This window comes from Shewanella baltica (assembly GCF_900456975.1).
GTDB lineage: Bacteria > Pseudomonadota > Gammaproteobacteria > Enterobacterales > Shewanellaceae > Shewanella > Shewanella baltica.
This window is the reverse complement of record NZ_UGYM01000002.1, coordinates 3,343,980-3,401,650: the sequence shown is the minus strand read 5'-3', so window position 1 is coordinate 3,401,650 and position 57,671 is coordinate 3,343,980. Positions and strand designations below refer to the sequence as shown.

The following is a 57,671-nucleotide window of genomic DNA, read 5'->3' as shown; positions in this document are numbered from 1 at the left end:
ACTCTCGCTTCGCAAATCATCTCCCTGCACAAGAATTCCGGCTACATGGTTAACGATGATGAAATTATTGTTGCCTATCCCATTAAGATCCCGCTAGCGAATGCCGAGTGGTCCTTGGTTATCCAAGTGCCGACTGCACAGGCGTATAAAAGCTCGATTGAGCTTAATAATGATATGGATGAAATGGCGACTTCCTTAGGCAGTTTGCTGCTGATCGTGGGTATTGTGGTATCGATTGCCGCTGTAATTACCATTAGCTTAGTGATCCGTAGCATTATCTCACCATTGAGAATGATCCAAGGCCGGGTAGAGCACCTTGCGAGTGCCGATGGCGATTTAACGCAATCGATTGAGGTTGATTCCCATGCTGAATTGATTGCGCTAGCGAAAGGTTTCAATTCCTTTATTTATAAACTTAAAAATTTGATTGCCGAGCTGAAAATTCTTGCGAGCCGCTCTCAGGAGGAAAGCCAAGCCTCTGCCAAAATTGCGCAGCTCACCCGTGACAGCGTGAATCGTCAGTACGGTGAAATTGAGAGTGTAGTAACGGCTGTGAACCAAATGAGTGCTACCGCACTTGAGGTTGCTAAGGCATCAGAGCAAACGGCGGCAGAAACTGAAGCTATGTCGCGCAATATTCGTCATAGCGAAGAGAGCCTGACTAAAGCAATGGGTTTTGTCGCGACTATGTCTCAGGAGTCTATGGAGGCTAAATTGGCGGTGAGTAAAGTGGCTGAGAGCAGTATGAACATCAGTCGTATCCTTGAGGTAATAAGCTCCATTGCCGCACAGACTAACCTGTTAGCACTCAATGCAGCGATTGAAGCGGCAAGGGCGGGTGAGCAGGGACGAGGCTTTGCTGTGGTTGCTGACGAAGTCCGCGCGCTAGCATCTAAGACTCAGAGCTCGACGAACGACATTAGTACCCTTATCGACGCACTGCAAAAAGAGGTCCAAAGCGCTTCTGGCATCATAGATAAAGGCGCTGAGCGGGCACAAATGGCCGTATCTCAAACTGAGCAAGCGTTAAACTCATTGAATTCAATGGTGAGTCAGATTGGGGAAATTTCGGGCCAAGTGACCCATATTGCCGCCGCCGCAGAAGAGCAGAGTGCGGTGACTGAAGAGGTTAATCGCAATATCACAGGGATTTCTGACTCTGCTTCTGAACTTGCACGTCTTGCGGGTGAAGCACAGCAAAGCAGTGTAGTTTTAGCAAACTTAGTGAAGCAGCAGCATGAGCAGTTAGGTAAGTTAAAAACCTAGCACGCAGAGGTTTACTGAATTAGCGCATTGATTTTAAATAGGCTCTTTAATTGTGTTGTTGGTTAAGCACTGATCAAAGGGCCTATTTTTATGGCAATTGTAAATATCAAAGAACAGGCTGAAGCTATGAAATAGTCAGCGAGCGAGCTGTATATGCATGGTGATTATGCGATGATTGACAGGACAAATATTTTAGATACAAAAAAGCCCATCTTTCAATGGGCTTTTTTGTTGAATCGGGTGGTGGCCCCTCACGGACTTGAACCGTGGACCTAACGATTATGAGTCGTGTGCTCTAACCAACTGAGCTAAGGGGCCGACTTAAGGTAATCGTCATTACCTGAAGCGGGAGGAAGTATACTAAGCTTACTAACGCTTGTCACCCATGTTTTGGCTGGAAATTCACGCAACTGATTCAATTGGTTATCTGTTAATCAACTTAAATGCCATCGTCGGCTAAATTTAATGCTTTCATAGCGTGCTTATGCGGATATTACCGCCGGAGAGGCAATAAAAAGCCCTGCATAGGCAGGGCTTCAAATCTTACTTAGCTGACTTTAGGCTTATAACGGCCTATTCATCTAGGAATGATTTTAAGATTTCTGAGCGTGAAGGGTGACGCAGTTTGCGCAGTGCCTTAGCTTCAATCTGACGAATACGTTCACGGGTCACGTCGAACTGCTTACCCACTTCTTCAAGTGTGTGGTCAGTGTTCATATCGATACCAAAACGCATACGCAGTACTTTCGCTTCACGGGCGGTTAGACCTGCTAACACTTCGTGAGTGGCGTTTTTCAAGCTTTCGCTGGTCGCTGAATCCAGTGGTAGTTCGAGGGTCGTATCCTCAATAAAATCACCTAAATGCGAATCTTCATCGTCACCGATTGGGGTTTCCATGGAGATAGGTTCTTTAGCGATTTTCAGTACCTTACGGATCTTATCTTCCGGCATCATCATACGCTCAGCCAGTTCTTCAGGTGAAGGCTCGCGGCCCATTTCCTGTAGCATTTGGCGAGAGATACGGTTCAGCTTGTTGATCGTTTCGATCATGTGTACTGGAATACGAATGGTACGCGCTTGGTCGGCAATAGAACGAGTAATCGCCTGACGGATCCACCAAGTTGCATAGGTCGAGAACTTATAGCCACGACGGTATTCGAATTTATCCACGGCTTTCATCAAGCCAATGTTACCTTCTTGGATTAAGTCCAAGAATTGCAAACCACGGTTGGTGTATTTCTTCGCGATAGAAATTACCAGACGTAAGTTTGCTTCAACCATTTCTTTCTTCGCACGGCGGGCTTTAGCTTCACCGATTGACATACGACGGTTGATGTCTTTAATGGCAGAAATCGCTAAGCCGGTTTCTTCTTCAACTGCAGCAAGCTTGGTGCGACAACGGATCACGTCGTCTTCAACCATTCTTAGGCCTTCGGCATAAGGTTTAGTTGAGGCTTTCTCAGTGTTGAACCAATCGAGGTTGGTTTCGTTGCCAGTGAAGAGTTTGACGAAGTTTTTCTTCGGCATTTTGGCTTGTTCAACGCACAGTTTTAACACTAAACGTTCTTGAACTCGTACGCGATCCATCATAGTGCGCATGCTTTTCACTAAACGGTCAAACTGTTTAGGTACTAAGCGGAATTCTTTGAAGATTTCACCAATTTCGAATAGTGCTTTTACCGATTCAGGGTGTTCACGGCCCTTAGCTTCGATAATTTTCAGTGCACTTTCGTAGGCAGTTCTTAGTTGACCGAATCTTTCGCGTGCTTCTTCAGGATCAGGCCCTTTGTTGCCTTCTTCTTCATCTTCAGTGTCGTCGTCATCTTCTTCGTCATCTTCATCTTCCAGCTCTTCTTCAGATAATTCTGAGCCGATGTGAGTGGCGGTCGGTGCAACGTCTTCGTCAGGGTTAACAAATCCAGAGATAATATCAGATAAGCGCAGTTCGTCGGCTTCAAATTGGTCGAATTGCTCAAGGATCATAGCGATCGCTTGTGGGTATTCGGCGACTGAACTTTGAACTGTGTTGATGCCTTCTTCGATGCGTTTGGCGATAACAATTTCGCCTTCGCGGGTCAGAAGCTCAACGGTACCCATTTCACGCATGTACATGCGCACGGGATCGGTTGTGCGGCCAAGTTCGCTTTCTACTGTTGCCAGTGCGGCAGCGGCTTCTTCAGCGGCATCTTCGTCTGTGTTGTCTTCCGACATCATCATGTCATCAGCATCTGGGGCTTCTTCGAACACCCGGATACCCATGTCATTTATCATCTGGATAATATCTTCGATCTGGTCAGAATCGACCATGTCTGCAGGTAAGTGATCGTTCACTTCTGCATAGGTTAAGTAACCTTGCTCTTTACCTTTGGCAAGCAACAGCTTAAGTTGCGACTGCGGAGTATGATCCATAGATATCATCCAAGTTGGGAAACTGTTACAACGACGGACACTTAGCATGAGCTAAGTGCCGCGCAAATCGTCAATTATAGCCGTGTGCACATGTCTGTGCTAGTCACTGGGACAGTGAATGAGGACATTTTTGCCTCAGTTTAACCCTTTCATGACTGAGATCAGCTTCGAGAGCTGCATCTTCTCTTCTTTAGTATGAGTCTGTTTTAGACTCAATTCCTGATATCGTTGTTCAATATATTGATTGTTCAACCAAACCAGGGTTTGTTTAAACTTTTCGAGCAAGTTTTCATCCGCCACTTGATGGTCCCATTGGGCCAATTTATGGAGAGTGCCGCTGTAAGGGTGCTCTCTGAATTGTTCAAGTAGTTGTGCGCTGTTTAACGTTTGCTCTCGAGTCATCTCCAATAACAGTGGCAGCAATTCTATGCCTGGCATCTGCAAGTGGGCGAGTGCGGGTTGTGGGGGTAAGCCCATACCCAGTTTAGGATGTTGTACTAGCAGTGCGATGGCGAGTCGCAATGGTGTACCGCGTCCTTTTAATCCTTTATTTGCCATTGGTTTAGCTTGTTTCACGCTAAAGCCTAGCTTCTTTTTCATATCTTCTGAGCTGTTCATTCCTAACTTGTGAGCTAAGTTCTCAAGCAATAAATTTTGCAGCACAGTGTCTTGAATTTTTTCAATTAAGATAAAAGCTTGTTTCGCTAAGTTGCCTTTATCTGTACCGTATTTTGTCGCTAACGTATCAAACAGAAACTCGGGTAGTGCAATGGCTGAAACCATTAAGGTTTCAAATGCATCTTTACCAATCTTACGTACCATAGAATCAGGATCTTCGGCCTGGGGCAGGAACATAAATCGCACTTGATCGCCTGGCTTTAATAATGGCAATGCCGTTTCTAAGGCACGCCAAGCCGCTTCAGTACCCGCCCTGTCGCCGTCGTAACAGCAAACCACTTCTTTAGCGCTGCGCAGCAAAAGCTGAAATTGCTCCGCCGTCGTCGAGGTGCCTAATGACGCGACAGCATAATCGACGCCAAATTGCGCCAACGCCACCACATCCATATAGCCTTCAACGATCAGTACTTTGTCAGGATCGCGATAGCGTTGCTTTAGTTCATAGAGACCATAAAGCTCATTGCCCTTATGAAATATGGGCGTTTCTGGAGAATTCAAGTATTTGGGTGTGCCATCACCTAAAACTCTGCCACCAAAACCAATGACTCGTCCGCGTCTGTCGCGGATAGGAAACATGAGGCGGTCACGAAATCTGTCGTAACGTTTACCACTGTCATTGGCAATTAACATACCCGCAGTCAGTAATTTATCCTGCGCATCTTGATTCTTACGATAGCGGCCCAATAAGCCATCCCAACCGTCTGGCGCAAAGCCAATACCAAAATGTTCGACTACATCATCGGATAAACCGCGATAGGCAAGATAATCGATAACTTTTTGTTTATCTTGGTGTTGTCTAAGTTGGTTTTGAAAGTAAAGGCTCGCTTCTTCCATGAGCTGGTATAAGTCACGACTTAAACCGTCATCATGTCGCTTGCCTGTGCCTTGTTCTCTGGGAACCTCTAATCCAAGCTGGCCCGCCAAATCTTCAATGGCATCAATAAAATCGAGTCTGTCATACTCCATCACAAAATCGATGGCGTTGCCGTGAGCACCGCAGCCAAAGCAATGATAGAACTGTTTATCACGGCTGACGGTAAACGAAGGTGATTTTTCGCTATGAAAAGGACAACAGGCCGAGTAGTTCTTACCCGCCTTTTTCAAGGGCACCTTACGATCGATAAGTTCGACTATGTCAGTGCGAGCGATTAGCTCATTGATAAAATCACGAGGTATTGCCATTGAGTGCTTAAAATCCCGCCTTGCGCGAATTTAAACAAACAAGCCGCGCATAGGCACGGCTTGTTCATACAGTGAAACGCTAATTATTGCAATTTAGCACGGATCATAGCGCCGATAGCGCCCATGTCTGCACGTCCTTGCACTTTAGATTTCAATGCTCCCATTACTTTGCCCATATCCGCCATGGCGGATGCACCTACTTCTACAATAGTTGCATCGATGAGCGCCGCGACTTCCGCCTCTGTAAGAGGGGTAGGCAGGAAAGCTTCAATAACTTGAATCTCTGCTGCTTCCACGTCGGCCAACTCGTTACGACCCGCTGCTTCAAATTGAGCAATCGAGTCACGACGTTGTTTCACCATTTTGGTTAAGACCGCTATAACCTGTTCATCAGTCAGAGATTCGCGGGTATCCACTTCAATCTGTTTGATGGCGGCTAATGCCATACGAATAGTGCTCAAGCGCGCCTTCTCTTTGGCGATCATGGCCTGCTTCATGTGGTCTTTTAGCTGATCAATTAGGCTCATATGAGATTAATATAAACGTACGCGACGTGCGTTTTCGCGAGAAAGCTTCTTAGCTAAACGTTTAACTGCAGCTGCTTTTGCGCGCTTACGTGCAGTAGTTGGCTTCTCGTAGAATTCACGAGCACGCACGTCGGCTAAAATACCAGCTTTTTCACAAGAGCGCTTGAAACGACGCAGAGCTACGTCGAATGGTTCGTTTTCACGTACTTTAATAATTGGCATACGCCATCACCCCTTAGGTGTAGGTTGTTCTGGTTCAATTACTCGAACCAAGTCTATTTAAAATGGTGCGGAATTTTATACCGAGACACCTAGGCTTGTAAAGCCCTAAAACTGAGCTCAGTCCTATAGTGGACTCAATATGGTCTGCGCGACTGGAGTAATCGAGCGCTTGCAGGTAGAATTAGCGCCCTTTTGTTAGCAATTGATGAGACACCATGCGGGTTCTAGGTATTGAAACATCTTGTGACGAGACAGGTATCGCCGTCTATGACGATGAACTGGGCTTATTATCGCACACTTTATACAGTCAAGTTAAGCTGCATGCTGACTATGGTGGTGTGGTGCCTGAGTTGGCGTCGCGTGACCATGTACGCAAAATTGTGCCGCTTATTCGTCAAGCGCTGAAAGATGCGAATACTGAAATGGCTGATCTCGACGGGATTGCCTATACCAAGGGCCCTGGTTTGATTGGTGCTTTGCTTGTTGGTGCCTGTGTGGGGCGTTCACTGGCTTTTGCTTGGGACAAGCCTGCAATCGGTGTGCACCATATGGAAGGGCACCTGCTGGCGCCTATGCTCGAAGATGACGCGCCTGAGTTCCCCTTTGTGGCCTTATTAGTTTCCGGTGGCCATTCAATGTTGGTTAAAGTCGAGGGTATTGGCCGTTATGAAGTATTAGGCGAGTCCGTTGACGATGCCGCGGGTGAAGCATTCGATAAAACGGCCAAGTTGATGGGGCTGGATTATCCCGGCGGTCCGCGCTTAGCGAAACTGGCAGCTAAAGGCTTACCCGCAGGCTATAAGTTCCCGCGTCCTATGACCGATAGACCAGGACTCGACTTTAGTTTTTCGGGTTTAAAAACCTTTACCGCCAATACCATTGCCGCTGAACCTGATGATGAGCAAACGCGCGCCAATATTGCCCGTGCCTTTGAAGAAGCCGTGGTTGATACGCTGGCGATTAAATGTCGTCGTGCGCTGAAGCAAACTGGCTATAACCGCTTAGTGATTGCCGGTGGCGTGAGTGCGAATACGCGCTTAAGGGAAACCTTGGCCGAAATGATGAACTCGCTAGGTGGACAAGTGTTTTATCCCCGCGGTGAGTTTTGTACCGATAACGGCGCCATGATTGCCTTTGCGGGATTGCAGCGTTTAAAGGCGGGACAACACGAAGATTTAGCGGTAAAAGGTCAACCTCGATGGCCATTAGATACCTTGCCACCTGTGGCATAACACGCCTTTGATGCCGATGTATTGATGCTGAAATAAAAAACTGCGCTTTTAGCGCAGTTTTTTATTGGGGTAATTTTATTGGGCGTAATGTCATCTCAAGATTTTTTAGGACGCTTCTTGCGTGACACTTTAGATTCTTCACCCTTGAGTAAGCGCTGAATATTGTCTTTATGGCGAATGATGATAAGTGTCGACAACATGGCAACGGGAATGGTGAATCTGTCGTCTAGCCACCAAGTATAAAGGGGCGCCAGTAAAGCGGTAAGGATTGCTGCAAGGGACGAGTAGCGGCTAATTAACAATAGGACGACCCAAGATGCCATTAAGCAAATCGCTAGATCATCACCAATGGGGGCCATAGCACCAAAGGCAGTAGCAACGCCTTTGCCACCTTTGAATCCAAAAAATACCGGATAAATATGTCCAAGACAGGCGGCGATGGCGATGAGCCCGAGTGACACTGCATCTATGCCCATGAGATAAGCTAAATAAGAAGGCACTGCACCTTTCAGCATGTCGAAAAAGAGCACCATGGCAGCCGAACTCGCGCCGCCAATTCTTAGTACATTGGTGGCTCCTGGATTGCCTGAACCTTGCAATCTTGGATCGGGTAGACCTCTCATCCTACAAACCAGCACGGCACTTGAGATTGAACCTGCCAAATAGGCGGCCAAAATCATCAAAAGTGTCTGTGTTAATGGACTCACATTGGTTTCCTTACGCGTCTTAAGGTATTATCGCGCAACAATTTAAAAAGCTGACTCAGTTGCCAATCCCGCTTTAGGTTTGTGCGATAACTCGCCTAGTTAGGGCTGAGATATTTTCTGAATGAGCAAATCCTTTTAGGGCGTTATCCTACTGTGGATTGGCTCGAGTAGAAAGTAAATTAGTTATCTGTCAGAAGATTGCGGATTATACAGCTAGGATCGCTTTTAGCTTATCAGACCTCATAGTAGTCAGTTAGTTGGAGAAAGCATGGATAAGGTACTTATACGGCAATTGCGCATTGATACTGTGATTGGTGTCTATGAGTGGGAAAAGACAATCCATCAGAGCCTGTTATTAGACTTAGACATGGCGTGGGATAACAAACCTGCCGCAGCGACGGATGATTATCAATATGCGCTGTGCTATGAGACAGTTTCCAATCGATTAACCCAACTTATTACTGAGCATCCAATCGAGTTAATCGAAACGGTTGCCGAGCGAGTGGCCGATTGCCTACTTCAAGAATTTAACGTGACTTGGGTGAAAGTTGTCGTGATGAAGCCAGGTGCGGTAGCAACTGCAGCTTCGGTTGGCGTCGAGATTGAACGTTCACGTTAGATGAGTACTTGATCAACTGCGCTGTTGATTGAGAAATAGTGTTTATCTTCAGATAAATCGGACATTAGCATGGCACGTATTTATATCAGTCTGGGTAGCAATATCGAGCCTGAACAGCATCTGCAAGCAGGATTGACATCGCTGCGAGCGTTTTTCGGGCCGCTGCGCCTCTCTTCTATGTATGAAAGTGAAGCGGTAGGTTTCAGTGGCACTAACTTCTTGAATATGGTTGCTAGCGCTGAAACGGATCTTAATATAGCGGCGGTAGTTGCACAGTTTAAGCAAATCGAGCAGAATCACGGCCGGCTTGCCGGGGCGAAGAAATTTAGCCCAAGAACCTTAGATTTAGATCTGTTGCTTTATGACCATGTAGTATGCCAAACACCTGTTGTGCTGCCCCGTGCTGAGATAGTCAATAATGCCTTTGTGTTATGGCCATTAGCCGAGTTAGCGCCGGAATTGATTCATCCCGTGGTAGACAAAAGCTATGCAACTTTGTGGCAAGAGTATGACAAAGATTCACAGCGACTTTGGCCTGTGACGTTTGAATGGCCCCCAGGGCTGACGTTTTAATTTATTGATAGGATTGTCATGGATACGTTTCAGGTCATTATTTTAGCGCTTATTCAAGGGCTAACCGAGTTTTTACCTATTTCTAGTTCTGCCCACTTAATTTTACCCGCACAGCTTTTAGGCTGGGAAGATCAAGGTTTATCCTTCGATGTGGCGGTGAATACAGGTTCGTTATTTGCTGTGGTAATTTATTTCAGACACGAGTTATGGACTATGTTTAATGCTTGGATTGCGAGCATTTTCAGAGGTCAACAATCCGAAGACAGCAAGCTGGCGTGGTGGATTATTCTGGCGACCTTGCCAGCGGTATTTTTTGGTTTTCTGGCAAAGGATTTTATCGCGACTCACCTACGTAACGCTGAGGTCATCGCGGTCACTACCGTCGTATTTGGTTTATTGTTGTGGTGGGCCGATAAGATGTCGCGCCGCGATTTAACGGTTTATCAGACGGGCTGGCGTAAAGCCTTGTTAATTGGTTTCGCGCAGGCATTGGCCTTGATCCCGGGGACTTCGCGCTCTGGTGCCACTATGACAGCGGCGCTAATGTTAGGCTTAAGTCGTGATGCAGCGGCCCGCTTTTCATTCTTAATGTCAGTTCCTGTGAGTTTAGGTGCGGCGATTTTAGTGGGTAAAGATCTGGCGAAAAGTGAGCTTCCGATTGATTATCAAGCGTTAATCCTAGGAACTCTGATTTCGTTTGTTGCAGCTTATGCCTGTATTCATTACTTCTTAAAAATCATCAGCCGCATGGGAATGACCCCGTTTGTGATCTATCGTTTAGCACTCGGTGCAGTCTTGTGTGGATTTATCTTCTTCTAGCCACGCGAGTTTGGTCATCATAGTGAGATAATAAATAATAGAATCGGGTCATGTACCCGATTTTTGTTTTTGGAGCTTCCTCATTTTCTGAAGCTTAACTTATTTTTGGAGCTTTATATGGGTCTCGAATATCAGTGTCCAACCTGCGGACTTGCGTTAAAACAACACAAAGCCTCCCAAGGTTTTTATTGTGTCAATAAGCATCACTTCGATCGGAATGAGCAAGGCTATTGGGTTTTTACTAAACCACAACGCCAAAAGCCGACTGGTGATTCGCGCGAGCAAGTTAGAGCTAAGCGTTTTCTACTCGAATCAGGCATATTTTCGCCTTTGATCGATAAACTGGCTGAGATAATTACTGGATCTATTACGCCTGATGCTTGTTTATTGGATTATGAATGCGCTGAGGGCTTCTTCTTGCGTGCTTTAGCTTCCAAGCTGGCTGAGGTCGAAAATCCGCTAAACGTCCAGTACGTGGGCGTAGCGGACGCAGAAAATGCTATTTTTGCTGCAGCGAAGGCGCAGACTCCTGGGATCTTGTGTTTAAGCTCTTCTAAAAAATTACCCTTTATCGATAATTGTGTGGATTTTATTACTGTTATTGATCGGCCGTTAAAGGGAAAAGAGTCTGTTAGGATATTGAAAGACGATGGGACCATGTTACTGGTTATGCCTGGGCCACGACACCTATGGCAACTCAGGGAATATATTTATCCTGACTTGGCTGAAAAACCTTTCAAAGTGAATTTGCCCTCTGCATTATCGGTAAAAGACACTCAGGCACTGAGCTTCACTTTATCTGTTACCGGTGAGCAAGCATTAACGCTATTGGATATGGCGCCTTATGCGTGGCGTGCAACTGACAAGATGAAGCACGATATTCAAGCTAATCATTTTGAGTCGTTGGAAATTGACTATGTATTAGTCTCAGCACATAAACGTGTGGTTGAATCGCTATAGGTTAAAATCTGCAGTTGATGCGGTTAATTTTAAGCCAATTCATAGGCTTAGTTCGATGGTTTTTAGATGCTTTAAAAGGCTATATTACTCAAGTCTATGATTCTGTTTGACGTTTTCATGTTGTTTTTATGTTATATAGGCCGAAGCTGTTATTATTTTTAACTTTAGGCCTATTTGTTCTGTGCCAAATACAGCCTACTTATTGCCTTTGTTTCCCATGTAGCCTCGATTTTTGTCAATAGCTTTTCTTTTAAAGAAAAATATTACTCTTTTATAAAAAACCATTTTTTAAGATAAACGAGAATGACTTTTAAGAATACTTAAAAGTTTAAATGAGAAGCTTAGATTAATAACGAAGGTTTTAATTAAAAGACGAATGGGATCCGTTTATACAGGCGCATACAAAAGTTAACTTTTTAAGGAGATTGGGGGATAACCTTTAAAGATGCGTTTGGAGATTTAAAGTCAATTTAGCGTTTTGGTATTAGTAGATTGGTAATCTTGAGTATCAATACCTTGAATAACAGGCATAAAAAAAGGCTTAGATTGATGTGCTTATCGCTTTCATCTTTCTTAAGCCTTTTGTCTTAACTTACTAAACAGTAAGCTAAATTACCTTTCATTACTTCTTGTAACGAGAAGCAACGTTGTCTAAACGGTCGTTTGCGCGTTTAGCTTCTGCTTGTGCGTCCATAGATGCTGCTTTTGCATCTTTAACGTCTGCAGACAGTTTGCTTTGCTCTGATTTCAGAGAACCAACATCAGCTGACAATTGATCAACTTTGTTGCCCAGAGTTGCAACGCTTTCTTCCAGAGCAGTAGTGTTCGCGCAACCACCTAGTAGGGCAGTCATTGCTAAACCAGCAATCATCAGTACTTTTTTGTTCATTGTAAAAAATCCCTTAAAATAGGTTGGATTTGAATGTTTCGTTACTTTGTAAGCGAAACTGCCTAATTATGACATAGCTATTTTAATTTGCTACGAATATTAATGTGTTTAACCACTATAGGCATATAAATTTTTTTTAAAAGCTTTTTTTATAAGTTATATCGACATTTCTAATCGTAAAGGAGGGCATTTTTCACTATAAAGTGATGCGCCACTTACAAATCCTTTACAAATTACCGTTCATCCGTCGGCAGTTTAGTTTGCATTTTTTGTTTAAACTGACTGACCGCTTCAATACGACGTAAATTTAACGCCTGCTTTATCTCTGCGCCTTGGAAACCTGCGGCAATAATGGCGGCAATATCGACATTATTGGCGGCAAGGAAGCATTGAGTTAAATATTCACCCTGAGGGTAGAGGTTGTTTTCAAATCCTGTTCGACCACGCATATCGGCGGTGCAGGCTAATATAAGTTGCGTCAAGCGCTCTGGCTTACGCCAAAAGTCAGCTTTATCGAATATTTTTACGATCGTTTCGGCTCTAAGCTCGAAGGCCTGATGAACGTTCTGATGTTGGTCACTGACCAGTAACGCAAGATCGCGGGTTTCGTTCGGCACTCGTAAACGGGTGCAGAGCGCTTTTATCAGCGGTAAGCCCTTTTGGCCGTGACCGTGATGTTTAGGTAAATGCTCTTTTGGACTGAGGGCTTTGCCTAAATCATGTACGAGAGCGGCAAAACGAACGCTTTTATCCTCAGTGAGAAGAGCGGCTTGGGCGAGCACCATTAAAGTATGCACACCAGTATCAATTTCAGGATGCCATTTTTCTGGTTGAGGAACGCCAAATAAGGCAAAAATCTCGGGAAAGAGTACTTCAAGGGCACCGCATTGGTGCAGTACCTCGAAAAAGACCTCAGGGTGAGGTCCGCCTAAGCTTTTATCGACTTCTTGCCAAACTCGCTCCGCGGTTAACGCGTTAAGCTCATCGCTTGCGCTAATTTGGCGCATCAGTGCCAGAGTTTCTGCGGCAATGTGAAATCCTAAGGCATGAAACCTTGCGGCAAAGCGGGCGACACGCAATACGCGAAGCGGATCTTCAACGAAAGCATCCGACACATGGCGCAATAGGCGCGCGTTAATATCCTCAATGCCATTAAAAGGATCGTATAAGTTGCCCTTTTCATCTTGGGCGATAGCATTAATGGTCAGATCTCGACGTAACAAGTCTTGCTCTAAAGTCACATCGGGACTGGCATGGCAGCTAAAACCACCATAACCCAGTCCAATTTTTCGCTCTGTTCGGGCTAACGCATATTCTTGTTGGTTTTTAGGATGCAGAAATACCGGGAAATCTTTACCGACCTGGCGGTATCCCAGTTGCAACATTTGTTCTGGAGTCGCACCAACGACGAGGTAATCTTTGTCCTTGATAGGGAGATTGAGCAGGCTGTCACGCACAGCACCGCCGACGAGATATATTTTCACAGGTAAGATTCGGCTAATGTGTCATAAACATAGCTTATCATGCCCATTAAGGTGATGGATAAAGTCGTCGCGAGATATTTGCGCACTTATGTGTCACATTGATGTTGCGGATATTTTGACAATAACATTGGGACGCTTTAACGTGGGGCGTTATTTTTAAATTAGGATGATTGGTGGTATGTACAAGGCCTTTTACGGACTCAGCGATAACCCTTTTTCGATTGCACCCAATCCCCATTATTTGTTTTTGAGTGATAGGCACAGAGAGGCGTTGGCCCATTTAACCTACGGGTTAGGGGAAACGGGCGGCTTTGTGTTGCTAACAGGGGAAGTTGGCACGGGTAAAACGACGGTATCTCGCTGTTTACTTGGGCAATTGCCCGATAATACCGACACCGCATTTATCCTTAATCCATCGCTAACAGAGCTCGAGTTGCTCGCCACGCTTTGCGATGAACTTAAGATTTCCTACGGCGACAATCCCACACTCAAGCAGTTGACCGACCACTTGAGTCGTTTTTTATTGGACAATCACAGCAAAGGTCGTAATACCGTGCTCATCATTGATGAAGCGCAGCATTTACGCCCTGAGGTATTGGAGCAACTGCGCCTTCTGACCAATCTTGAGACGGACACCAAGAAGTTACTGCAGGTCATTTTAATCGGTCAGCCAGAATTACAGCTGTTATTGAAGCGCCAAGAGCTGCGCCAGTTAGCCCAGCGGATCACAGCTCGTTATCATTTATTGCCGCTAAATGAAGATGAAATCGCCCTTTATGTATTGCATCGCTTGCAAGTCGCGGGACGATTTGAACCTTTGTTTACCCGCAAAGCCGTTAAGGTGTTGCAAAAGTACAGTGGCGGCATCCCTCGATTAATTAACCTCTTATGTGAACGTTCGCTGATGGCGGGCTATGCGCAATCGCGGGTGCCCATCGATCATCATATGGTGAGACAAGCTGCGGCTGAAGTATTAGGTGAAGAGGAGCCGACTCAGAATAGGTATCTTTGGCCGACAGCAACCGCTGCGACGTTATTTGTCGCTTTTGGTGTTTCCTATTGGCTATTTACCGACAAGCCTGTCAATGCCGCGTCAGCGTCTAGTAGGGTTATTGAGTCTGCGTCAGCAAATGTTGCTGCATTAAACACTCAAGCTTTGAGCGCGACCGAAGGAATGAGCAAGTTAGTACAACCCGTAGATCAGCAAAGCAATCAGGTGTCTATTCCAGATCCCAATCAGCGCTTACTTAATGATGCGATTAATCAGAGTCGCGATATCGATACCGCCTTTGCGGGTTTGTTTAGCGTGTGGGGCAAAGTACCCTATAAAGGCTTAACCGCCTGCCAATCTGCGGTTGAGCAAGGATTGTCTTGTTATCAGCAGCAGGGTAACTGGATGTCACTGACTCGGCTTAATTATCCAGCTGTGGTGTATTTGGTTGATGATAACCAACAGGATTTTTATGGCGCTGTGATTGCAGTGGATGGTGAGCAGTTGCTGATGCAGTTAGGTGAACAACAACTTTGGGTTGATAGAGCTTGGTTCAATCAACATTTCAGTGGCACCTTCGAAATCCTATGGCAAGCACCTAACTTACCTATGATGGATATCAGCCAAAAATCGAGTCCAGGTCAACTGCAATGGTTAGAGAATGCCTTAGCCCATGTGAATAATCGTAATGCTCGCAGGGTCAATCAATTCGATGTGCAACTGGAAAATGATCTTAAAAGCTTCCAAAGTCAGCATGGCTTAAAAGCTGATGGTATTGCCGGAAATCAGACATTAGTGAGATTAAATTTGTATTTAAGTCAGCAAGGTCCACGTTTAACCGATAATGGGGCGCGCAGCTGATGTCCATTTTACTCGATGCCGTGACCCGCAATAAACAACAGCAACAATCGCCTTTACCCGATGCCGTGATGACGCCAAGGGCGAATTACCCACAGCCACGTAAATCTGGCGTGCCGATAGGCAAGCTGTCCTTACTTGTCGTCGCAGTCGCCGCCGGAATTGGCGTCGCTTGGGGATTAAGTGTTTGGGACCAAACTCGACATATTTCAACCGAGCATGCTTCAACTAATAATGTGGCAGTGGCAAAGGTATTGCCACCAACTGCATCTTCATTACCAGCTTCGACAGTGGCTAAAAGTGAGCTTCAGACTGTCTCGACAGAATCGGTTGCTCAGCCGCAATCTGAGGGCAGTGCTAATACAGGTGTTCGACTCGCAGGAAAAGTGGCGCTGCCTCGGGCACAGACTTTGCCCGAGTTAACTGCATCATCGCAATATCAGGGCGGGGCTTTAGCAAACTCGGCTCAGGCTTCTAGCGCGAATATGAACAGCAATGCTGTTCAAAGTTACAATGTTCCTAAAAATAGTGTTCCTAACAACAGCGATCCGAATAATAGCGATTCCAGTTATGGAGACTATATGTCGACGTCAGCCCAAGTGGACGCAGCAAGTCGCGAAGTTGCTTCTATGTCTACAGACACGCAAACACAGCAACCTATGATGTTGGGCGCTAATGCCAATGAGTCGGGTCTTGCGAGTCTTGAGGCGCTGCGTCAGCAAGTCAGTGCTGCGGCGGAAGATGTCGGTTTAGAAACCAACAAAAGTCGCGATGAAGATAAGTTAGTGGCTTCCTTTCAAAGTGCGCTAAAGGATGTGGAATACACCAATGCGGCGGAGACAAATGTCACTGAAGCTAAATTAGATCCTATTCCTAAAACGGCTGCGGATGATATCCCTAAATACGGTCAACTACCTGCTGGGCTGCAATTACAAGTGCCTGAATTTAATATTGTCGCCCATGTTTATTCCAGCGATCCGACTCAAAGGTGGCTGAATGTGGACGGTGCAGAGTTGCAGGAAGGGGATATGATTGCGGGTAAGCTGAAGATTATCTCCATTCGTCCACGGGACATAGTGTTAGATATTCAAGGTACCCAGTTTAAAGTACCTGCAATCTAATCAGGCATTTCAACAAGCCATGCTAGCGGTTATCTGTGCTAGTCATAGCTAAAGAGTAGAAATGAAAAAGGCGCCTAGGCGCCTTTTTTGATCTTAATAAATCTCAACTTAATCAAACAGTCTGTAGGCTAAGAATAGGGTTAGTGCGTAACCTACGCTGTAGCAAAGGAAAAGTGCTGGAACGTATTTTAAATAACTCACAAACGTCAGTTCTTTCACTTTACTCATGGCTACAATACCCGATGCAGAACCGATAATCAGCAGTGAGCCACCTACGCCAACGCTATAGGTTAAGCCAAGCCATTCTGGAGTATTCAGGACAGGGCTTGCTTTTAACAATGCCGCTGTTAATGGCACGTTATCAATCAAGGCTGAGCCGATACCTGTGACGAAGTTAGAGATGTTTGGATTAAACATAGTATAAGCTTCGGTCAGCATGTCTAAGGTGCCGATTTCTTTAAGCATACCCACGAGCAGCAAAATACCTAAGAAGAACAACAGGGTGTCGTATTCAACTTGGCGAATATACTCAAGGATTTTGATTTCTTCTTTATCGCTACGTGTGGTATGGCCAATCAGGAACATGATTGACAGACCCGTTAGGAAGGTCAGCACTGGCGGGATACCAAACAATATGTTCAGTAACATGGTCATTAAAATCGTGCAGAAGAACACGAGGGCAATCATGACATCAACGGTTTGATAGGTGTGTTTGATGGGTGTCGTGCTCACCACGCCTTCGGCTTTGAGTGAGAACAGGGTTGCCAACAAAATCACGCTCACGGCCGATGGGATAAACAACATCAGCAGTTCGGACATATGCACATGGCCGCCTAAGAAGATCATCAATGTTGTCACATCGCCGGTGATCAAAGCGACACCGCCTGAGTTCACTGCGAAGATAATCAACACTGCCATTCTGCGGCGCATTTGCTTGTCGAGTTTAAAGGTGGTTAATAAGCCTAATGACACTAACGTCGCGGTGACGTTATCACAAAATGCCGAGAGCACGAGTGCGAACAGGGCAACTTGGATCATCAACATGCGCACCGATACTTTCTGCGGGAACAGCTTTTGCACCATGATTTGGATCATGCCTTTAGCGTTCAAGTACGCGACGAAGGTCATGGTCGACATCAGAAAGAGCCAGAGTGTGGCAATTTCGAGCAAATTTTCATTGAGTTGATGGGCAACGAGTTTCTCATTGGCCGGTTCTCCAGCAGCCATAAACAGCGCTACCCAAGAGATACAGCCAAAGAATAAGGTGGTTTTTGCTTTATTAAGGTGGGTCACTTCTTCGAAAATAATACTGAGCAATGCGAGCACGGCCAGTATGATGAGAAAGGTATTTAACATAACTGCAATTCCAACTGCTGTTTTAATGTCGTAGGGCGACTTGAGTCAACCTAAAGATTGAGCATATCAAGGCTGAATTAAGCTAGCCGTGTTAGCGCGTGCGGATCAGAACATAATGGGCTAAAGAACGCAACTGTTAGCTGTGACTCAATTTACTGCTGCTTTGTGATGTTGATCCCATGCATTTTAGCGATAAACTGGTTTTATATATCGGCACTTTGATTTTTGTTAGTGTGATTGACTATATTGTTTGATTTGATTACCGCGTTAAAAGTGAGATCTACGATTAAAGTCTAAGCAGTCAGTTTGTCGATCCTTCAATTAATTTTTGTTCAGCAAGAGATCCATGAATGCTGAGGCCAAAGTGGAGTCGTTTTTCCACACTTTCCCCTGTTATTGACCTTAATGGCTTAATTGATTCGCGTGTCACAAAAATGTCTTTGCCAAAATCTTGACTGGATACAAAGTGAGCGCTATCTTGTGGCTGTTTTCTTATCTGGGCACAGGATATTGTGTTAACACGGGATGTTGTGTTTTTGGAGTAGATGTAAATGACATTTGTTATTCGGAGCCTTTTGCTTTTAGGCTCACTGGTTTGGTTAACGTATTCGGGCAAGCAGCTTTTTGCGCTGGGTGTGATGAGTCAGCCTGAGCTCGCCATTGAGCATATCAATTTGACCATACAGCTGGTCGTGGCAGCGATAATATTTAAATCGGCTTTAGGTTCTAAAAAGTCTGATAGCTACTAACGTTAAACAAAGCTAACTGAATCGAAGTAAGGCTAGCTAAATCTCAGTAAAGCAAAGGGACGCTATTGCGTCCCTTTGTTATTTTTAAGCTGCAGTAACCCTAAAATCTAGGTTTAGCTTGCCGCTTTCATGCTCGCTAATACGCGGTCAGCCGCTTCTAAGGTCAAGCGCATTTCTTCTTCGCCATGGGCCATAGACAGGAAACCGGCTTCATAAGCGCTAGGTGCCAAGTACACGCCTTCATCTAACATACCGTGGTAGAAAATACGGAACTGCTCAATATTACATTGGGTCACTTGGTCAAAACGGGTGATTTCCGGTTGTTCTGTGAAGAAGAAACCGAACATGCCGCCAACATAGTTGATCGCCATTGGAATACCGTGCTTGTCAGCTGCCGCTTTAAAACCTTCTGCAATACGTTTGGTTTTTGCGCTTAGCTCTTCGTACAGACCTTCTTCACACAGGGCTTCCATTTGCGCCAAACCTGCTGACATCGCAATTGGGTTACCAGATAACGTTCCCGCTTGGTAAACCGGACCCGTAGGCGCGATAAACTGCATCACATCTTTACGGCCACCGAAGGCACCCACTGGCATACCGCCACCAATCACTTTACCCAGCGTGGTCAAGTCAGGTGTGACGCCGTAGTAACCTTGAGCGCCGCTTTGTGATACGCGGAACCCTGTCATCACTTCGTCGATGATCATTAAGGCACCGAACTCGTCACAAATATCACGCAGACCTTGAAGGAAACCTGGGATAGGTGGAATACAGTTCATGTTGCCAGCAACGGGCTCGATGATGATGCAAGAAATGTCAGTTGGATACTGCTCGAACAGGGTTCTGACAGAATCTAAGTCGTTATACACAGCCGTTAAGGTGTGCTTGGCGAAATCTTCTGGAATACCGGGTGAGCTAGGTTGGCCTAAAGTTAGTGCGCCAGAACCTGCCTTAACTAACAGGCAATCCGCATGGCCGTGGTAACAACCTTCGAATTTTAAGATCTTGTCACGATTAGTAAAACCGCGTGCTAAACGAATAGCGCTCATAGTAGCTTCAGTGCCTGAACTCACCATACGAACTTGCTCGATAGAAGGCACCATAGAGATGACTTTCTCGGCCATTTGAACTTCAAGTTCTGTTGGTGCGCCAAAAGACAAGCCATTTTCCACCGCCGCTAATACTGCAGCACGGATTTTAGGGTGATTGTGGCCGAGGATCATTGGGCCCCAAGAACCGACATAGTCGATATAAGCTTTGCCATCGGCATCGTAAATATAAGCGCCGTTTGCTTTTTCAATAAACAGGGGTGAACCGCCTACACCATTAAATGCACGAACCGGAGAGTTAACGCCGCCGGGGATGGTTTTTTTAGCCTGTTCAAATAGCGCTTCGGAACGGGTCATGTTTAGTCCTTAAAGTCTGTAGCCAACTAGCGATCGGCTTTACGTGAATACCAATTAACCGGACACTCATATTTTTCGAGTTGATGATCAACGCCGAGTGTCAATGCAAACAAAGCCATGCGAATTAACAGCCCATTATCCGCCTGTCTGAAGATGGCGAGATTAGGGTGGCTGTTCAAATCATTATCTAACTCATTGGCTTGCGCGCGTGAATCCCTTGGAAGCGGATGCATAATGACAGTGTTAGATTTGCAATGTTGAGTGTAAATACTGCGATTTAAGCGGAACTTGCCGCGATACTTATTCGCTTCTTCCTGTGAAGGGAAGCGTTCTTCCTGAATGCGAGTGAGATACAGAATATCTGCTTTATCTAAATGGCCTTCAAGCTGGTCGGTTATTTTGATGCTATGGCCAGCATTTTCAATGTCGGAGATCACATAATCAGGCATCGCTAATTCAGCAGGTGAAATCAGTGTGAAACTGATGTTCTTATACATGCAGAGTAAGCGTGATAGTGAATGCACAGTGCGGCCAAATTTTAAGTCGCCGACCATTGCTATGTGCATGCCATCGATACCGCGGCCGGCACATTTGAGTTCTTTTTGGATAGTGTATAAATCGAGTAGAGCTTGGGTCGGATGTTCGTTCGAACCATCGCCACCGTTGATCACTGGGACGCGGCTGCCTTCGGCAAACTCTTTCACTGAATAAGAGTCTGGATGGCGCATGGCAATCACATCGGAATAAGTGGATAACACGCGCGCCGTATCGTACAGGGATTCACCCTTAGATAAAGACGATGAAGCCATACCTGTGGTTTCACGCACATGGCCGCCAAGTAAGTTAAAGGCACAGCCAAAACTTACGCGGGTACGGGTACTGGGTTCGAAAAACAGGTTACCTAAAATGGCGCCATCGAGCACATTATTGCGCTTCTCTCGAAGTGCATAGGGCATCATGCGGCTAGCGACATTAAAAATAGTTTGGATTGAGTCAAGATCTAACTGGTTTACGGAGAGGATATGGGATCCTTCGAACTGATTCATCAGCCTGTTTTCCAATTTGCTAGGGGGCATTTTAAGCTGCGGTATCGCGCTTATCTGCCCTGATGTTATGTAGGGTGGCTGAGGCGCGATTGTAGCAGAAGCACAGGGGCAACGAAATAGCCACATTGCCACTGTGTTAGATTTTTGCGATGAAGCCCAAAGCTTTTAATCTGCCGCCTTAGGTTTGGTATCAAGGTTTGGCATCAATACTAGGTTTTGCATCACTATCAGATTTTAAATTGATATCAGGTTTTAAATTGACGTTAGGCTTGGCCTAAGCGAATTTCCTGTTGCAGGTTCGACCAACTGATCACTCCGACCACGTTATCTGGCGTATCTTGATAGATAAACACCTCACCGCTGCGCTTGGGTGACAAGAGTAAATAGGCTTCATTGAGCGTAGTGCTGTCGCTTAAGCCTTGCATGGGATGGCGCGATAGCGTGGTACTGTCATCGTAGGATTGCATTTCAAGGCTGAGCATTTCGATAACGCCATCGGCATTGCGAACCATCACAGGTCGACCTTCTGCCCGTTTAAGCACTTCGAGTAACAATTCATCGTTGTTATTGACGATAACAAAGCGTTTATCCATCAAGGCTCGCACGCCTTTTTTCTGCAGCGCTAAATTTACTGGCGCAACTTTATAGCCTAGCCCCATGATTTCTAATTGTTTAAAGAAAATAGAGTTAGTTTTAAAGCCTTGATAGGCAATTAAAAATGCGGGAATAGTCACAAACATCGCCGGCAGAATAATACTGGCATCATTGGTCATTTCTAGCAGGGCGACTAACGCCGCCAGCGGCGCGCTTAAGCACACGCCCATCATGGCTGTCATGCCGATCACAGTGTAAAGCCCTACATATGGAGCGATCGACGGGAATAAGATGGCACTGATCAGCGCCAAAATCGCGCCGAGCAGCGCGCCGATACCATAGAGTGGACCAATCAAACCACCTGGAATACCTAAGCCAATCGCTGCAATAGTGGCAATGATTTTGGCAAATAATAGGGCGATTAACAGCAACAGGTTTGGATGTTGGCTAATGGCTTCGCTAATGGCGAGATCGCCCGTGCCAAGGGCTTGCGGTAATACTAGACCGATTAGTGTGGTGACGCTGCCCGCCAATAATAGTCGGTAGATGAGTGGCCAGTTTTGCCCCGTCGCGGTGACTTTTAAGAGTGAGTAATTAAACAGCGCCGCAGCGCAGCCCAATACCACGCCGCCGATGGCGAGAATAGGGTAGTGATCTAAGGGAATGTGGATCACTTGAATACGGTCAAATTCGTGCACATTACCAAACACTAATTGGCTTGAAACCGCGCCACAAATTGCGGAGAGCATAATCGGGAAGAAGTAATGGACTTTATATTCGCGGACAATCACTTCGAGGACAAAAATCACTGCCGCCAAGGGCGCGTTAAAGGTCGCGGCAATCCCTGCGGCAATGCCACTGGCGCACATAATACGCACACTGTTATCGGGAAGATTGAATTTTTCGGCGAGAAAGCTGGCACTGACAGCACCCAGATGAATGGCTGGACCTTCACGGCCGACGGAGAAATTGGTGCCGAGGGCGAATAATGCTTGAAAAAATTGCCCTACGGCAGATTGCAGCGGAATTTTACCGTAGTGCAGTTTAACTCTATGTAACACATAGGCTATTCCCATACGCTTATAACGTTTGGAGCCTAGCTTAGCCACAATCCAAATTAATATTGCGCCTAAAAGTGGTAACAGGGCTCGCCAGTCGGCGACGTTCCCCGTAAAATCCAGCGCCTGTATTTGGGTGTAATGATTGGCCCAAACGAGCAAGAGTCGAAACAGTAAGATCACGCAGGATGCGAAAATGGCAAACAGCAGTGCAAGTATGCACAGTTGTGCACTGATCCTCGCTTGGGATAAATGGTCACGTAGCTCATTGGTTAAATACTTTTTGGCTGTGACTATGGCATGTTGAATAGCGACTTTATTTATCGTTAATTGCACTGCATTGGCCTGAGTTGTATTGTATCGAACTCGTTCTTGAGTTGATTGTATTTTATATAAGGGGCTGTTACCTAATGCCAAATTATCATCGTTGGCTAGATCGGCTGCAAGTGATGGATCTCAAGTATCGTCCATCTTCAGTGTATTTATCGCTTTTAGTGTTAGTTTCTATTCTTTTTGGGGCGTGGATAAGTTTTCTGCTACTAAGCAGCGATGAGCCCGTGGTTAAACACATCAGCAGCAAAGCCCAACGTTTGAGTGCTGAATTAGAAACACAGACCCAATTACTAGCGACCCGAAATCTAGAGCTGTCCGTCGAGCGTGAGGCTAACGCCCAAATGCAAGATATGTTTGGCCAGCAGATGAAAAAGCAAAAAGAATTGGAACATGAGCTGGCGTTTTACCGTAGCATTATGACACCGGATGATAATGCCGAAGGTGTCGCCATCCACGGACTTGAAATGACGCCGGGTGTTTTAGCCGATGAGTACAATCTCAAACTGGTATTAACTCAGCTGCAAAAGCGCAAGCAAGCGATTCAAGGTCGAGTCGAATTGACATTAATTGGCGTGCAGGAGGGTAAATCCGTTAGCTTGAGTGTGAACAAACTCACGGGCTCTAAGTTGGAATTTGATTTTCGCTATTTTCAGGTCATAGATACCAAGGTCACTGTTCCTGCTGGCTTTAGTTTACAGCAAGTGAAAGTCAAAGTGCTGGTGCCTTCGAGCCGCTGGACCAAGAATTCGCAGACAGAACATGTCTATAGTGCCCCTGAGTTATTACAGGGTGAAAAAGAACCACGGGTAATACTTGAACAAAACAGTCAGGTAAAGGATAATTTGCCCCAGAAAACTGATGTAAGAGGTAGTAATGACTGATCAAGCTGATACAGCAATGCCAATCCAATTTACCGATGCGGCAGCCGCTAAGGTGAAAGGTTTGCTGGAAGAAGAGCAAAATCCTGCACTTAAGCTACGAGTCTATGTGACTGGTGGTGGTTGTTCTGGATTTCAGTACGGCTTTACCTTTGATGAAAAGGTCAATGACGGCGATTTTACGATAGAAAAACAAGGCGTTCTCTTGGTTGTCGATCCTATGAGCCTACAATATTTAGTCGGTGGTGAAGTGGATTACACTTCAGGACTCGAAGGTTCTCGCTTCTTTGTGAAAAACCCTAACGCAACCACGACCTGTGGCTGTGGTGCCAGTTTCTCTGTATAAAGATTGTCTCTGTGTAAAGAGTTTCTCTATAAAGACTGCTCACTTAGCGCTTTTAAGGTGTGAAGTGAGATCAAAAAAGCCGTCGCAATGACGGCTTTTTGTTGGGCAAAATTCAGTATGCTACGAACTTAACTCATGATGTTCAGGTTAAGCTTAGGTTTAAACCACGCCTTTACCTTTTTATCAAAAGCGACCCAGACTTGCAGTAATGACAAGATGATTAACGCGATAAAAATCACATAGTCAGGCAGTTTGCCCTGCCATTCACCTAAATGCACCGTCGTCGGGCCTACCACTAAATTGCCAGGATCGTACATGATCACTGGCAGCATGCTAATCAAGCCAAGCTGCACGACTGTGTAGCCACGCAGCATAATAAGCGCCGCCTTTTGTCGACCAATAATGGCAATCACCATTAAAAGTGTCAGTAGACAAAATAACACGCCTTGTTTAGCGACTAAGCCACTCACGGACGCAACAACATACACTAGCAGCAGGGCAATCAGTCGTTTGGGTAAACGTGAACTCACGGCCGCGTCAGCCTTAGGTGTCGGTATAGCCGATTCTTGCTCGCTCATAGACATTCTCGCTTAGCGATTGAGATTAATGGCTTTGCTTAGGCGCTAATCTTTGATCTAACTCATAAGGTGGGATAACCACACCTAAATCATCTAATACTGGGAACACGGCAACGAACAGGTCGTCATCTTCCATGCCTGGCACCCATCTTTCGTGAAATTCATCGAATGGGATCGCTAATGTTTGGCAATCGCTCCACTCATCCACAGCCCAAGATTCAGCCGCTTCTTCGGTTGGCCACATTGGAATGCAATCTTCTTCTTCAGTGGTCAGCATTACGCAACCGTCTTGGTCTTGTAATGTCCAAAGAACTTTATGTTCTTTGACTTGCTCAACGAGGTAATCGTAACGGGCTTCTGGCGTCATTGCTGCTGTCTCAGCGAGGGTTTTAACAGTCTTGCTCATGAAAAATATCTCTTTTGCTTGAATAGGGCGAAGCCTGTTGTGTCTCTAATGTAAAAACCTAGGGCACAGCAAAATTCACCAGTTGGCTAAATGGTAACATTAGAGCGGGATTAGAAAAAGAACAACAGCGCCAAGAGGGCGCTGTTGTGTTGCAATGGCTGCATTTTCCTTGAGAGATCAGTTTATTATTGACTTAAGTTGCTTGATTTAGATTTCAAAACAGCTAAACGTTTAATCGTATCCGTTTGACTATCTTTCGCTAGTAATTGAGATTCAACTGCTTTTGTTAAATAGTTAATGGCATTTTGCGTATCACCACTGTCCGCATAGATCAATCCTAATATACGATCGACGAAAGCTTGTTCATAAGGTGTTGTTGGCTTTAAAGTGCGGGCTGTCGATAGCGCTTGTTCTAAATTATTGTTGGTGACGAAGTTAAACGTTTTTTTAATACCTTCGACTAATACAAGGTCTTTGATGATGTGATCATTTTTTCTTATTTTTGATTTAGAACTGTCTCTAAGTTCGAAATCAAATTTAATGGTTTGATTTTGCTGGATTACAGCAAGGTTGTTGACTATTTTTTTGGGGAAATGCCATTTGCTTAATGCCGTCACTGCCGATTGTTCGAAAATATTGGCTGGACTCGATTCAAGCACTCTTATCTGTTGAGGCTGGCCATGTTCATCAATATCAAATCTTAGCTTGACATAACCCTCCATGCCTTTTTGGGCTGCTTCAACAGGATATTCCGGCTGCGGTGTGTTTACTGAATATTCTTGCTCTGTAGTCACCATTGTTTTTGGGCTACTACAACTAGACAGTAATATAAATAGTGGTAGTACAAGATATTTCATTTTATGACCTTATAGATTAATTGTTTTTGCATCATAGCGGTTGATGTTCTATGACGTTTTTATTCGTTACTAAGGTTGTCATTTTTTTATCAAAAATCAAACATCTTGATTGCATTTCTTTGTTTTTTAATGAATAGCAGACTGCCACGATATTGAGTTTTAAGGTTAGCATTGGCAGGTAAACCCATAGGCAGATGATGTTGGTGTACAGATTTTATTAGGCGATGCCTGTTTTGTTACTTTGACAAAAGCTTGCTCATTTAGCGCTAAATCTTCCGCCGAGTACAGCTTCGCGGGAGGCGCCTGTGACAGCTGGGAGGTTGGCGGGTAAGCCTAAGTGGTTACGCATGGCGAGCCACGCGAAGGCGATGCCTTCAGCCCATTTAGGATCGACGCCAAGTGCTGAGGTGGTATTCAAGGTATAACCTGGCAATAGTGCGGCAAGACGCTGCATCAGTTGGCCGTTGAACGCGCCGCCACCACAGACGTACAACTCCCCTTCATTCGATAATTTAATCATATCGCGGGCTATGCTGTGGCAGGTTAAATCCAATAATGTCGATTGGATATCTTCTTCATCTAAATGATTAAAGGGCGATAATTGCTGCTCTAACCAAGCTTGGTTAAACAGCTCACGGCCGGTGCTTTTAGGATAATCAAGGGAGAAATACGGGTGTGAAAGCAGTTGCGTTAACAGGCCTTGGTCGGTTTTGCCGGATGCAGCCCATTCGCCATCTCTATCGAAGGGTTCACTTTTCACCTGCTGGATCCAAGCATCGATCAAGGTATTACCAGGTCCCGTGTCGAAACCCAGTACTTGGTCACTGTTGCCCGGTAAATAAGTAATGTTGGCTATGCCGCCAATATTTAAAATGATGCGTTTTTTGCCGACTTCAGCAAAGGTTTGCTGGTGGAATGCTGGCACTAAGGGCGCGCCTTGCCCACCTAGGGCAATATCTTTACGGCGAAAATCGGCAATCACATCAATACCGGTTTCGGTCGCAATAGTATTCGGGTCGCCAATTTGCAGGGTAAATCCCACTTCAAGGTTTGGCATGTGGCGCACGGTTTGGCCGTGGCTACCTATGGCGATAACCTCTTCTTTGGCAATGGCGCATTTGGTCAGCAGATTATTCACTGCTAAAGCAAACAGTTCACCCACATTACGATCTAAACGGCCGAGGCGGTTAATTTCATCTGTGCTGGGTGAACAAAGGCGCTGTAGGCCTTTGAGCAAATGGCTCGGTATGGCTTCGGTATGGCTGGCGATAAGCTGTGGCTGCGCGCCAGAAAAGTCGACCAATACGGCATCGACACCGTCCATGCTGGTGCCTGACATAAGTCCAATATAATAAGCGTTTTTCATTGGGAGGAATCCGTCCGTCGTTATTGCATTGCCAATTGCGTTTGCTTGTTTTGCGAAAGTGTAGTCATCAATTGCTGGCTAAGTGCATCGAATTGATTTTTTTCTTTTCTCGCAATCGATTCGGCTTTAGGTAGCGTTATGGTTCTTGGGTTGCGATGGACGCCATTAACGATAAATTCGTAATGCAAATGTGCACCCGTGACGCGCCCCGTTTTACCTAAAGTACCTATGATTTGCCCTTGCTTAACGCTGGCTCCTTTGCTGACGTTGCGCTTAGTGAGGTGAAGATATTTGGTGGTATAGGTATCGTTGTGTTTGATAAACACATAGTTACCGTTGAATTGATTGTAGCCCGCCTCTATGACGCGTCCGCTACCCGCCGCTTTAATGGGCGTGCCAATGGCGGCGACGTAGTCCACACCGCGATGGGCTTTGACTTGGCCCGTTACTGGGTGCAAACGTCTTGGATTGAAGTTTGAGCTGACATATTTAAAATCGACTGGCGAGCGCAAGAAGGCTTTACGCATGCTAGTGCCATTCTCGGAATAATAGTTACCGTCGGTATAGCGAATGGCAGTATAGCGCTCATCTTGGTTTACAAATTCTGCGGCTAAGATATTGCCGTTACGCAAAAATTCGCCATCGGCATATTCTTGCTCATAAATAATGGCAAAGCTGTCGCCTTCGCGTAAATCTAAGGCAAAGTCGATATCCCAGCCGAATACGGTCGATAACTGCATGATCTGGTTTGCATTCATGCCTGCATCGACGGCGGCGTTCCAGAAGTTGCTCTTAATTTTAGCGCTGGTGAAATGGCTGCGGATTTCCACATCCTTCTCGGAGATTTTTTCTTGGTATTGATTTTGATTCTTGGTGATGATGAGCGTCGAAATTGCATTCACGCGATAACGCACTTCGGTCAAATCACCATTTATATCTTTCGAAATCACGATTTCTTCGCCCGGCATAATCTTAAGTAAATTTTGCTTGGCTAAGGGGAGTTGGGTGATCTCATACACGTCTTTACTGGTTAACCCTGCGCGATCAAATACCGCGGCTAAGGTATCACCGTTCTTGACGTTAAAATGTTCGACGTCCCTGTGATGGGCACTCTCTAAGGATTCTGTAACTCGATTATTGGCATCACCCGCGGCAAGCGCGTCGGTTGACGATAATGGCGCAGCATTGGTGGCCGCATTGTCTGTTTGGCCCTCTAATAACTCAGGACGTTCAGGTGAGCGAAAGGCTAAAGGCACATCATAACGGGTGTTGATTTGAGCTTGGTCATCTATGCTGGTGGTTTGTCTTGAAGCTTGCGCTTCTTCAGAAGGTAGTAGCATGGTTATCATAGTGATAACTGAAAGAATGCTGAGGAGAATTTGATGCTTTTTAGGCAACAATTTAAATAATGTTATAACCTTTCCCATTGACGCCGATACCAATAACCAGAGACTTAAATAATCCCGTTAGTGTACACACTTTCAATTGTGGTGGCTAACAAGTAACATAAGTCTCTTCATTTTATGATCATGGCCTTAGGAGTCCCTGCCGAGATGGCTGATTTAGACCAAGTATTAGCAGAAATTAGACGTGGTACCGATGAGATTTTACTCGAAGCGGATCTGCTGGAAAAACTCAAAGAAGGACGTCCACTCCGTATTAAGTTAGGCGCCGATCCTACCGCTCCGGACATCCATCTTGGACACACAGTAATCTTAAATAAACTAAGGTTATTCCAAGAGTTAGGTCATGAAGTCATTTTCTTGATCGGCGACTTTACCGGTATGGTGGGTGATCCAAGCGGAAAAAATAGTACGCGTCCACCGTTAACCCGTGAGCAAGTATTAGCGAACGCAGAAACCTATAAAGAACAGGTTTATAAGATACTTGATCCGATTAAAACCCGTATCGAATTTAACTCAAGTTGGCTAGAGCCATTGGGCGCAGCGGGAATGATCCGCCTTGCTTCTAAGCAAACTGTGGCTCGTATGATGGAGCGCGATGACTTTAAGAAGCGTTATGCCTCGGGCCAATCTATTGCTATCCATGAGTTTATGTATCCTTTACTGCAAGGTTATGACTCAGTTGCGCTGCAGGCCGATGTTGAGCTGGGTGGTACAGATCAAAAGTTCAACCTGTTAATGGGCCGTGAACTGCAAAAAGCGGAAGGCCAAAAGCCACAAGCTGTGATCATGATGCCGCTGCTCGAAGGTTTAGACGGCGTGAAGAAAATGTCTAAGTCGGCGCACAACTATATTGGCGTGAGCGAACCTGCCAACGAAATGTTTGGCAAGCTGATGTCTATTTCGGACGACTTAATGTGGCGCTACTTTGAGCTGTTGTCATTCCGTCCACTGGCTGAAATTGAGCAGTTTAAGCAAGATGTGGCAAATGGGTCTAACCCACGTGACATTAAAATTGCCTTGGCGAAAGAAATTATCACACGTTTCCACGATGAAGCGTCTGCACAAAGCGCACACCAAGCCTTTGTCGATCGCGCTAAGGGCATGATCCCTGACGATATCGAAGAAATCGAGTTAGTGGCGGGTGAAGGTCTGGCGATTGCAAATCTGTTGAAAGATGCTGATTTAGTGGCGTCGACTTCAGAAGCCATGCGGATGATCAAGCAAGGCGCGGTGAAGATGGACGGCGAAAAGCTGGACGATAGCCGTATGACTTTGTCTGCTGGTACTGTCGCGGTATTCCAAGTCGGTAAACGCAAGTTTGCCAAAGTGACTTTAGTGTAAGTAGCTTTAGTTTAAGTCACTTTAGTTCAGATACCAGTGGTTTACCTGACTCTAGTTTGACTTGCCGTGGTTTAAGCCATTGTCTGTTAAATAAAAAAGTCGTTAAACGAACAAAAAGAGCGCCTTAGGGCGCTCTTTGTTTTTAAGTCTGTTTCACCCCTGCAGATTAAGGCGCTGTGTTGGCCTCGTGCTCGGCGATATTACATCTGTCGGTGCCAAAGTGTTGCCCACCACTGCATTTCCACGCCAGTTGCGCCGAACTCACCTGCCATTGTTTAGCATTCTGCTTCAAGGAAATAATCAACAGCATTTGTGGATGTTGCTTGGAGAGCTCGCTCACCTGATAGGTCAAAATGCTGTCTTTATTGGTTTGGGTTCGCACTAAGGTAAATTTGTTGCCTGCGTATTGGCTGCTGATCTGACTTGGGTCTTCCGACCAGGGTTGATGTTGTGCCTGAGCGACACGCAGTTGCTGATTAAAATGACTCACTGGCTGAACGGCGTAGGACACGATTATGGGCTGTAAGGCCTGTGCTTTGGGAGCCAGCATTAAGCCATTAAGGGCGAGTAGGGCTATCAATCCAAAAAACTTCATACAAACCTCATTGAAACGAAACGACTCAGTCAACCTATCGAAGGCGAAACACTCAGTGTTATTGACTCATTGTTAGTTTCGACCCGTTTTTAGGGATCAAGTTTCAAAGACAGCTAAATTTTGTGACTACTGCATCGCTAATTGGTCAGACATGGTCTGGTAATCGATAAGATCCACATGCTCAGTCACCCTATGGTTGAGCATATCGAGTTTAAGACTCGTGACGCCAGGAATGGCGATATCGATGATTTTGCCAGGTTTGCCGAATTGTTCACCGGGTCCTTTGAAGTGATAGTTACCTATCATCACCACTAAAGAGCCGGCGTTATACATATGTTCTATGTTGAAGTCGTACTCGAGCACGCCCTCGTGGGCGCGCTCGAGAAAGTCGATGATAAAGCGGCCGCCAGTGTATTTACGGTTGGCGGTTTTATCGAAGAAGACGCTTTCACGGTTATAGAATTTTCTGAGTGTCTTGTAGTCGTGTTCGGTTAGCGCATTCATATACTTTACGGCTAACTGCTGTTCTTGTGGCATTTCACCTGAGTTGGCTTGCGCCGCTGCAGGATTGAGGGCTGGAACAAAAATGAGGCACAAAATAAGACACAATATTCGCAAACTATTCCCTCTTGGTTTTGAGATCAAAGGCCGGTAACGACAGATGCCACTTGATGGCGCTTAAGCGGATAAATAGAGCACTGCTCATCGCCAGAAACAGCGCCGTTTTCTCGCCCATACCGTAGGCTAAACTCACGGTATAGCCGATACCACCTATGATTGAAGCTGTGGCATAGACTTCTGTACGTAACACCATAGGAACTTGTCTGCACAGTAAGTCTCGAATAATGCCTCCTCCCACGCCTGTGATCAAGCCCATTACCACGGCAATCATGCCACTCAAGCCCATATTGAGGGCTTTTTCGGCACCAATCACAGTAAATAAGGCTAATCCAAAGGCATCGGCGACCGGCAAAATATATTCAGGCACCTTACGAGGCCGACGCACTAACAGCAAACAGGCGAGTACAGTTGCGAGAATCACTATGATGTAATTGGGATCGCGGATCCAAAACACAGGTGTTGCGCCTATCAAGGCATCCCGAATACTGCCGCCGCCCACAGCGGTGACCGAGGCGAGCACTATGACGCCAAAGGGGTCCATTCTATGACGCCCTGCGGCGAGTGCGCCAGATAGCGCAAATATAGCGGTACCCCATAAATCAAAAAAGTAGATCCACTGGCTCATTTACTCATCTCTTTGATATGGATATTTAATGCGTCAACAGAGATGCGGATTTCAATCACAGATAAAATCAGTGAATAGAGCAGCAGTAGCAGGCTAGCGCCGAAGATCACTGAGCCAGTTTTATTAAAGCCGACATAGATGAAAATCATGCACAGTACGCACAGGGCAAAGCTCGATACGCCCGCTTCTTGCATACGACGAATAATGGTAATGCGCTGGCTCAGGTTTTTGATTTGATCTTTATGTACGGGTTTTTCACCACTGCTTAAGTTTCGGATTAATGCCGCGAGGGCAAAAAAGCGATTGGTATAAGCAAGTAGTAACAATGAGATAGCAGGAAATAACAACGCAGGGGTTGTTAATGAAACATGCATGTTTTCGAGCAAGATAGTCAGCCTTTAACTTCACGTTGAGATAATGCGGCATCATATCACAGGCTATGTAACCAACGTAAACCTGCCCATAACAAGGGCAGGATAATGATAAAGCTAAACCAGATGGCACAGGCGCGTGAGGTCAGCTTGATTGCTGGGGCGATGGCATCACTGGTCGGCTGCGGACCATAACCTAGTTTGTCCACATTGATACGCACGCCAGCAAACTTTTGAGGTCCACCGAGTTCGATGCGTAAAATACTCGCCACCAGATTCACACTGAGTATATAGCCTCGAATCGCGGGATGATTTTTCGGCGTACGAAATAGCTTAGCGAATGCCTTAGGACCGCCTTGAATGGCAATTGATAGGCTCCACAGCCAAGCGGGGATCGCCAGTAAGAGGGTCGATACGCCATTCACAGTACTGCAAAAATGTTGATACTTAGGCTGAATGGGCGGCCAGCTCAATTCGAGTTGTTTGAGCATACGCACCGCCAGCACTAAAGGTGCTCCAGCTATAGCGAAAAAGAAAATGGTCAATGCTGTGCCGTAAATAGGCGCTGTGACGAGTTTTTCTATGGTGGCTTTGGCTAGGCCGATTTCCGACAAACTATCGGTATCGCGCACTACCCAAGGCTGTAAAAGCTTTTTTGCGCTGGCATTATCTCCACGTTTTAAGGCTTTAGCGATTTCATCGGCGACTTGGCTAAACCCTGCATCGGTTAAGCATAGATAAAGCACCAAAAATTCGAAAAACCATGGAAAGGCGGCCAGCTCGAGCAAAAAGGTGATAATGGCCCAAAACGGAAACAGTAACAGCATCATAGCTAAAAAGCCTGCTGTGGCTTGTTGGCTTGGAGAGCGTTCTGGGCGATTTACCTTGGAGGCGAGTTGCTTAGCTAAATGGCCAAACCAAATAAGCGGCTGCATTTCACGTGGCAATGGCGCTAACCGCGCCAATAACAAAGCAAAAAAAAGTACCAAAAAGCCTTCAAACAAAGCGCCATCTATCTCGACAAGTTGTTGATAAAAAGAGGTGTGCATTCGGTACTTTTCCGCTTAAGTGATTATTTTACTGCGCTAGGATTCAGTTGCTCTAGTAGCAGCATCACCATCAGCGCCGAGTGGTAACCCGCTTTGACAATATAAGAATCAAAATCCACTGGCGAGTCATTGTTGGCGTTATCTGATAAAGAGCGGATCACCACAAATGGCACACCAAACTGATGACAAACTTGAGCGATTGCCGCGCCTTCCATTTCACAGGCGGCCATCGTTGGGAAGTTTTTCAACATGGCTTGGGTGCGAACAGGATCGCAAATAAAGCTATCACCAGTACAGATCAACCCTTCAATCGCTTTGACTTCGCCTAGTTGAGCAATGGCCTTGTTGGCGGCTTCAACTAAATGAGCGGCTGGGATAAACGCTGCAGGTTGCTGTGCCATTTGGCCAATTTCATAACCAAAGGCGGTGACATCCACATCGTGGTGACGCACTTCAGAAGAAATCACGATATCGCCAATGGCCAGCGTATCGACAAAACCACCGGCAGAACCTGTGTTGATCACGGCATCCGGAGCATATTTTTCGATGAGCAGTGTGGTCGCAATACTTGCGGCCACTTTACCTATGCCAGAGCGAGTCACGACAACGTCTTTACCCGCGAGTGTGCCAGCAATAAATTCAATACCAGCAATAGTTTGCGATGTCGCATTTGTCATAGCGGCGATCAGGTGAGCGACTTCTGGCTCCATTGCGCCAATAATTCCAATTTTCATGGGAGACCTTTTTGATTCAACACTTAAGAGTGGGACACGAGAATGCTGGCTAATATACCACACAGTTTTGTGCTGTCGTTATGGTGAGATTGGGATTGCTTGATAATGACTGGGTAAAAAGCGGGAAGGGTTAACGAAAAAAGTGCACCCCTAAGAGGTGCACTTTTATTGATCTATTTCATCTGTCTATTTTACTTATCTATTTTTCCCATCAACCGATGGCGATAAGCCACAAGCAAATGGCTGGACTTGTTTGCCTAAGTCCAGCCATTGCATTGCTTGCTAAACGACAGCGGAAAAACAGTTTTTCAGCGATAAAACTAACACATTGGCGTTTAAGCTATAGCGCTTAATCTAAGTAGTTAAGAATACCTTGGGCGGCATCGCGACCTTCGGCAATGGCTGTCACGACTAAGTCAGAACCGCGCACCATATCACCACCGGCAAACACTTTCGGGTTTGTGGTTTGGAATGGATTTTCGTCTAACTTACTCGCTTTAACTCGGCCCCATTGATCGAGCTCGATGCCATGGTCGGCAAACCAAGGTGCTGGGCTAGGTTGGAATCCAAAGGCGATAATTATCGCATCGGCTTCGAGCAACTGTTCGCTACCCGCAATTGCTTCGGCGCGTTGACGACCACTGGCATCGGCTTTACCCATGGCGGTTTCGACGCATTCAATGCCAATTACTTTGCCATCTTGGGTTTTAATCGCCACAGGTTGACGGTTAAACAGGAAATTAACGCCTTCCTCCCGTGCATTTTGCACTTCGCGGCGTGAACCCGGCATGTTGGCCTCATCACGGCGGTAAGCACAGACTACGCCGCTGGCACCTTGTCTGACGGCTGTGCGCACGCAATCCATCGCGGTATCACCACCGCCTAATACCACCACACGTTTACCTTCAAGGTTCAGGTAGGGCGTTTCGTCATTTTGGGTGCCCATTAAATGATGGGTGTTACCAATCAAATAAGGTAGGGCTTGGTATACGCCTTGGGCATCTTCGCCCTCAAGGCCCGCTTTCATCGCGGTATAGGTGCCCATACCTAGGAATACGGCATCGTATTCTTCGAGCAGTTTAGTAAATGGGATGTCTTTACCTACAGTAACCCCGAGTTTGAACTCAATGCCCATGCCTTCTAATACACTACGACGGGTCGCCATGACGGCCTTGTCGAGTTTAAAAGACGGAATACCGTAGGTGAGTAGACCACCAATTTGTGGATATTTATCAAAGACCACGGCTTTAACACCGTTGCGAGACAGAATATCCGCGCAGCCCAAACCCGCAGGACCTGCACCGACAATCGCTACTCGTTCAGCGCGCGGCGTGACCTTGCTCATATCTGGGCGCCAGCCTTGGGCGATTGCTGTATCGGTAATGTATTTTTCGACATTACCGATAGTGACAGCACCAAAGTCGTCGTTAAGGGTACAAGCGCCTTCGCAGAGTCTGTCCTGTGGACAAACACGGCCGCAGATTTCGGGCAGAGTGTTGGTCTCATGCACTAAATCCGCCGCTTCCATGATGCGACCTTGCTCCGCTAGCTTGAGCCAGTTAGGAATATAATTGTGTAGCGGACATTTCCACTCACAATAAGGATTGCCGCAATCTAAACAGCGATCCGCTTGCTGTGCCACTTCAGGCTGAGCAAAAGGCTGATAAATCTCAATAAACTGTGTCGCACGTTTAGCCGCAGGGTGTTTGGTGGGGTCTTTGCGACCCACTTCAATAAATTGAAAATCGTTACTCATGCGCCATTACCCCGCTTTTACAACTAATTCTGGGCTCGATTTCTCTAACTTGAGCAGATCGGCCACGGCAATATTTTTAGGTTTCACTAATACGAAGCAATCTAACCAGTTACCAAAATCACTTAAGATCATCTTGGCATGTTCGCTGCCCGTTTCGGCCACGTGGGCTTCAATCAGACCTTTCAAATGTTGTTGATGGATCGGTGATTCGAGTTTTTGAGTATCGACAAGCTCAGTGTTCACACGGCGATTGAAGCGGCCGAATTGATCGAATACATAGGCAAAACCACCTGTCATACCTGCGCCGAAGTTCACCCCTGTTTTACCAAGGACAACCACAATACCGCTGGTCATGTATTCACAGCCGTTATCACCGAGTCCTTCGACCACAGCAATCGCCCCTGAGTTACGGACCGCAAAACGCTCGCCCGCTTGACCCGCGGCGAAGAACTTGCCGCCTGTCGCGCCGTAAAGGCAGGTGTTACCGACAATGGCGCTGCGCTCACTCTGGAACGGGCTGCCAATCGGCGGATAAATCACTATCTGGCCGCCAGACATGCCTTTACCGACATAGTCGTTGGCATCGCCGCAGAGTTTTAACTCAAGGCCAGGGCTGTTCCACACGCCAAAGCTTTGGCCAGCACTGCCGTTAAAGCTCAGTTTGACCGGCGCTTTGGTGCCTTTGACGCCGAGCGTGCTCGCGATATAGCCTGACAAGGTCGCGCCAACGGAGCGGTCGGTGTTGTTGATACTGTAAGCGGCATCGAAACACTCGCCATTATCGACGGCGCTTTGGCACTCGTTTAATAAATGTTGGTTAAGCAACCCTAAATCCGCTGGTGGATTGGTTTCTTGCCAAGTGCGTGACGAGGTTGCCGGCACCTTAGGTTGATACAAAATCGGTGATAGATCTAAGCCTTGTTGCTTAGCGGTTTGGCCTTCGAGGGCATATAACCATTCGCTGCGACCGACTAAGTCTTCAAACTTACTCACCCCTAAGGTCGCCATCCATTCACGGACTTCCTGTGCAACAAACTCAAAGTAAGTCATCACTCGCTCTGGCAGACCATGGTAATGGTTGTCACGCAGGTTTTTATCTTGCGTCGCCACGCCTGTCGCGCAGTTGTTCAAGTGGCAAATACGCAGGTATTTACAACCTAGAGCGATCATAGGCACAGTACCAAAACCAAAGCTTTCGGCGCCTAACAACGCGGCTTTAATCACATCTGTACCGGTTTTTAAACCACCATCGACTTGCAGGCGAATTTTATGGCGTAGACCGTTTTCCACGAGCGATTGATGCACTTCGGCTAAACCTAGCTCCCACGGACTCCCCGCATACTTCACTGAGGTGATTGGGCTGGCACCTGTGCCGCCGTCATACCCTGAAATGGTGATCATATCCGCATAGGCTTTAGCTACGCCGGTGGCGATCGTGCCCACGCCGGGTTCAGACACGAGTTTGACTGAAATCAGCGCTTTCGTGTTGATTTGCTTCAAGTCGAAAATCAGCTGGGCTAAATCTTCGATAGAGTAAATATCGTGGTGCGGCGGCGGTGAAATCAAGGTTACACCAGGACGTGCATGACGCAGTCCGGCGATTTCAACACTCACTTTATGGCCGGGTAACTGGCCACCTTCACCGGGTTTTGCCCCTTGGGCGACTTTAATCTGTAACACATCGGCGTTGACTAAGTAGTGCGCGGTAACGCCAAAGCGCGCCGAGGCAATCTGTTTAATCGCAGAGTTGCGTTCAGTATTAAAGCGGCGAGCATCCTCACCACCTTCACCTGAGTTCGAGCGGCCGCCTAAGCGGTTCATCGCAATAGCCAGCGCTTCATGGGCTTCGGGGCTCAAGGCGCCGATACTCATGGCTGCGCTGTCAAAGCGTTGATACAAGCCCGCTGCGCCTTCGACGTTAGCGACATCAATCGATGCTTGTGCACCCTTGATACCGATTAAGTCACGTAGCGTGGCTATTGGACGATTGTCGACGAGGTCGGCAAACTTTTTATAGGTTGCGAAGTTTTTGTCAATCAATGACTCTTGTAAAGTGTTTACAACATCAGGGTTGAAGCAGTGATACTCACCCCCTTCAACGTATTTCAGCAGGCCACCTTGTGGCAATGGCACATGGGCGCGGTAGGCCGCTTTGTGCAGAATCGCTTGGTCTTGGGCGATTTCAGCAAAACTGACGCCTTCGATACGGCTGATCACGCCTTTAAAGCACAGTTCAATCACATCACTGGCAATACCGATAGCTTCAAACTGTTGGCTACAACGATAGGAGCCGACAGTGCTGATGCCCATTTTGGACATGATCTTACGCAAACCTTTTTCGATACCGTAACGGAAGTTCAGCATCAATGCTGTAGTGTCGGTTAACTGGTGACGTTTCGCCAGTTCAGAGATTGATTCATACACTAAGTACGGATAAATCGCGGTGGCACCAAAGCCAAGCAAGACGGCAAAGTGATGCGGATCTCGCGCCGATGCGGTTTCAACTATGATGTTGGTGTCGCAGCGCAGGCTCTTATTCACCAGCATTTGTTGCACAGAACCGACCGCCATGGCCGCAGGGATCACTTGCGCTGTTTTACCTATGGCTCTATCCGAAAGGATCAACAAAGTCGTGCCGCTGCGGGCTAAACGCTCGGCTTCGGCTGTGATGCGGCGAATGGCACTTTCTAGCCCTTCTTGTGGTTCGTAATTCAAATCGACAATGTTGGCGCGGTAGTAAGTGCTATCTAATCCCAGTAACTGGTTAAAATCACTGAATAATAAAATAGGTGAATTGAACATCACCCGGTAAGCATGCCCAGTTGTTTCATTAAAGAGGTTCTGCTCACGGCCAATACAAGTGGTCAACGACATAACGTGTTTTTCACGTAATGGGTCTATGGGTGGGTTAGTTACTTGAGCGAATTTTTGCCTAAAATAGTCATACAGTGAACGTGACTTTTTCGACAACACCGCCATAGGTGTATCGTCGCCCATAGAACCTGTGGCTTCTTCGCCTTGTTTTGCCAGTACCCAAATGACTTGCTCTAATTCCTCACGGGTATAGCCAAATTGTTTTTGGTATTGCAGCAAAAGCTCAGGGCTTAACTCGCTGGCACCATGTTGTTCAGAGGCTAAATCTTCCGCAGGCGTTAAAGTACGGCTGTTCTTCGCCATCCACTCTTTGTAAGGGTGGCGACGTTTCAAGTCGTTATCAATTTCAAAGGATTGGTACAGGCGGCCGTTCAAGGTATCGAGTACCAGCAGCTCACCAGGTCCAACGCGGCCTTTTTCAATCACTTCATCGGCGGCGTAATCCCAAATGCCGACTTCGGAGGCCAAGGTCAAAATACGATCTTTTGTGATCACATAACGCGATGGACGCAGACCATTACGGTCAACTGCGCAGGCGGCATGGCGACCGTTGGTCATCACAATACCTGCCGGACCATCCCAAGGCTCCATGTGCATGGAGTTAAAGTCGTAGAAGGCTTTTAGTTCGTCATCCATTTCTGGATTACTTTGCCAAGCAGGCGGGATCAATAGACGCATGGCACGGTATAAGTCCATGCCACCGGATAACAGCATTTCCAGCATGTTATCTAAGGAAGAAGAGTCTGAGCCTGTTTCATTCACAAAGGGAGCGGCCTGCTGCAAATCTGGCAGTAGTGGTGAATTAAACTTATAGGCACGGGCGCGGGCCCATTGACGGTTACCCGTAATCGTATTGATTTCGCCGTTATGGGCTAAATATCTAAACGGCTGAGCTAATGGCCATTTAGGAGAAGTATTCGTTGAGAAACGTTGATGGAATAGGCAGATAGAGCTTTTTAAGCGAATGTCCGCGAGATCGGGATAAAACGCGGGCAAGTCTACAGGCATCATCAAGCCTTTATAGACGATAACTTGGCCAGACAAACTCGCGACATAGAAGTCTTTGTCGTCGGTGATTTGCTGCTCTAAGCGGCGACGCGCCATATAAAGGCGGCGTTCCAAGTCTTTTTCACGCCAGCCAATAGGGGCGTTGATCAGCACTTGGTAGATTTGTGGCAGGCTAGCCTTGCCGATTTCACCTAACACATCGGGATTAACCGGCACTTTGCGCCAGCCTGCAATACTTAAGGTTTCACGCTCGAGTTCGCGCTCAAGAATAAACTTAGCTTGTTCGGCCAATTCATCATCTTGACTTAAAAACAGCATACCTACGGCAAATTTACGGCTCAAATGCCAATCATTTTCCGCGGCAATCGCTTCAAAAAATTGCACTGGCAATTGCATTAATAAACCACAGCCGTCGCCAGTGCGACCGTCGGAGGCAATGCCACCGCGGTGCTTCATGCGATCTAGACCATGGATTGCCGTGCGCACTATACGGTGGCTGGCTTCGCCATCCATCTGTGCTATCAACCCAAAACCACAATTGTCCCGCTCAAAACTGGGATGATATAAGCTCATACAAAAACCTCCCTAGACCTCAACTGATTACTACTCGGGGAGAAAATGTAAAGACTTTCTATAGATATGCACCCGAACCACCCAAATTAGCCTGAGATTCAATAAAGGTCAAACCAAAAATTTGCATAAAACATGGGTATTAATTCATGTTTCATACACAAATCATAATTGCTTTACGTTAACGTCAACAGTAAAAAGTGCTGTATAACATTATGAATAAAAAGAATTTTAAAAATGAGGAAACTATGGGTTTACTAAAATGTAACATGCTAGTGGGATTGTTTTTGATTTAGAAATAGTGATTTTTATTGCAAACACAGTAAATAAATAAAAAATTAAAATTGTTGAATTATTATTCATTTTGATGTGAGCGATATCTCAATGGTAAGCGCGTTAATTTGAGGATGCGCACATTTCTGACAATAAGGGTATGGGTCAGGCGGGAATTTGATGTAGCGCCAAGAAACCTCTCGCTACCTTGTTTACACTAAGCTTTTTCTTCTATTTGTTCACGTATTTTCTTTTCTATTTGTGATTTTATCTTGGTTATTCTCAATGAAGCGATATGAAATTTGGTGGGTGCTCTGATGGGGCTTGATGCATATGTGAACACCTTTGGTGCCGTTTGCAAGGCGCGATATGGTACGCGACTGCGAAAACTCACCATAGATGCCATGTTTACTTGCCCCAACCGTGATGGCACCTTGGGGCGTGGAGGTTGTACTTTCTGCAATGTGGCGTCATTTAGCCACCAAACTGCTGATATGCTGAGTATTACCGAGCAGCTCGAACAGGGTAAGAGTCGTTATCGTGAGGCGAAACCTCAGGCGCAAGCCGATAAATTTATAGCGTATTTTCAGGCTTACACTAGCACTTATGATGAGTATCAGGTGTTAATGGCTAAGTACGATGAAGCCGTTAAAGATGGCGAGATAGTGGGTTTGTGTGTAGGAACTCGCCCCGATTGTGTGCCAGATAATGTACTGGATTTACTGGCAAGTTATCAGGCAAACGGTGTTGATGTGTGGTTAGAACTTGGGTTGCAAACCGCTAAAGATGAAACGCTGCGCAAGATCAATCGCGGCCATGATTTCGGCTGTTATTGTGACACTGTGTCGAGGGCGAGAGCTCGCGGTCTTAAGGTGTGCACTCATCTTATTCTTGGCTTACCCGATGAAACCCATAGCGATTATATGGCGACCTTAGCGGCGGTATTGCAGCAGGGCGTTGATGGCTTGAAGCTGCATCCTTTGCATGTCGTCGAAGGTAGCACTATGGCCAAGGCGTGGCGAAGTGGGCGCTTACCTTTACTGAGTCTTGAAGATTATGCTCGCAGTGTCGGCGAGATGATCCGCCATACACCCGCGGAAGTGATTTTCCACCGCGTCACCGCTTATGCGAAAAAACCTATGCTATTAGCACCAGATTGGTGTGCTTATCGATGGGATGGATTGGTGGCAATTGTGGATAATTTACAGCTTTATGGTGGACAAGGGCACGTATTAGCGCAACGATAGAGGTAAGTTAGTGGGATACATTTCCTCCTTAAATGCTATGTCGTCGCTATTATTTTGTAAGTGTTTACTTACGACTATTAGTTTGTTTTTTGTTAATTTTAATCTGAATTTGACCATGTATATCGCTATAAGTTGCACAGACAATTTTAGTGGGTATCATGTGATAAATTCGTTTTAAGCATTGGACCACTTAAGGGAGGCCTCATGGCCACAGTTGAATTAGAAGTAATCCTAGATCTCAATACTCTCGAACAGTACTGTAGCGCCATTGGTGCCGGTACTTTACTAAAGAGTGTGGTGTTATTTGAGCAATTAATGCCTGAATATGTAGGAAATCTAGTGAAGGCTAACGACGCTGCAGATAGAGATACCTTATGTTCAGAAGCGCATAAATTTAAAGGTGCCGCAGGTTCGGTAGGTTTAAAACGCATTCAGCAAATCGCCCAGTTATTACAACATGGTGAAGAGCCAAGATGGGATGCTGAACACGGCGCTTGGGTTGCTGAGATCGTCGAACATGCGAGTGCGGATCTACAACAGTTAAAGTTGTTCCTCCAAGCTAAAGCATAAGATATTGATACGCTAAGGCGCAGCAATAACGTCTGTTGTTGCGCCCAATTGAGTGAATGATTGCGTTAGATTGTTGCGTTAGATATTGCGTTAGTTTACGGCTGAGTTTGTTGCCTTTTATGTTTCCCCGCGAGTGCTTTTCTCCTCTTTGTTTGTTACTCCCTTTTAAGTTTTACAGCTAATCGGTTGAATGTCGATTCGGCTCACACTCTTGAAATCTAATGCCGCGTTATTGGCTTTCAGTTATGCTAGAGTAGATTTAATTTCTTAATTCATAACCTTAATGGCAATCGAGAAAATGAAAAGTTTACCTAGCTTAAAAAACTTATTCTATTTGGTGAATCTCCATCAAGAGCAGAATTTTAACCGCGCGGCTAAGGTGTGTTTTGTCAGCCAATCGACGCTTTCGAGTGGGATCCAAAACTTAGAAGAGCAGTTAGGGCATCAGTTGATTGAGCGAGACCATAAGTCGTTTATGTTTACCGCTATTGGTGAAGAAGTGGTGCAGCGCGCCCGTAAAATTCTCACCGATGTGGATGATTTGGTTGAATTGGTGAAAAACCAAGGCGAGCCGATGACAGGCGATATACGTTTAGGGTGTATTCCAACGATTGCGCCTTTCTTGCTGAGCCGTGTTATTCGCCAATGCCAGCAATCTTATCCAGCGATGAGTTTATTACTGAAAGAAGATACCACTGAGCGTTTGTTGGATGCCTTAGGTAAGGGTGAGCTGGATTTATTGATCCTTGCTTTGCCTGTAGATACCAGCGGTTATCACAGTATGAAAGTGGGTAAAGATCCATTCAAAATGGTGATCCATAAGGATTTAGCCGGAGAAATCCATCAGCCGATCGATTACCAAGCCTTGCCAGACGAGAGTATTTTCCTGCTGCAAAGCGAGCATTGCATTACAGGGCATGCCATCACAGCCTGTCAGCTTGGGGATAGCGCGAAAGTGAATCCGTTTGCCGCCACCAGTTTGCATACCTTAGTGCAGATGGTGAACAGTAAGCTGGGCACCACATTCCTGCCGCAAATGGCAATCGATGCGGGTATTTTGAACGACACTGATTTGGTAGTGATGACGCCGCCAGGTGAAGCGCCATACCGTGATATCGGCCTTGTCTGGCGTCAAACGACCAGCCGGATCTTAACCTTCCGCACCTTAGGTTTAATGATCCAAAAGTTATTAACCAAAGAAGAACAATAAGCTCTCTTCAACTGTAAAGTGTTAATGCAACTCAACGCTTAAATGTGATGAGAAATCAGAGTGGGGAAACGCCAAACACTTCGATGGAGTGTTGTTTCCCTTTGAGTTTGACTGGGCCTAGATTCGATAGGTGATATTGCGTGTTGGGATTATCTAAACGTCCCGCGAGTGCGCCAGAGATCAACATGCGTTGCCCCAAGGGGTTACACTGATCTTGCAGTCTCGCTAGGGTATTGAGCACATCACTAAAGAAACTAATCTCCTGTTTCTGCACGCCAACAACCGCTGCTACGACTTGGCCACAATGGGCCGCTGCTTTAAACTTAGGCACAAAGCCATAGTGTTCTTCAAAGTAACGTCTTTGCCAATTAAGCTGCTGACTAAATTCAAAATAGATATTCATGCAGCGGTCGTGGACTATCCCTTCTTCTAAAGGCCAGTGGATCAAAACGGCATCGCCCATATAGCGATAAATCTCGGCTTCGTTGTTGGTCACAGTATCCGACAGCAAACTAAAGCTATCTTGGATCAAGCGACTAAAACGGTAATCCCCAAGTGATTCGGCGTGTGTGGTCGAGGCGACCATGTCTAAGTAAAGGAATAATCGCTGCTCGTACCTTGGCTTGTGGTATTTACCGAGGCCAATGTTGAGCAGAATACGTGGGCCGACTAACAGCGCCATTTGCTCGACGAAGGCTAAACTGACCCGCACGACCACCAAATAGACAATCAATGCTTGGAATGAAGGACTGTAGAGAATGTGCGCCGTCAGCATTTGTCTTAGGGTCGACATGTGATTTTCGATGGCCCACATATTCAAAAACTGGGTCATGTAAGCTAATGTCGTCGCACCCAGTAATAAAAACAAGCCTTTAAAGATGACAGAAAACACATAGGGGAGGCGATTGATGGCACTGAAATCAGCAATAACGTTCGACATCCAATGCAGGCTGCCAAAAATTATCCCCATATAGATAGCAAGTGTCGCGAGATCAGCCGAACCTACCGCCCATTGGGGCAGTTCTGGTGATTGGGCATATCGAAAAAACACGAATGCAGCCATGGCAATCGCCCAAGCTAAAATCGCAAAAAGGAGTTTTTTCGCTTGTCTACGTGCTCTCACTGCGTGATGGGTATCCGAATACGGCTGTGATTTCAGAATGCCGTAGTTTATAGAAAAGAGTCACCTTAGTGCCAGTGAAATTTGTGATCTGGATCAATCTAAGTCTATATCGTCACTAAATATTAACCAAAAACCTTATTAAGTATCATGGCGGTGAAACTGGTCTTTAAATAAAAGCCCCTAGGGTTGGTCATTTTGAGGCTGCCATCTTCGGCAATGCTTTGCGTTAATGCTTTACTGTTGGCGGCTTTGGGACGTAATTGCAGTACTTCGCCGTGGCGTGCGGTGAGTTTTTCGACTTTGCCGAGGGCGATAAGCTCCATGATCTCTTCCCAATCCTGTTGCAGCAATTGCAACTCCTGTGGATCAGGCTCCCACAATATCGGGGTGCCAATACGGCGCTCTCCCACAGGAATATGCCGCTCACCTTCTACTGGTACCCAAAGGACGCGCTGTAACTTATGGCAGACTAAGCTATTTTGCCAGGTTAACCCTTGGATATTCGACAGCGGCGCCACGCAAACATAAGTGGTCTCCAATGGTCGTCCCTGTGAATCGATGGGGATAGTTTTAAGCTCAACACCTAAGTGCAGAAAATCTTGCTCGGGTTTCGACCCCGCCGTCGCGCCCAGTTCCATTTCGATTAATTGGCCGACCCAGCCTTTATCACGCTTAAGATCCTTGGGGACACTTAGGCCTCTTTGGGCGGCAATTTGCGCCAAACTCACGCCAGCCATCATATGGGCGCGTTCGAGTAGCTCAGGGAGATTTTCGGGGGGAATAATTCGATTCATGGCTGGATTTTACTTAAAAATAACCGCTTAGCAATGGTGGTTAAAAAATGAACTCCGCAATTTGAGTAAACTTGTACCGAATGTTTTTATTCTAAGTATCTGATTTTAAATTTCATATCCGAGTTACCCCCCGTTTTGCAAAAAAGTGTTCAAAGTTACTCTCTGCTTTCCCTTGCGTTCCCCACATACTTATCCACAGATATTATGGATAACTCAGTAAAATGCGTCCCTTAACCTAATAAAAACCCCAAGTCAATGCGAATAAAGGGCATTTATTCTGGCTTTTGTGGACAGTTGTGGACACTATTTGTGTATAAAGTTGAGTAATATCGTGAGAACCATAGAAATAGCTCTGACTGGTTAAATAATGAGCTTTATTGCTTTTTTTGCCATTAATAAATTATAGTTATCATTCAAGTTATTGAATTTGTTTTAGATAAAGTTTTAACTCTAAATTAATCAAATGGCGCTAAATAGATGTTTTTTGAGCGTTATAACAAGTTTACCTGAGTTTCAAACAGAGATATCCACAGAAAATGTGGATATCCCCGCATTTTATCCCCTAGCTTTGTTGATAAATGTCTTTTAAGTGTGATTTTATCCAAGACCTAGGGTGAAATAGAGGTTTGCTGAGAGACTAGCTTTATGAAACAATCAGTTTATTAAAATTTAATGTGATTTGGAGTCCATGTGATTGATAGCGACGGCTTTCGCGCAAATGTGGGCATTATAATTTGTAACAGATATGGCCAAGTCATGTGGGCCAGACGCTTCGGTCAACACTCATGGCAATTTCCTCAAGGTGGTGTCGATGATGGCGAGACAGCAGAAGAGGCAATGTACCGTGAGCTATATGAAGAAGTGGGCCTAAGACCCGAACACGTGCATATCCTAACCTCGACCCGTTCTTGGTTACGCTATCGTTTGCCAAAGCGTTTAGTCAGACAAGACAGTAAACCTGTGTGTATAGGGCAAAAACAAAAGTGGTTTCTGTTACAACTGAAAAGCCAAGATAGTGCGATTAATTTAAGTTCCTCTGGGCATCCTGAATTTGACGATTGGCGCTGGGTAAGTTATTGGTATCCTGTGCGGCAAGTCGTGTCATTTAAGCGTGATGTTTATCGTAAGGTGATGAAAGAGTTTGCGGTAACGGCATTGTCATTCCAGACCCTAGAAATACCTAGGAAACGGGGAAGACAAAAAACAACGGGCTGATTTTCAAAAGAGGATTGAAAACAGTGTTAAATACGCTTAGGGATATTACTCAGGCTGTGGCATCTGCCCACAGTTTGGAAACCGCATTAGAAGTCTTAGTCTCATCGACTAAAGCGGCGATGGAAACCCAATGTTGCTCCATCTATATCCTAGAAGAGCAAGAACTGGTGTTATCTGCAACCGACGGTCTTGAAAAAAGCGCCGTTGGTCGGGTACGTATGCCGCTGACCGAAGGTTTAGTTGGACTCGCTGCCCAGCGAGAAGAGGCCGTTAACTTAGCGGATGCGCGGCTTCATCCCAGATTCAAACTTTTCCCTGAAGTCGCCGAAGAAGAATACCGCGCCTTTTTAGCTGTACCTATCATCTACCAGAAAGCCGTGGTCGGGGTGATAGTGGTACAGCAGGCGAGTGCGCGCCAATTCAGTGAGGGCGAAGAAGCGTTCCTGATGACACTCGCTGCCCAGTTAGCAATGGCGGTGCGCGGCTTAAAACAAAAAGCCCAAGTCAGTTCCCATCATCAACAAATTCTATTTCAAGGTACGTCGGCGTCAAACGGTATCGCCATTGCGTATGCCTTTGTGCTCGGTGGAGAAATTCCCCTTGAGCAGCCCGACGTGCGCTCTGACGACATTACCTATGAGTCCAGCCGCTTAACGACGGCTATGGTGCGTTGTAAAGAAGCGATTGGTGCTTTATCTCAGCGGTTTGATCGCGAGCAAGATGACGAAGTCGTCTCTATTTTCAATGCATTACAGTTATTACTTGATGACGCCAGTTTAGGCGGCGAGTATGCCCGTGAGGTGCAATTAGGTTGGGCCGCTGAATCGGCGGTAAGCCGAGTGTCCTTGCGTTATATTCAGCAATTTTTGGAGATGGAAGATCCTTATCTTAAGGAGCGGGCAAGCGATATCCGCGACTTAGGCCAAAAGGTATTGCGCCAGCTGATTGAGCCAGAGCGTTTAGAGCTTGAACCCGATAAACCTGTAATTTTAATTACCCGCGAAGCCGATGCGACTATGCTGGCTGAGTTCCCAAGGCAGAAACTCGCGGGGATTGTCACTGAGCTTGGCGGCGTAAACTCCCATGCCGCTATTTTAGCCCGCGCCTTAGGTGTGCCGGCCATTACCGGTGTAGAACAACTATTATCCGCCAATATTGACCAGAAACTCTTAGTGGTGAACGCGAGCCGTGGCCAGCTATTGGTGTCGCCATCACCGGCGATTGTTGGTGAGTATCGCAGCTTAATTTCGGCGCAAAAAGCGCTGCAACGCCAGTATGCTCAAGAATTAGCACTGCCTTCTGTTACCTTAGATGGCTCACGTATTCGTTTGTATTTAAATGCGGGATTACTCAGCGGCGTGGCTTCTGAAATTGCCGAAGGTGCCGACGGTATTGGGCTGTATCGCACCGAAATCCCTTTTATGCTGCAACAACGTTTCCCAAGTGAATCTGAGCAAGTGAAAGTGTATCAACAGGTCTTGTCGGCGGCGTCTGGTCGACCTGTGGTGATGCGCACTTTGGATGTTGGTGGTGATAAACCTTTGCCGTATTTCCCAATTAAAGAAGACAATCCTTTCCTCGGTTGGCGCGGGATCCGTTTGTCGCTGGATCATCCTGAGCTATTTTTGGTGCAGTTACGGGCCATGTTACAGGCGGGTGGAGATGGTAAGCAATTAAGTATTTTACTGCCCATGGTCAGTAACTTAGATGAAATCGATCAATCCTTAGAATATCTGCAGCAAGCCTATGTCGAACTTAAAAACGATGTAAACAGCAGCATAGTGATGCCACGCATCGGCATTATGCTCGAAGTGCCGGCGATGTTGTATCAATTGGATGATGTGGCAAAACGGGTGGATTTTGTCTCCGTTGGCAGTAATGACTTAACCCAGTATTTGCTTGCGGTTGACCGTAACAATCCGCGAGTAAGCTCATTATTCGACAGTTATCATCCGGGAATACTGCGGGCTTTGCATCAGGCTCACTTAGACTGTCGATATCATAAGCTCGATATCAGTATTTGTGGCGAGTTAGCGGGCGAGCCTATGGGCGCCATTTTGTTGGTGGCCATGGGATACGATCAATTGAGTATGAATCAAGGTAGTTTAGCGCGGATCAATTATCTCTTGCGCCGTGTCGCGCGAGCCGATTTGGATCAATTGCTCGCTAAAGCCTTGAGCCTATCAAATGGCTTCCAAGTGCGCGAACTGGTTAAAGAATATTTGAACCAGCAAGGTCTCTCAACAATTCTTAATTAACTAATGTCGTCTTTTGCTTTAAGCTAAGGCCCTCAATTTATCACGCTGTAGGTACTCGTGTGGATAGTTTGTTGTCGGTGTTTTTTATTTGCTTAGCATTAGGCGCATTTGTCGGCTTTATGGCAGGGTTATTAGGTATCGGTGGCGGCTTAATTGTAGTGCCTGCACTGCTCTATATTCTGCCCTCGGTCGGTATTAGTTCTGCTCAGTTACCCCATATTGCGATTGCCACTTCGCTGGCGGCCATTATTCTCACTTCTATCTCATCGACGCGAGCGCACCATAAGCGTGGAAATATTCCTTGGGATTTATTCAAGACGATGTTGCCTGGGATTATTCTTGGGGCATTAACCTCAGGTTTTATTGCCGAACGTATCTCCGCTGCCGCTTTGCAGCAGGGCTTTGCGATATTTGTGGTGTTGATGTCGATTCAGATGGCTTATCCCTTTAAAGCTGAATCGAATCGTGAGCTACCCAGCGCGCCGATATTATTTGTTGTGGCCGCGTTAGTTGCGATGATCGCAGGATTGATGGGCATCGGCGGCGGGGTATTGTTAGTGCCGTTTTTAACCTTCTTTGGTCTGCAGATGCGTTACGCCGTTGGGTTTTCGGCGGCGACGGGTTTGTTGATCTCCCTCTCGGGCAGTTTAGGTTATATCATCGCGGGCTTTAATGCGCCCGAGTTACCCTATGGCACCTTAGGTTTTATCTATTTACCCGCCTTGTTTGGTTTAGTGATCACTTCTGTCTTGATGGCGCCTGTGGGCGTAAAAGCGGCGAGCACTTGGCCAACATCGGTACTTAAAAAGATATTTGCACTGTTACTTCTGTGTGTCGGCCTTAAGTTAATTCTGACCTAGTTTTTATGTTTACCTCTGTTTGAGGCTGCTAATGGATGTGTTATGGCGTTGAGTTTCCCCAATATCGATCCCGTGATCGTATCATTTGGACCGTTTAATCTGTTTGGACAAAGCTTTGAACCTGCGCTGCGTTGGTATGGTTTTACCTATTTAGTCGGATTTGTCGCGGCAATGTGGTTGCTGAATCGACAAGCCGACCGCTCAAAGGGAGTATGGTCGCGGGAGCAAGTTTCAGATTTACTCTTTTATGGTTTTCTTGGGGTGATATTGGGCGGGCGTGTCGGTTATGTGCTTTTTTATCATTTCGATTATTTCCTCGCCAGCCCTATGTATTTGTTTAAAATCTCCGAAGGCGGCATGTCCTTCCACGGCGGTTTGATGGGCGTAATTGCGGCGATGATTTATATCGCCTGGAAACAAAAGCGCACCTTCTTTGCGGTCGCCGATATGGTGGCACCTGTGGTGCCTATCGGTCTAGGCGCAGGGCGTATTGGTAACTTTATTAATGGTGAACTCTGGGGCCGAACCACAGACGTGCCATGGGGCATGGTGTTTCCAACAGGAGGCCCCGATCCGCGTCATCCTTCTCAGTTGTACCAATTTGCACTTGAAGGTGTGGCGCTATTCCTATTACTTTACTGGTTTAGTAAACGTACCGATAAAGTCGGTGCCGTCTCTGGTATGTTCTTAGTCGGTTACGGTATTTTCCGTATTATGGTTGAAACGGTGAGACAACCCGATGCACAGTTGGGACTCTACTGGGGATTGATGACCATGGGTCAGATACTGTCTATCCCTATGGTGTTAATCGGTTTGTACTTGATTTTTCGTAAGCAAGGTAAGCAGCAATGAAACAGTATTTAGACTTAATGAAGCACATCTTAGCCGAAGGTGTGGATAAATCGGATCGCACAGGTACGGGGACTCGCTCAGTATTTGGCTATCAAATGCGCTTCGATTTGAGCAAAGGTTTTCCTTTGGTAAGCACCAAGAAATGCCACATGCGCTCTATCATCCACGAATTGCTGTGGTTCCTGAAGGGTGAAACTAACGTTGCCTATTTACGCGAAAACAAGGTCAGTATTTGGGATGAATGGGCCGATGACAATGGCGATTTAGGACCGGTTTATGGTGCCCAGTGGCGTAGCTGGCCAACCCAGAGTGGCGATGCTATCGATCAGATTTCACAAGTTATTGCCCAGATAAAATCTCAGCCTGATTCTCGCCGCCTTATCGTTTCTGCGTGGAACGTGGGCGAGCTGGATAAAATGGCCTTGGCGCCATGCCACGCGTTTTTCCAGTTCTATGTGGCTGATGGCAAATTATCTTGTCAGCTGTATCAGCGCAGCTGTGATGTGTTTCTAGGTTTGCCATTTAACATCGCCAGTTATGCTTTGTTAACTATGATGGTGGCCCAGCAATGTGACTTGGCCTTAGGTGATTTCGTGTGGACGGGGGGCGATACCCATTTATATTCAAACCATATGGAACAAACGGCATTGCAGTTAAGTCGTGAGCCAATGCCATTGCCAACCATGACGATTTTACGTAGACCTGAATCAATTTTTGATTATCAATTCGACGATTTCGAGCTAACAAACTACGCTCCACATCCCCATATCAAAGCACCTGTCGCCGTGTAATGTGCATTTTTTCGACCAATACCTCGGAATAACCGAGGTGTTAGGTCGAAACTTACGATTATATTTGTTGTTACAATTCGTCTACACTCAATTCATTATGATTTTTAGGAGTGCACGATGGAAAAAGCAATTAGAAATTTTCTGAGCCAAGAATCGGCTGGCGGTATCCTATTATTGGTTGCTGTTGCCTTAGCTATGCTGATGGCCAATTCCCCTTTATCTGGACTTTATCAAGGCTTTTTAGGTACTGACGTACAAGTTAAAATTGGCGAGCTCGATATTCATAAGCCGTTAATTCTGTGGATCAACGATGGCCTGATGGCCGTATTCTTTTTGCTTATTGGTTTAGAAGTTAAACGTGAGTTACTCGAAGGCGCCTTATCGAGTGTCGCTCAAGCCTCTCTGCCTACCTTTGCGGCCATTGGCGGCATGTTAGTCCCTGCTGGGGTGTACTTACTGTTTAACTATGGCGATCCGGTCACACAAGCGGGCTGGGCGATTCCTGCCGCGACGGATATTGCGTTTGCTTTAGGTATTATGGCGCTGCTTGGGAGCCGCGTTCCCGTTTCACTGAAAGTCTTCTTACTTGCTTTAGCGATTATTGATGACTTAGGTGTCATAGTGATTATCGCGCTGTTCTACAGCACCGACCTATCAACCATCAGTTTAGTGATTGCCAGTTTAGCGATTGCGGGTTTGGTTGGGTTAAACCGCAAAGGGGTCACCTCACTTTTGCCCTATGGCATTTTAGGATTAATCCTTTGGGTCGCCGTACTTAAGTCTGGAGTGCATGCGACTCTGGCTGGTGTCATCATCGCTTTCTGTATTCCATTACGGGCAAAGGATGGCAGCTCACCTTCAGAAGGCTTAGAGCACAGTTTGCACCCTTGGAGCACCTTCTTCATTCTGCCAGTGTTCGCTTTCGCCAATGCGGGTGTTTATGTCGGCAATATGAATTTGGAGACGTTAATTTCTCCGGTACCTGTCGGTATTGCACTGGGCCTGATGTTAGGTAAACCCATTGGTGTGATGGTGTTTAGCTATATTGCGGTGAAACTTAAACTCGCTCAGTTACCCGATGGCGTAGGTTGGAAGCAAATTGCCCCAGTCGCGGCCATGTGCGGTATTGGTTTTACTATGTCTATGTTTATTGCGTCGTTAGCCTTTGAACATGCAGACCCTATGTACGGTGACTTAGCACGCCTAGGAACCTTAATCGGTTCGATTATGGCGGCGCTAGTCGGGTATTTCTGGTTATCAAAAGTGTTACCTAATAAAGGAGTATAACTATGATAAAGTTGAAATTAATGGGAATGGCAACACTCTTATGTCTATCGACAACCGCGACGGCATCGCAAATATCGGCCTGTAATCAGGATGCGAACTCGAAGACCTGCCAAAGCTATCTTGAAGGGATAGTCGATGGCGCTCTGATGTTTAAATCTGATTCCTTAGGGGCGAGATTAGAAACCAATGGTTATGAATCAAGGGCGCTTAAATATCGCGGCGGTAAACGTTTCCAAGAGGCGAATCGGACCTATTGCGCTGAACGTATCCCTGAACGTCATGTTTTAGTGTCAGGTGTCACTGAAGCGGTAAGTCTGGGTAATGCGACTGATTTGGAGCAATTACAAGGCATAGTCACAAACTTGCTTGATTGCCAGCGTTTGCAATAAACTGATTTAAAACAATAGGTTTATAATCCCTCTGCGCCTTGGGCGTATGAGGGACGATTCACACTGGATGAGCATGCTGCACTTGAATTACAACCACCTGTATTATTTTTGGATGATTAAGAAAAAGGGCTCGGTTGCTAAGGCGGCCGAAGCCCTCTGTTTAACGCCGCAAACGATAACTGGGCAAATTCGTGCCCTAGAAGACAGGTTGAATGGCAGTTTATTCAAGCGAGTAGGGCGGACACTGGAAGCCACTGAGTTAGGTGAGTTGGTATTTCGCTACGCAGATAAGATGTTTAGTCTTAGCTACGAAATGCTCGATTTACTTAACTATCAAAAAGATGATGCGATGCTTTTCGAAGTGGGTATAGCCGATGCTTTGTCTAAAGCCTTAGTTAGCCGTGTCTTGTTATCCGTCGTCCCCAATGACAGTTCTATGCATTTAGCTTGCTATGAGGCGACCCACGAAAGCCTGATGGCGCGTTTGCGTGAGCATAAACTGGATATGATCCTCTCCGATTGTGCTGGTGAATCACTGAAGTATCCCGAAATCTTATCTAAAAAGTTGGGCGAGTGTGGTGTGAGTTTTTTCTCCGCAGATACTTATAGCGCTGATTTCCCCGCCTGTTTAGAGCAAGGCCAGCTATTAATCCCCGGCCGCAGAACCTCACTTGGACAGCAGTTATATCGCTGGTTTGACGAACAAAATCTTAAAGTCAGTATCTTGGGTGAGTTCGACGATGCGGCCATGATGAAGGCCTTTGGTTACCTTAAACGGGGGATTTTTGTCACGCCGTCGATTTATCGCCAAGAAGTGATTTCCCATGGGATGAATTTGCTCGGTGAAACCACGGATGTGAAAGAGGAATACCATGTGATGTTTGCCGAACGTATGATCCAACATCCTGCGGTAAAGCGCTTGTTGGACACAGATTTCAGCGATCTCTTTGCGGGACGCGATATGCAAGTCCAACAATGCTAATTTTGTGAGCCAATGTGAAGGGTTAATCGACACTTTAGTCACTGAACTGATAGACTAATGCCAAATCTGTGTTGGGAGAAATACCTTGGAATTAATGAACATCGCAAGGGTTCGCTGGGCATGTCGCCGCGGGATGCTAGAATTAGACGTTTTATTTCAACCTTTTGTTGAAAATTTCTATCAAGAAATGTCCGATGAAGATAAAACTGTGTTTATCCGTTTGTTGGAATGTGAAGATCCCGAATTGTTTGCATGGTTTATGGGCCATGAAGTGTGCCCTGATGCTGAGCTCGCGCGTATGGTAGTGAAAGTCCGTGGAAGACCGGCACCATAGTTTCAGCGTAAAAGCCTCCTTCGACCAACGACTCTCGTTGGTCGTTTTTATTTGTGTCTGTGCTAGCTCATTTCTGCTCTGGCCTCAAAGCGACAATCTCGCCTTATCCCTGCTTAAATATCTGTTTATCCTGCTAGTTTGTATTTTCTTGCTATCACAGTTGTGGCGACTGCAGCATTGGCGTTTAGATTTTGTGCTTAGTGATAAAGGCGTGGGACGTTTGTCAACGGGTGAGCACTTTCAGGTATTAAAGCGAACTTGGGTGACGCCCTTTGTTTGCTTGATGTACATCGAAGTGGATACTCAGTTACGGCTCTTGATGGTTTGGGCGGATATGTTAGACGATACTGACTATCGGCATTTATGTCGGCTGTTGCTGCGGGCTAAAATAAAACAGACTAAACCTCATACCGAGATTTAGTCTGTTTTCAGCAAGCCAAATAAGAACCTAAGCCTATAAACACATAAGAACTTAAGCGGTTACTTTTCTGGTAATAAAATTGTTGGGCGCGGCGCGTCTAATTTCTCTGGATGGTCAATATTAAAATGCAGACCACGGCTTTCTTTACGTTCCATGGCACAGCGAATAATCAACTCGGCCACTTGCACTAAGTTACGTAATTCGAGCAAGTTATTGCTGACTCTGAAGTTACTGTAATACTCCTGAATTTCTTGCTGTAACATCAGGCAGCGGCGCAGTGCACGCTCCAGACGTTTATCCGAGCGCACAATCCCGACGTAGTCCCACATGAATAACCGCAGTTCGTGCCAGTTATGGGCGATGACCACTTCTTCGTCCGAGTTAGAGACTTTACTTTCATCCCATGCTGGAATTTGTCCCGGCATTTGAATTTTATACAGCTGGCTCTCTATATCATGTGACGCCGCACGGGCAAACACTAAACATTCGAGTAGCGAGTTACTCGCCAGACGATTCGCGCCATGTAAGCCCGTATAGGCCACTTCACCAATGGCATAGAGGCCATTGAGATCGGTTTGACCGTGCATATCTGTCATCACACCACCGCAGGTATAGTGCGCGGCAGGCACGACAGGGATCGCATCTTTAGTGATATCAATTCCCAGCTCTAAGCAACGGCTATAGATGGTCGGGAAATGCTTCATCACAAAGTCAGCATCTTTATGGCTGATATCCAGATACACGCAATCGGCACCGAGACGTTTCATCTCATAATCGATGGCGCGGGCAACGATGTCACGGGGAGCGAGTTCAGCGCGTTCATCAAAGTCCGGCATAAAACGGCTGCCATCTGGACGACGCAGGTACGCACCTTCACCACGCAGGGCTTCGGTGAGTAAGAAGTTGCGCGCATCGGCATGGTACAAACATGTCGGATGGAATTGGTTGAACTCCATATTCGCCACGCGGCAACCTGCACGCCATGCCATGGCAATACCATCGCCGCTAGCGACATCGGGGTTTGAAGTATATTGATAAACCTTAGAGCTACCGCCTGTTGCTAACGCAACAAACTTGGCCTTAACGGTTTCGACGTGTTCTTCGTTGCGATTCCACACATAAGCGCCTAACACACGATTACCTGGGCGATTTAACTTACGAGTGGTGATGAGGTCGATGGCGTTATAGCGTTCTAAAACTTGAATATTGGGGTGGGCGAGTGCGCGTTCTTGCAGCGTTGTTTGCACTTCTTTACCTGTGGCATCGGCAGCGTGCAGAATACGTCTGTGGCTATGGCCGCCTTCACGGGTTAAATGGTAAGGTGCGTCTTTTGCATTACCGTCAGTGGTTTCTTCTTTATCGAAGGCGACGCCACATTCGATAAGCCATTGCATCGCACTCTTAGCATTTTCAGCGGTAAAAGTGACGACGTCTTTGTCGCATAAACCCGCACCTGCGATTAATGTGTCTGCAACATGGGATTCGATAGTGTCACTTTCGTCGAAGACGGAGGCGATACCGCCCTGGGCGTAGTAAGTCGACCCTTCCGAGAGTGGGCCTTTTGAAAGCAGAATTACTTTTGCTTTTTCAGCAAGATGCAAAGCTAGTGTCAGACCTGCGGCACCGCTACCTATGACTAATATGTCAGATTGGTGTTCAACTACTTGTTTCATCGGGTATCATGATGTGACTGAAGAGTGCCAACTATGGTAAACCAACTCACGGATTATGGGTACTTTCCTTTTAACCTTACTTTTTTGTATATTTTTTAGAACTTTTTCAAAGTACGCGAGTCTACATAAGTGAATATGATTCGAGCGACTGAGAAATCAGCATTTTAGATTTAGGAGAAGTCGGCTCGGATGAGTGGACAATTAAGTGATCAACAATTAGTTGAGCGCGTACAACAAGGTGATAAAAACGCTTTTAACCTGTTAGTGCTTAAATATCAAAGTAAAGTCATTAGCTTGATATCCCGTTATGTACGGAACCAAGCGGACGTTGCCGATGTCGCACAGGAAGCGTTTATCAAAGCTTATCGAGCTTTGCCAAACTTTCGCGGTGAAAGTGCATTTTATACTTGGTTGTACCGCATCGCAGTAAACACTGCGAAGAATTATCTCGTATCACAGGGGCGCAGAACGCCCGCTAATGATGTTGATGCAGAAGATGCCGAATATTATGAAGGTAGTGACGCGCTGAAGGAGTTCGCCTCCCCAGAACGGCTATTGTTATCGGAAGAAATCAAAAAAGTGATTTTCGATACCTTAGAAACGCTGCCAGAAGAATTACGAATGGCCATCTCGTTGCGTGAACTTGATGGAATGAGTTACGAAGATATTGCCATAGTCATGGATTGCCCCGTAGGGACCGTAAGATCGCGTATCTTCCGAGCTCGAGAGGCAATCGATAAAAAGCTCCAGCCGTTGCTGGAAGCCTAAATTCTTATTTTAAGAAACCCTTATATTTAGACAGGTGAAAAATGGATAAATTAGGTCAAGAATGGGTATCTGCCGCAGTCGATGGAGAGACTGATGCGCAGACCATGGCAGAGTTATCTGCTGATACACATTCACATGATAAATGGCATAACTATCATATGATA

Annotated in this window: 54 protein-coding genes and 1 tRNA gene (2 of these 55 cut by a window edge); 27 read left to right on the top strand and 28 right to left on the bottom strand. The window is 46.2% G+C overall.

Going from position 1 to position 57,671, the window contains the following annotated elements; all coding sequences use genetic code 11:
- Positions 1–1,266, top strand: the 3' portion of a protein-coding gene (locus DYH48_RS15285; protein WP_115335255.1) for a methyl-accepting chemotaxis protein. 855 nt of this gene lie to the left of the window's left edge; 1,266 of the gene's 2,121 nt are visible here — the last part of the coding sequence; its start codon lies beyond the left edge, outside the window; the stop codon is at positions 1,264–1,266.
- 241 nt (positions 1,267–1,507) lie between these two features.
- On the opposite strand, the gene DYH48_RS15280 is transcribed toward DYH48_RS15285, so the two are convergent.
- From DYH48_RS15280 to rpsU, 5 genes are all read right to left on the bottom strand, one after another.
- Positions 1,508–1,584: transfer RNA gene (locus tag DYH48_RS15280), tRNA-Ile, on the bottom strand.
- A 255-nt stretch (positions 1,585–1,839) separates the two neighbouring features.
- On the bottom strand, positions 1,840–3,675 hold the full coding sequence (gene rpoD / locus DYH48_RS15275) for an RNA polymerase sigma factor RpoD (RefSeq protein WP_006080722.1): 1,836 nt from the start codon (positions 3,673–3,675) through the stop codon (positions 1,840–1,842).
- A gap of 135 nt (positions 3,676–3,810) precedes the next feature.
- Positions 3,811–5,535, bottom strand: coding sequence for a DNA primase (gene dnaG, locus DYH48_RS15270; protein WP_115335254.1), 1,725 nt, complete (start codon positions 5,533–5,535; stop codon positions 3,811–3,813).
- A gap of 83 nt (positions 5,536–5,618) precedes the next feature.
- Positions 5,619–6,062 carry a GatB/YqeY domain-containing protein gene (locus DYH48_RS15265; protein ID WP_006080724.1) on the bottom strand — a complete coding sequence of 148 codons (444 nt, stop codon included), beginning with the start codon at positions 6,060–6,062 and terminating at the stop codon, positions 5,619–5,621.
- 6 nt (positions 6,063–6,068) lie between these two features.
- Positions 6,069–6,284, bottom strand: coding sequence for a 30S ribosomal protein S21 (gene rpsU, locus DYH48_RS15260; RefSeq protein ID WP_006080725.1), 216 nt, complete (start codon positions 6,282–6,284; stop codon positions 6,069–6,071).
- Between the two features lie 215 nt (positions 6,285–6,499).
- On the opposite strand from rpsU, the gene tsaD reads away from it, so the two are divergent.
- Complete coding sequence (gene tsaD, locus DYH48_RS15255) at positions 6,500–7,516, top strand: tRNA (adenosine(37)-N6)-threonylcarbamoyltransferase complex transferase subunit TsaD (RefSeq protein WP_115335253.1); 1,017 nt, start codon at positions 6,500–6,502, stop codon at positions 7,514–7,516.
- Between the two features lie 95 nt (positions 7,517–7,611).
- On the opposite strand, the gene plsY is transcribed toward tsaD, so the two are convergent.
- Positions 7,612–8,223 carry a glycerol-3-phosphate 1-O-acyltransferase PlsY gene (gene plsY / locus DYH48_RS15250; protein WP_006080727.1) on the bottom strand — a complete coding sequence of 204 codons (612 nt, stop codon included), beginning with the start codon at positions 8,221–8,223 and terminating at the stop codon, positions 7,612–7,614.
- Positions 8,224–8,491: 268 nt separating this feature from the next.
- Between plsY and folB the strand changes: the two genes are divergently transcribed.
- From folB to DYH48_RS15230, 4 genes are all read left to right on the top strand, one after another.
- On the top strand, positions 8,492–8,842 hold the full coding sequence (gene folB / locus DYH48_RS15245; protein ID WP_115335252.1) for a dihydroneopterin aldolase: 351 nt from the start codon (positions 8,492–8,494) through the stop codon (positions 8,840–8,842).
- Positions 8,843–8,911: 69 nt separating this feature from the next.
- Positions 8,912–9,415 (top strand): 2-amino-4-hydroxy-6-hydroxymethyldihydropteridine diphosphokinase, encoded by a 504-nt coding sequence (gene folK / locus DYH48_RS15240; RefSeq protein WP_012588276.1) that lies wholly within the window; start codon positions 8,912–8,914, stop codon positions 9,413–9,415.
- Between the two features lie 18 nt (positions 9,416–9,433).
- Entirely contained in the window at positions 9,434–10,234 is an 801-nt protein-coding gene (locus DYH48_RS15235) for an undecaprenyl-diphosphate phosphatase (RefSeq protein ID WP_006080730.1), read from the top strand.
- A gap of 117 nt (positions 10,235–10,351) precedes the next feature.
- Positions 10,352–11,194, top strand: coding sequence for a putative RNA methyltransferase (locus DYH48_RS15230; RefSeq protein ID WP_006085039.1), 843 nt, complete (start codon positions 10,352–10,354; stop codon positions 11,192–11,194).
- Between the two features lie 622 nt (positions 11,195–11,816).
- Here DYH48_RS15230 and DYH48_RS15225 read toward each other — a convergent pair.
- Together DYH48_RS15225 and DYH48_RS15220 are read right to left on the bottom strand one after the other, a co-directional pair.
- Positions 11,817–12,083 (bottom strand): Lpp/OprI family alanine-zipper lipoprotein, encoded by a 267-nt coding sequence (locus tag DYH48_RS15225; RefSeq protein ID WP_006080732.1) that lies wholly within the window; start codon positions 12,081–12,083, stop codon positions 11,817–11,819.
- Positions 12,084–12,316: 233 nt separating this feature from the next.
- A complete protein-coding gene (locus DYH48_RS15220) occupies positions 12,317–13,567 on the bottom strand; it encodes a multifunctional CCA addition/repair protein (RefSeq protein WP_012088577.1) in 1,251 nt (416 codons plus the stop codon).
- Positions 13,568–13,745: 178 nt separating this feature from the next.
- Here DYH48_RS15220 and DYH48_RS15215 point away from each other — a divergent pair, with 178 nt between their 5' ends.
- Both DYH48_RS15215 and DYH48_RS15210 read left to right on the top strand, forming a co-directional pair.
- Positions 13,746–15,419 carry an ExeA family protein gene (locus DYH48_RS15215; protein WP_115335251.1) on the top strand — a complete coding sequence of 558 codons (1,674 nt, stop codon included), beginning with the start codon at positions 13,746–13,748 and terminating at the stop codon, positions 15,417–15,419.
- The gene (locus tag DYH48_RS15210) at positions 15,419–16,537 is read left to right on the top strand and encodes a general secretion pathway protein GspB (RefSeq protein WP_006085042.1); all 1,119 of its coding nucleotides are present in this window, start codon (positions 15,419–15,421) and stop codon (positions 16,535–16,537) included. Before DYH48_RS15215 ends, DYH48_RS15210 begins: the two co-directional genes overlap by 1 nt.
- A 108-nt stretch (positions 16,538–16,645) precedes the next feature.
- Here the strand turns inward: DYH48_RS15210 and nhaD are convergent, their stop codons facing one another.
- Positions 16,646–17,893 (bottom strand): sodium:proton antiporter NhaD, encoded by a 1,248-nt coding sequence (gene nhaD, locus DYH48_RS15205; RefSeq protein WP_006085043.1) that lies wholly within the window; start codon positions 17,891–17,893, stop codon positions 16,646–16,648.
- A gap of 551 nt (positions 17,894–18,444) precedes the next feature.
- Between nhaD and DYH48_RS15200 the strand changes: the two genes are divergently transcribed.
- On the top strand, positions 18,445–18,642 hold the full coding sequence (locus tag DYH48_RS15200) for a hypothetical protein (protein WP_006085044.1): 198 nt from the start codon (positions 18,445–18,447) through the stop codon (positions 18,640–18,642).
- A gap of 113 nt (positions 18,643–18,755) precedes the next feature.
- Here DYH48_RS15200 and hemL read toward each other — a convergent pair whose 3' ends face one another.
- The 3 genes from hemL to DYH48_RS15185 form a co-directional block, all read right to left on the bottom strand.
- On the bottom strand, positions 18,756–20,048 hold the full coding sequence (hemL, locus tag DYH48_RS15195; protein WP_012088581.1) for a glutamate-1-semialdehyde 2,1-aminomutase: 1,293 nt from the start codon (positions 20,046–20,048) through the stop codon (positions 18,756–18,758).
- Positions 20,049–20,074: 26 nt separating this feature from the next.
- Positions 20,075–21,094 carry an aspartate carbamoyltransferase gene (locus tag DYH48_RS15190; RefSeq protein WP_006080739.1) on the bottom strand — a complete coding sequence of 340 codons (1,020 nt, stop codon included), beginning with the start codon at positions 21,092–21,094 and terminating at the stop codon, positions 20,075–20,077.
- Positions 21,095–21,357: 263 nt separating this feature from the next.
- Positions 21,358–23,082, bottom strand: coding sequence for a chloride channel protein (locus DYH48_RS15185; RefSeq protein WP_115336149.1), 1,725 nt, complete (start codon positions 23,080–23,082; stop codon positions 21,358–21,360).
- Positions 23,083–23,156: 74 nt separating this feature from the next.
- On the opposite strand from DYH48_RS15185, the gene DYH48_RS15180 reads away from it, so the two are divergent.
- Positions 23,157–23,960 (top strand): DUF6776 family protein, encoded by an 804-nt coding sequence (locus tag DYH48_RS15180; RefSeq protein ID WP_011846148.1) that lies wholly within the window; start codon positions 23,157–23,159, stop codon positions 23,958–23,960.
- Positions 23,953–24,303 carry an iron-sulfur cluster insertion protein ErpA gene (gene erpA / locus DYH48_RS15175; RefSeq protein WP_006080742.1) on the top strand — a complete coding sequence of 117 codons (351 nt, stop codon included), beginning with the start codon at positions 23,953–23,955 and terminating at the stop codon, positions 24,301–24,303. The genes DYH48_RS15180 and erpA overlap by 8 nt, the downstream gene beginning before the upstream one ends.
- Positions 24,304–24,431: 128 nt before the next feature.
- Here erpA and DYH48_RS15170 read toward each other — a convergent pair whose 3' ends face one another.
- The 5 genes from DYH48_RS15170 to DYH48_RS15150 form a co-directional block, all read right to left on the bottom strand.
- Positions 24,432–24,881 carry a hypothetical protein gene (locus DYH48_RS15170; protein ID WP_006080743.1) on the bottom strand — a complete coding sequence of 150 codons (450 nt, stop codon included), beginning with the start codon at positions 24,879–24,881 and terminating at the stop codon, positions 24,432–24,434.
- Between the two features lie 25 nt (positions 24,882–24,906).
- The gene (locus DYH48_RS15165) at positions 24,907–25,287 is read right to left on the bottom strand and encodes a DUF2750 domain-containing protein (protein ID WP_006080744.1); all 381 of its coding nucleotides are present in this window, start codon (positions 25,285–25,287) and stop codon (positions 24,907–24,909) included.
- Between the two features lie 185 nt (positions 25,288–25,472).
- Entirely contained in the window at positions 25,473–26,144 is a 672-nt protein-coding gene (locus DYH48_RS15160) for an energy transducer TonB (protein ID WP_115335250.1), read from the bottom strand.
- 256 nt (positions 26,145–26,400) lie between these two features.
- Positions 26,401–27,510 carry an anhydro-N-acetylmuramic acid kinase gene (locus DYH48_RS15155; RefSeq protein WP_115335249.1) on the bottom strand — a complete coding sequence of 370 codons (1,110 nt, stop codon included), beginning with the start codon at positions 27,508–27,510 and terminating at the stop codon, positions 26,401–26,403.
- A 20-nt stretch (positions 27,511–27,530) separates the two neighbouring features.
- Entirely contained in the window at positions 27,531–28,937 is a 1,407-nt protein-coding gene (locus tag DYH48_RS15150; protein ID WP_115335248.1) for a peptidoglycan DD-metalloendopeptidase family protein, read from the bottom strand.
- A 126-nt stretch (positions 28,938–29,063) separates the two neighbouring features.
- Here DYH48_RS15150 and tyrS point away from each other — a divergent pair, with 126 nt between their 5' ends.
- Positions 29,064–30,257 (top strand): tyrosine--tRNA ligase, encoded by a 1,194-nt coding sequence (gene tyrS / locus DYH48_RS15145; RefSeq protein WP_115335247.1) that lies wholly within the window; start codon positions 29,064–29,066, stop codon positions 30,255–30,257.
- A 166-nt stretch (positions 30,258–30,423) separates the two neighbouring features.
- Here tyrS and DYH48_RS15140 read toward each other — a convergent pair whose 3' ends face one another.
- From DYH48_RS15140 to gltB, 8 genes are all read right to left on the bottom strand, one after another.
- Positions 30,424–30,852 carry a hypothetical protein gene (locus DYH48_RS15140; protein ID WP_006085051.1) on the bottom strand — a complete coding sequence of 143 codons (429 nt, stop codon included), beginning with the start codon at positions 30,850–30,852 and terminating at the stop codon, positions 30,424–30,426.
- A 126-nt stretch (positions 30,853–30,978) separates the two neighbouring features.
- Positions 30,979–31,470: a nuclear transport factor 2 family protein gene (locus DYH48_RS15135; protein WP_006080750.1), complete on the bottom strand. Its 492-nt coding sequence runs from the start codon at positions 31,468–31,470 to the stop codon at positions 30,979–30,981.
- A 1-nt stretch (position 31,471) separates the two neighbouring features.
- On the bottom strand, positions 31,472–32,098 hold the full coding sequence (locus tag DYH48_RS15130; protein WP_115335246.1) for a trimeric intracellular cation channel family protein: 627 nt from the start codon (positions 32,096–32,098) through the stop codon (positions 31,472–31,474).
- Positions 32,095–32,472 carry a DUF2721 domain-containing protein gene (locus DYH48_RS15125; RefSeq protein WP_006085052.1) on the bottom strand — a complete coding sequence of 126 codons (378 nt, stop codon included), beginning with the start codon at positions 32,470–32,472 and terminating at the stop codon, positions 32,095–32,097. Before DYH48_RS15125 ends, DYH48_RS15130 begins: the two co-directional genes overlap by 4 nt.
- A 56-nt stretch (positions 32,473–32,528) precedes the next feature.
- Positions 32,529–33,518: a cobalamin biosynthesis protein CobD/CbiB gene (locus DYH48_RS15120; RefSeq protein WP_115335245.1), complete on the bottom strand. Its 990-nt coding sequence runs from the start codon at positions 33,516–33,518 to the stop codon at positions 32,529–32,531.
- Between the two features lie 23 nt (positions 33,519–33,541).
- A complete protein-coding gene (locus DYH48_RS15115) occupies positions 33,542–34,252 on the bottom strand; it encodes a 5'-methylthioadenosine/adenosylhomocysteine nucleosidase (protein ID WP_006085054.1) in 711 nt (236 codons plus the stop codon).
- 349 nt (positions 34,253–34,601) lie between these two features.
- Complete coding sequence (locus tag DYH48_RS15110) at positions 34,602–36,008, bottom strand: FAD-dependent oxidoreductase (protein WP_115335244.1); 1,407 nt, start codon at positions 36,006–36,008, stop codon at positions 34,602–34,604.
- Between the two features lie 6 nt (positions 36,009–36,014).
- Positions 36,015–40,463, bottom strand: coding sequence for a glutamate synthase large subunit (gene gltB, locus DYH48_RS15105; RefSeq protein WP_115335243.1), 4,449 nt, complete (start codon positions 40,461–40,463; stop codon positions 36,015–36,017).
- Between the two features lie 587 nt (positions 40,464–41,050).
- Between gltB and mnmL the strand changes: the two genes are divergently transcribed.
- From mnmL to oxyR, 3 genes are all read left to right on the top strand, one after another.
- Positions 41,051–41,980: a tRNA modification radical SAM protein MnmL/YtqA gene (gene mnmL, locus DYH48_RS15100; RefSeq protein ID WP_006085057.1), complete on the top strand. Its 930-nt coding sequence runs from the start codon at positions 41,051–41,053 to the stop codon at positions 41,978–41,980.
- A gap of 204 nt (positions 41,981–42,184) precedes the next feature.
- Positions 42,185–42,550, top strand: coding sequence for an Hpt domain-containing protein (locus DYH48_RS15095; protein ID WP_006080758.1), 366 nt, complete (start codon positions 42,185–42,187; stop codon positions 42,548–42,550).
- A 298-nt stretch (positions 42,551–42,848) separates the two neighbouring features.
- Positions 42,849–43,760, top strand: coding sequence for a hydrogen peroxide-inducible genes transcriptional activator OxyR (oxyR, locus tag DYH48_RS15090; RefSeq protein ID WP_087486463.1), 912 nt, complete (start codon positions 42,849–42,851; stop codon positions 43,758–43,760).
- Positions 43,761–43,815: 55 nt separating this feature from the next.
- On the opposite strand, the gene DYH48_RS15085 is transcribed toward oxyR, so the two are convergent.
- Complete coding sequence (locus tag DYH48_RS15085; protein ID WP_006080760.1) at positions 43,816–44,883, bottom strand: adenylate/guanylate cyclase domain-containing protein; 1,068 nt, start codon at positions 44,881–44,883, stop codon at positions 43,816–43,818.
- Positions 44,884–45,005: 122 nt separating this feature from the next.
- The gene (mutH, locus tag DYH48_RS15080; protein ID WP_107402370.1) at positions 45,006–45,677 is read right to left on the bottom strand and encodes a DNA mismatch repair endonuclease MutH; all 672 of its coding nucleotides are present in this window, start codon (positions 45,675–45,677) and stop codon (positions 45,006–45,008) included.
- A gap of 690 nt (positions 45,678–46,367) precedes the next feature.
- Between mutH and rppH the strand changes: the two genes are divergently transcribed.
- The 10 genes from rppH to DYH48_RS15030 all read left to right on the top strand — a co-directional run bounded on the left by rppH (position 46,368) and on the right by DYH48_RS15030 (position 55,066).
- Positions 46,368–46,892, top strand: coding sequence for an RNA pyrophosphohydrolase (gene rppH, locus DYH48_RS15075; protein ID WP_006080762.1), 525 nt, complete (start codon positions 46,368–46,370; stop codon positions 46,890–46,892).
- 23 nt (positions 46,893–46,915) lie between these two features.
- Positions 46,916–49,150 carry a phosphoenolpyruvate--protein phosphotransferase gene (gene ptsP, locus DYH48_RS15070; RefSeq protein ID WP_115335242.1) on the top strand — a complete coding sequence of 745 codons (2,235 nt, stop codon included), beginning with the start codon at positions 46,916–46,918 and terminating at the stop codon, positions 49,148–49,150.
- A 59-nt stretch (positions 49,151–49,209) separates the two neighbouring features.
- Positions 49,210–50,010, top strand: a complete 801-nt coding sequence (locus tag DYH48_RS15065) for a sulfite exporter TauE/SafE family protein (RefSeq protein ID WP_006080764.1) — start codon at positions 49,210–49,212, stop codon at positions 50,008–50,010.
- Positions 50,011–50,052: 42 nt separating this feature from the next.
- Entirely contained in the window at positions 50,053–50,862 is an 810-nt protein-coding gene (gene lgt / locus DYH48_RS15060; protein WP_115335241.1) for a prolipoprotein diacylglyceryl transferase, read from the top strand.
- On the top strand, positions 50,859–51,653 hold the full coding sequence (gene thyA, locus DYH48_RS15055) for a thymidylate synthase (protein WP_006085062.1): 795 nt from the start codon (positions 50,859–50,861) through the stop codon (positions 51,651–51,653). The genes lgt and thyA overlap by 4 nt, the downstream gene beginning before the upstream one ends.
- A gap of 117 nt (positions 51,654–51,770) precedes the next feature.
- Positions 51,771–52,940 carry a Na+/H+ antiporter NhaA gene (gene nhaA, locus DYH48_RS15050; protein WP_006080767.1) on the top strand — a complete coding sequence of 390 codons (1,170 nt, stop codon included), beginning with the start codon at positions 51,771–51,773 and terminating at the stop codon, positions 52,938–52,940.
- A gap of 2 nt (positions 52,941–52,942) precedes the next feature.
- The gene (locus DYH48_RS15045; RefSeq protein WP_006080768.1) at positions 52,943–53,329 is read left to right on the top strand and encodes a hypothetical protein; all 387 of its coding nucleotides are present in this window, start codon (positions 52,943–52,945) and stop codon (positions 53,327–53,329) included.
- Positions 53,330–53,402: 73 nt separating this feature from the next.
- On the top strand, positions 53,403–54,311 hold the full coding sequence (nhaR, locus tag DYH48_RS15040; RefSeq protein WP_006085064.1) for a transcriptional activator NhaR: 909 nt from the start codon (positions 53,403–53,405) through the stop codon (positions 54,309–54,311).
- Positions 54,312–54,396: 85 nt separating this feature from the next.
- Positions 54,397–54,645, top strand: a complete 249-nt coding sequence (locus DYH48_RS15035; RefSeq protein ID WP_006080770.1) for an FAD assembly factor SdhE — start codon at positions 54,397–54,399, stop codon at positions 54,643–54,645.
- Positions 54,626–55,066, top strand: coding sequence for a protein YgfX (locus DYH48_RS15030; RefSeq protein ID WP_012088602.1), 441 nt, complete (start codon positions 54,626–54,628; stop codon positions 55,064–55,066). Before DYH48_RS15035 ends, DYH48_RS15030 begins: the two co-directional genes overlap by 20 nt.
- Positions 55,067–55,125: 59 nt before the next feature.
- Here DYH48_RS15030 and nadB read toward each other — a convergent pair whose 3' ends face one another.
- Positions 55,126–56,739: an L-aspartate oxidase gene (gene nadB, locus DYH48_RS15025; RefSeq protein ID WP_006080772.1), complete on the bottom strand. Its 1,614-nt coding sequence runs from the start codon at positions 56,737–56,739 to the stop codon at positions 55,126–55,128.
- Between the two features lie 189 nt (positions 56,740–56,928).
- On the opposite strand from nadB, the gene rpoE reads away from it, so the two are divergent.
- Together rpoE and DYH48_RS15015 are read left to right on the top strand one after the other, a co-directional pair.
- A complete protein-coding gene (rpoE, locus tag DYH48_RS15020; protein ID WP_006080773.1) occupies positions 56,929–57,507 on the top strand; it encodes an RNA polymerase sigma factor RpoE in 579 nt (192 codons plus the stop codon).
- A gap of 41 nt (positions 57,508–57,548) precedes the next feature.
- A protein-coding gene (locus tag DYH48_RS15015) for a sigma-E factor negative regulatory protein (RefSeq protein WP_006080774.1) crosses the window boundary here: on the top strand, positions 57,549–57,671 show its beginning. 504 nt of this gene lie beyond the right edge of the window; the window shows 123 of its 627 coding nt (coding positions 1–123); its start codon is at positions 57,549–57,551; its stop codon lies beyond the right edge, outside the window.

Bases quoted from the DNA above. Each gene is read 5' to 3' on its own strand.
- nhaR (WP_006085064.1), top strand. From the start codon at position 53,403: ATGCTGCACTTGAATTACAACCACCTGTATTATTTTTGGATGATTAAG.
- oxyR (WP_087486463.1), top strand. From the start codon at position 42,849: ATGAAAAGTTTACCTAGCTTAAAAAACTTATTCTATTTGGTGAATCTC.
- DYH48_RS15160 (WP_115335250.1), bottom strand. From the start codon at position 26,144: ATGAAATATCTTGTACTACCACTATTTATATTACTGTCTAGTTGTAGT.
- folB (WP_115335252.1), top strand. From the start codon at position 8,492: ATGGATAAGGTACTTATACGGCAATTGCGCATTGATACTGTGATTGGT.
- DYH48_RS15120 (WP_115335245.1), bottom strand. From the start codon at position 33,518: ATGCACACCTCTTTTTATCAACAACTTGTCGAGATAGATGGCGCTTTG.
- DYH48_RS15225 (WP_006080732.1), bottom strand. From the start codon at position 12,083: ATGAACAAAAAAGTACTGATGATTGCTGGTTTAGCAATGACTGCCCTA.
- tyrS (WP_115335247.1), top strand. From the start codon at position 29,064: ATGGCTGATTTAGACCAAGTATTAGCAGAAATTAGACGTGGTACCGAT.
- DYH48_RS15045 (WP_006080768.1), top strand. From the start codon at position 52,943: ATGATAAAGTTGAAATTAATGGGAATGGCAACACTCTTATGTCTATCG.
- gltB (WP_115335243.1), bottom strand. From the start codon at position 40,463: ATGAGCTTATATCATCCCAGTTTTGAGCGGGACAATTGTGGTTTTGGG.
- erpA (WP_006080742.1), top strand. From the start codon at position 23,953: ATGACTGATCAAGCTGATACAGCAATGCCAATCCAATTTACCGATGCG.
- rpoD (WP_006080722.1), bottom strand. From the start codon at position 3,675: ATGGATCATACTCCGCAGTCGCAACTTAAGCTGTTGCTTGCCAAAGGT.
- DYH48_RS15110 (WP_115335244.1), bottom strand. From the start codon at position 36,008: ATGAGTAACGATTTTCAATTTATTGAAGTGGGTCGCAAAGACCCCACC.
- DYH48_RS15230 (WP_006085039.1), top strand. From the start codon at position 10,352: ATGGGTCTCGAATATCAGTGTCCAACCTGCGGACTTGCGTTAAAACAA.
- DYH48_RS15190 (WP_006080739.1), bottom strand. From the start codon at position 21,094: ATGAATCAGTTCGAAGGATCCCATATCCTCTCCGTAAACCAGTTAGAT.
- DYH48_RS15165 (WP_006080744.1), bottom strand. From the start codon at position 25,287: ATGAGCAAGACTGTTAAAACCCTCGCTGAGACAGCAGCAATGACGCCA.
- DYH48_RS15180 (WP_011846148.1), top strand. From the start codon at position 23,157: ATGCCAAATTATCATCGTTGGCTAGATCGGCTGCAAGTGATGGATCTC.
- DYH48_RS15265 (WP_006080724.1), bottom strand. From the start codon at position 6,062: ATGAGCCTAATTGATCAGCTAAAAGACCACATGAAGCAGGCCATGATC.
- DYH48_RS15130 (WP_115335246.1), bottom strand. From the start codon at position 32,098: ATGAGCCAGTGGATCTACTTTTTTGATTTATGGGGTACCGCTATATTT.
- mnmL (WP_006085057.1), top strand. From the start codon at position 41,051: ATGGGGCTTGATGCATATGTGAACACCTTTGGTGCCGTTTGCAAGGCG.
- DYH48_RS15115 (WP_006085054.1), bottom strand. From the start codon at position 34,252: ATGAAAATTGGAATTATTGGCGCAATGGAGCCAGAAGTCGCTCACCTG.
- mutH (WP_107402370.1), bottom strand. From the start codon at position 45,677: ATGAATCGAATTATTCCCCCCGAAAATCTCCCTGAGCTACTCGAACGC.
- DYH48_RS15235 (WP_006080730.1), top strand. From the start codon at position 9,434: ATGGATACGTTTCAGGTCATTATTTTAGCGCTTATTCAAGGGCTAACC.
- folK (WP_012588276.1), top strand. From the start codon at position 8,912: ATGGCACGTATTTATATCAGTCTGGGTAGCAATATCGAGCCTGAACAG.
- hemL (WP_012088581.1), bottom strand. From the start codon at position 20,048: ATGACCCGTTCCGAAGCGCTATTTGAACAGGCTAAAAAAACCATCCCC.
- thyA (WP_006085062.1), top strand. From the start codon at position 50,859: ATGAAACAGTATTTAGACTTAATGAAGCACATCTTAGCCGAAGGTGTG.
- DYH48_RS15125 (WP_006085052.1), bottom strand. From the start codon at position 32,472: ATGCATGTTTCATTAACAACCCCTGCGTTGTTATTTCCTGCTATCTCA.
- lgt (WP_115335241.1), top strand. From the start codon at position 50,053: ATGGCGTTGAGTTTCCCCAATATCGATCCCGTGATCGTATCATTTGGA.
- DYH48_RS15200 (WP_006085044.1), top strand. From the start codon at position 18,445: ATGACATTTGTTATTCGGAGCCTTTTGCTTTTAGGCTCACTGGTTTGG.
- DYH48_RS15155 (WP_115335249.1), bottom strand. From the start codon at position 27,510: ATGAAAAACGCTTATTATATTGGACTTATGTCAGGCACCAGCATGGAC.
- dnaG (WP_115335254.1), bottom strand. From the start codon at position 5,535: ATGGCAATACCTCGTGATTTTATCAATGAGCTAATCGCTCGCACTGAC.
- tsaD (WP_115335253.1), top strand. From the start codon at position 6,500: ATGCGGGTTCTAGGTATTGAAACATCTTGTGACGAGACAGGTATCGCC.
- DYH48_RS15215 (WP_115335251.1), top strand. From the start codon at position 13,746: ATGTACAAGGCCTTTTACGGACTCAGCGATAACCCTTTTTCGATTGCA.
- DYH48_RS15170 (WP_006080743.1), bottom strand. From the start codon at position 24,881: ATGAGCGAGCAAGAATCGGCTATACCGACACCTAAGGCTGACGCGGCC.
- DYH48_RS15150 (WP_115335248.1), bottom strand. From the start codon at position 28,937: ATGGGAAAGGTTATAACATTATTTAAATTGTTGCCTAAAAAGCATCAA.
- DYH48_RS15095 (WP_006080758.1), top strand. From the start codon at position 42,185: ATGGCCACAGTTGAATTAGAAGTAATCCTAGATCTCAATACTCTCGAA.
- rpsU (WP_006080725.1), bottom strand. From the start codon at position 6,284: ATGCCAATTATTAAAGTACGTGAAAACGAACCATTCGACGTAGCTCTG.
- nhaD (WP_006085043.1), bottom strand. From the start codon at position 17,893: ATGTTAAATACCTTTCTCATCATACTGGCCGTGCTCGCATTGCTCAGT.
- rpoE (WP_006080773.1), top strand. From the start codon at position 56,929: ATGAGTGGACAATTAAGTGATCAACAATTAGTTGAGCGCGTACAACAA.
- DYH48_RS15210 (WP_006085042.1), top strand. From the start codon at position 15,419: ATGTCCATTTTACTCGATGCCGTGACCCGCAATAAACAACAGCAACAA.
- DYH48_RS15140 (WP_006085051.1), bottom strand. From the start codon at position 30,852: ATGAAGTTTTTTGGATTGATAGCCCTACTCGCCCTTAATGGCTTAATG.
- nhaA (WP_006080767.1), top strand. From the start codon at position 51,771: ATGGAAAAAGCAATTAGAAATTTTCTGAGCCAAGAATCGGCTGGCGGT.
- nadB (WP_006080772.1), bottom strand. From the start codon at position 56,739: ATGAAACAAGTAGTTGAACACCAATCTGACATATTAGTCATAGGTAGC.